Genomic DNA, 56,119 nt, shown 5'->3' with positions numbered 1-56,119 from the left:
CCGCGTCGGCGACATCGGCCTCTCGATCGCGATCATGCTGATGTTCACCACCTTCGGGACCTTCGCGTTCGGGCCGGTCCTCGGCTCCGTGGGAGAGACCTCCGAGGGCACGCTGACGGCGATCGGCCTGATGCTGCTGCTCGCCGCCTGCGGCAAGTCGGCGCAGGTGCCGCTTCAGTCCTGGCTCGGGGACGCGATGGAGGGCCCGACCCCGGTCTCGGCCCTCATCCACGCCGCCACCATGGTCACCGCGGGCGTCTACCTGATCGTCCGCTCGGGCGCCATCTTCAACGGGGCGCCGGACGCACAGCTGGTGGTCACCGTCGTCGGCGCGGTCACGCTGCTGTTCGGTGCGATCGTCGGTTGCGCGAAGGACGACATCAAGAAAGCCCTCGCGGGCTCCACGATGTCGCAGATCGGCTACATGATCCTCGCCGCGGGCCTCGGCCCCATCGGCTACGTCTTCGCGATCATGCACCTGGTGACGCACGGCTTCTTCAAGGCGGGCCTCTTCCTCGGCGCCGGTTCCGTGATGCACGGGATGAACGACGAGGTCGACATGCGCAAGTACGGCGGCCTGCGGAAGTACATGCCGGTCACCTTCGTCACCTTCGGCCTCGGCTACCTCGCGATCATCGGCTTCCCGGGCCTGTCGGGCTTCTTCTCCAAGGACATGATCATCGAGGCGGCCTTCGCGAAGGGCGGCACCGAGGGCTGGATCCTCGGCGGAGTGACCCTGCTCGGCGCGGGCATCACCGCCTTCTACATGACCCGCGTCATGCTCCTCACCTTCTTCGGTGAGAAGCGCTGGCAGCCGGACGGTGAGGGCCACGCCCCGCACCCGCACGAGTCGCCGAAGTCCATGACCGTCCCGATGGTCATCCTGGCGTTCGGATCGGTCTTCGCCGGCGGCTTCTTCGAGATCGGCGACCGCTTCCTGAACTGGCTGGAGCCCGTCACCGGTTACGAGCACGGCCACCCGCCGGTCAGCGCCATGACGGTGACCGCGGCCACCATGGTCGTCCTCGTCATCGGCGTCGGCATCGCCTGGGGCATGTACGGCAAGAAGCCCGTCCCGGTCGTCGCCCCGCGCGGCTCGCTCCTCACCCGGGCGGCCCGGCGGGACCTGTTCCAGGACGACTTCAACCACGTCGTCCTCGTCCGCGGCGGCGAGCACCTGACCCGCTCGCTCGTCTACCTCGACCACAGCGTGGTCGACGGAGTGGTCAACGGCACGGCCGCCTCGGTCGGCGGGCTCTCGGGCCGGCTGCGGAAGCTGCAGAACGGCTACGCCCGCAGCTACGCGGTCTCGATGTTCGGGGGCACGGCGATCCTCATCGCCGCGACCCTGCTGATGAGGGCGGTGTGAGATGAATTTCCCGCTTCTGACGGTGACGGCCGCGGTACCCGCGGTCGGCGCGATCCTGACGGCGGCCGTCCCGGCCGCCCGCCGGACCGTCGCCAAGTGGCTCGCCCTGCTCTTCTCCCTGGCGACCCTGGCCCTCGCCGTGCTCGTCGCGGTCCGCTTCGAACCGGGCGGTGACCGCTACCAGCTCACCGAATCCCGCTCCTGGATCGCCGACTTCGGCGTCCGCTACGAACTCGGCGTGGACGGCATCGGGGTGGCGCTCATCGCGCTCACCGCCCTGCTGATCCCCTTCGTGATCGCGGCCGGCTGGAACGACGCCGACCCGCTGGAGACCGAAGCGGCCAAGAGCAGCTTCGCCGCGGGCTCGCGCTGGCGGCCGACCCAGGGCTTCTTCGCCCTGATCCTGCTGGTCGAGGCGATGGTGATCATCTCCTTCGAGGCCACCGACGTCTTCCTCTTCTACATCTTCTTCGAAGCCATGCTCATCCCGATGTACTTCCTCATCGGCGGCTTCGGGGACCGGGCCCACTCCGGGTCCGAAGAGAACGCGGCCGCGCAGCGCTCGTACGCGGCCGTCAAGTTCCTCCTCTACAACCTGGCCGGCGGCCTGATCATGCTGGCCGCCGTCATCGGGCTGTACGTGGTCGCCGGGAACTTCTCGCTCCAGGAGATCACCGCGGCCCGCGCCGCGGGCACGCTCGACATGGCGACCAACACCGAGCGGCTGCTGTTCCTCGGCTTCTTCTTCGCCTTCGCGGTGAAGGCCCCGCTGTGGCCGCTGCACACCTGGCTGCCCAACGCGATGGGCGAGGCCACCGCGCCCGTCGCTGTACTGATCACCGCGGTCGTCGACAAGGTCGGCACCTTCGCGATGCTCCGCTTCTGCCTCGGGCTGTTCCCCGACGCCAGCAAGTGGGCCACGCCGGTGATCCTCGTACTGGCCCTGATCAGCATCGTCTACGGCGCGCTGGTCGCGGTCGGACAGCGCGACATCAAGCGGCTCGTCGCCTACGCCTCGATCTCCCACTTCGGGTTCATCATCCTGGGCATCTTCGCGATGACCTCCCAGGGACAGTCCGGCGCGACGCTGTACATGGTCAACCACGGCATCTCGACGGCGGCGCTGATGCTGGTGGCCGGCTTCCTGATCTCGCGGCGCGGCTCGCGGCTCATCGCCGACTACGGCGGTGTCCAGAAGGTGGCCCCGGTCCTCGCCGGGACCTTCCTCATCGGCGGCCTCGCCACCCTCTCCCTGCCGGGCCTCGCACCGTTCGTCAGTGAATTCCTCGTCCTGGTCGGCACGTTCGCCCGCTACCCGGTGGTCGGCGTCATCGCCACCGTCGGCATCGTGCTCGCCGCGCTGTACACCCTGGTGCTCTACCAGCGCACGATGACCGGTCCCGTGAAGGAGGAGGTCCGCACCATGCCGGACCTGCGCCTGCGGGAGGTGCTGGTGGTCGCCCCGCTCATCGCGCTGCTGATCGGCCTGGGCGTCTACCCCAAGCCCCTGACCGAGATCATCAACCCGGCGGTGAAGCACACCATGTCGGATGTGCAGCAGACCGACCCCGAGCCCGAGGTGGAGGCGGCCAAGTGAGCACGACAGCTGTAGGCCTTTGGGGACTGGCCGCGGAACCGGTCGACCGGATCCCGGCCCCGCACATCGAGTACGCGCAGCTCGCGCCCACGCTGATCGTGGTCGGCGCGGCCGTCCTCGGCGTCCTCGTCGAGGCCTTCGTCCCGCGCAAGTCCCGCTACTACGTCCAGGTGTTCCTCGCCGTCGCCGCGCTGGCCTCGGCCTTCGCGGCGGTCGTCGGCCTCGCGGCCGGCGGGTACGGGAGCAGCAAGGCCCACATCGCGGCCATGGGCGCCGTCGCGGTGGACGGCCCGGCCCTGTTCCTCCAGGGCACCATCCTGCTCGCCTCGATCGTGGCCGTGTTCACCTTCGCCGAGCGGCGCCTGGACCCGGAGGCCCACGGCAACCGGGTGGACTCCTTCGCCGCGCAGGCCGCGTCCGTACCGGGCAGCGAGAGCGAGCAGGCCGCCGTCAAGGCCGGGTTCACCACCACCGAGGTGTTCCCGCTGGCCCTCTTCGCGATCGCCGGCATGCTGATCTTCCCGGCGGCCAACGACCTGCTGACCCTGTTCATCGCGCTGGAGGTCTTCTCCCTCCCGCTGTACCTGCTCTGCGCCGTCGCCCGTCGCCAGCGGCTGATGTCGCAGGAGGCGGCGGTCAAGTACTTCCTGCTGGGCGCCTTCTCCTCGGCGTTCCTCCTCTTCGGCATCGCCCTGCTCTACGGGTACGCGGGCTCCGTCTCGTACGCGGTGATCGCGGACGTCGTGGACGGCACCGTCACCAAGGTCGACCCGGCGCTCGCCGCGACCATGGGCAACGACGCGCTGCTGCTGATCGGCGGCGCGCTGATCCTGACGGGCCTGCTGTTCAAGGTCGGCGCGGTTCCCTTCCACATGTGGACCCCGGACGTCTACCAGGGCGCCCCGACCCCGGTCACCGGCTTCATGGCCGCGGCGACGAAGGTGGCCGCCTTCGGCGCGCTGCTGCGGCTGCTGTACGTGGTCCTGCCGGGCCTGCGCTGGGACTGGCGGCCGGTGATGTGGGGCGTCGCGATCGTCACCATGCTGGCGGGTGCGGTGATCGCGGTGACCCAGACCGACGTGAAGCGGCTCCTGGCGTACTCGTCGATCGCGCACGCGGGCTTCATCCTCGCCGGTGTCATCGCGACCTCGGCGGAGGGCGTCCAGTCCGTCCTGTTCTACCTGGGCGCCTACTCCTTCGTGACGATCGGCGCCTTCGCCGTGGTCACGCTGGTGCGGGACGCGGGCGGCGAGGCCACCCACCTGTCCAAGTGGGCGGGCCTCGGGCGGCGGTCGCCGCTCACCGCGGCCGTCTTCGCGGTGTTCCTGCTGGCCTTCGCCGGTATCCCGCTCACCTCCGGCTTCACCGGCAAGTTCGCCGTGTTCAAGGCGGCGGCCGAGGGCGGCGCGGGAGCCCTGGTGGTGGTCGGCGTCATCTCGTCGGCGATCGCCGCGTTCTTCTACATCCGGGTGATCGTGCTCATGTTCTTCAGCGAGCCGAAGGCCGACGGCCCGACGGTGGCGGTGCCCTCTCCGCTGACGATGACGACCATCGCCGTCGGCGTCGCGGTCACCCTCGTCCTGGGCCTGGCCCCGCAGTACTTCCTGGACCTGGCGGGGCAGGCGAGCACGTTCGTCCGCTGACCGGTCCGGAACACCATCAGGGCCCGGCTTCCCACGGGGGGAGCCGGGCCCTGGTGCGTCCGGGAAGCTAGCCGGCGCTGCGTGCGGGCATGATCTGGGTGAGGTCCAGGTCGATGGGGAAGGGGACGGAGACCTTCAACCTGTCGTGGAAGATGCCGGTGGCGACGTACACCCTGGTCGCGGGTTCCAGTTCGTAGACGTAGACCACGGCCCGGCCCTCCTTGTTCTCCACCCGCCAGAAATGCGGAATCATGGCGCGGGCGTACTTGACCGGCTTCGTCTCACGGTCGCGGGCCACCGATTCCGGGGACACCACTTCGATGGCGAGCCGGACGGAACCGGCGGGAAGCCGGGTCTGGTCCGGATCCTCCTCGGGTTCCTTCGGGACGACGATCACATCCGGCTCCGGACGGTTGTGACGGTCGATGTCGATGGTGAACTCCCTCAACACCTCCAGTCCGTCCGGCACGACGGACTCCAACTGTCGTTCGAAGAAGCTCACCGCGCGCAGGTGGAAACGGGTCTGCGGACTCACGAAAACAAGGCTCCCGTCGATCAGCTCCGTGTGAGGAGGCAGATTCGGAAGCGTGTCCAGGTCGTCCGCGGTCCAGCCGCCCGGAGGCGGGATCGGCCAGCTGTGTTCCGGGTTCATCAGTGCTCCCATGAGCCGCAGTCTCGTGAGTGCGACCAGCGTATCGCCGGGGATCCGAGGAACACCGCCCTTTCGGGTGAGTCATATGCGGCTGGCACTTGATGGCCCTGCGGTCGCGGGACTAATGGCCGTGCGCGTGCGCGGTGCCCGCTGCGGCCGGGGTCTTCTTCGGGCACGTCAGGGCCGTGTTCCAGTTGTGGAAGCGGCCCGCCGGGTTGTCCTTGTACGCCCACATGTGCAGGTCGTAGTGCTTCGGCATGCCCGCCCAGTGGCCCGGCATCGGGCCGTCGAAGGGCAGGCCGAACATCGACGGCCGGTCGTCGGTGGTCTTCAGGTCCTGGTCCCGGTCGGTGGCCATCCACTCGACGGTCTGGAGCGTGCGGCGGCCGTGCCGGTCCTTCTCGGTGCTGTACAGGAGCGCGGTGGGCTTCGCGGGGTCCGTCGAACCCCAGTTGGCCTGCTTGACGTAGTGGTAGCCCATGGCGCCCGCGCCGAACGGATTGTTCATGCAGGCCTCGCCGTGCGGCACGTATCCGTCCTTGAGGGCCTGCCGTTCGTCCACGTACTTGGCGGTCACGGCGATCGCCGTCGCCATGTCGCGCATCGCCTTCCCGTTGCGGGGGTCCGGCGCCGGACCTTCCACGGCCGAGGCGGCCGGGGCGAGGGCGAGCGCCACCGCCGCGGCGGCGGCGATGGCCAGGGTGCGGGTGGACACGAGCATGGCAGGGCCTCCTGCGCTGCGGGGACTTCGGCTGTCCGAGCAGCATGCGTCCGGCCCGCTCCGGCCCGCCACGCGGGCGGGCCGGACGGATGAGCTAGAGGGCCCGGGCGGCGTACGCGCGGACGTCCGCGTCCGGGTCACCGGTCGCCCCGGCGAGCGCCGTACGGGCCCCCTCCGCGTCCCGGTGGCGCAGCAGCGCGAGCACCGCGGCCTTGCGGACGTCGGCGTTCGCGTCGGCGGCCAGCGCCTTCGCGAGGGCCGGGACGGCCGGGTCCGCCGGGGCGGACCCGAGGGCGCCGGCCGCCCCCGCCCGGACCTGCCACGCCGGATCGTCCAGCGCGGCGGCGGCCCGTACCGCGTACCCGCCGGGGCAGCCCGCCCGCGCGAGGGCGGCCAGCGCGGCGCCCCGGACCAGCGGATCGGCGTCGTCCAGCAGCGGGTCCAACGGCTCTGGGGCCGGGGCGTGCACCGCGGCGAGCCCCTTGGCCACCGCGACCCGTACCTCGCGCGCCGGATCGGCGGCGGCCGCCGCCAGGTCCGGTACCGCGTCGACGGAGACCAGGGCCCGCACGGCGTGGATCCGGACCTCGATGTCGGGGTCGGCGAGCGAGGCGGCGTACAGCACGGCGTCGCCGAGCCGCAGGGCGCGCAGGGCCTCCAGGGCCGCCGAGCGGACGGCGGGGTCGGCGACCGTGAGGGCCGTCCGCAGGCCGGCCGCCAGCGCGGGCTCGGCGGGCAGCACTTCGAGGAGCTCCCGCAGCGCGGCCGCCGCGACCGCGCGGACCTGCCCGGCCGGGTCCGCGAGCCGTGCCGCGAGGGCCGGGCCGGCCCCGGCGGGCAGGGTCTCGCCCAGCGTGGCCACGGCCGCCGCCCGCAGGGCCGGGTCGGGGTCCGTGAGGTAGGGCAGCAGGGCGTCCAGATCCGGCTCCTCCTCGGCGAGCCCGACCAGCCGCAGCAGCCGCTCGCCGGTGTCGGGGCCGGTGTCGGGGCCGGCGGCGGCGTCCCCGTCCGGGCCCGGTGCGGCGGCGGGCCCGGTGCCGGTGTGCCCGGCGCCGGTGTGCCCGGAGCCGGGGACGGCCGCCGGGGCGGTGCTGCGGGGGCCCGCCGTGGCCACCGGGACGAGGGCGACCTCGCCCAGCTCGCGGGACGGGAACGGCGACGGTTCGAAGCCGGGCACCGGCACCACGTACGGCTCGACCGGCCGGGCGGTGAACACCATCGCCCCCGACGCGGACTTGCGCAGGTCCAGGTGGTGCAGCCAGCCCTGGTCGTCGCGCTCGGGATGGTCCAGGCGCTCGTGGTACAGCCCCCAGCGGGATTCCGTGCGCGCCAGCGAGGACCGCGCCGCCATCTCCGCGCAGTCCCGGATGAAGGACACCTCCGCGCACCGCATCAGCTCGTGCGCGGTGGCCGCGCCCATCTCCGCGATCTCCCCGCTCATCCGGTCGAACGCCGCCACCGCCAGCGACAGCTTCGCCCCCGTCTTCGGAGGGGCGACGTAGTCGTTGACGAAGCGCCGCAGCTTGTACTCCACCTGCGGCTGCGGCGGACCGTCCGGATGCCGCAGCGGCCGGTAGATCAGCTCGTGCGCCGCCGCCACCTGACCGGCCGGCAGGGCTCCCTCGTAGGCCGTGTACCGGGAGGCGTCCGCGCCCGCCAGGTCCCCGAAGACGAACGCCCCGATCATGTAGTTGTGCGGTACGGAGGCCAGGTCGCCCGCCGCGTACAGCCGGGGCACCGTGGTGCGGGCGTGGTCGTCGACGCGTACGCCCGAGGCCGAGTGGCCGCCGCACAGGCCGATCTCCGAGATGTGCATCTCGATGTCGTGGGTGCGGTAGTCGTGGCCGCGGCCCGCGTGGAAGGTGCCGCGCGTGGGCCGTTCCGTCGTGTGCAGGATCGACTCCAGCGAGGCCACCGTCTCCTCCGGGAGATGGCTGAGCTTGAGGTACACCGGGCCCCGGTCCGAGGCGAGTTCGGCCGCGAACTCGGCCATCATCCGGCCCGACCAGTAGTCGGAGTCGACGAAGCGTTCGCCGTGCCGGTTGACCTGGTAGCCGCCGAACGGGTTGGCGACGTACGCGCACGCCGGACCGTTGTAGTCCTTGATCAGCGGGTTGATCTGGAAGCACTCGATCCCGGTGAGCGCGGCGCCCGCGTGGTAGGCCATCGCGTACCCGTCCCCGGCGTTGGTCGGGTTCTCGTACGTCCCGTACAGGTAACCGGAGGCCGGCAGTCCGAGCCGGCCGCACGGCCCGGTCGCGAGGACCACCGCCCCCGCGCGGACCGTCACGAAGGCGCCCGTACGGGTGTTGAAGGCGGCCGCGCCGATCGCGCGGCCGTCCTCGGGCGAGGTGAGGACCCGGACCGGCATCACCCGGTTCTCGATGCGGATCCGCTCGCGCATCTCGCGGCGCCGCAACTGCCGGTAGAGGACCTTCTTGACGTCCTTGCCCTCCGGCATCGGCAGCACGTACGAGCCGGAGCGGTGCACCTGGCGGACCGCGTACTCGCCGTGCTCGTCCTTCTCGAACTTCACCCCGTACGACTCCAGGCGCCGCACCATGTCGTAGCCGCGGGTCGCGGTCTGGCGGACCGTGGACTGGTCGACGATGCCGTCGTTGGCGCGGGTGATCTCCGCGACGTAGTCGTCCGGTTCGGCGCGGCCGGGGATGACGGCGTTGTTGACCCCGTCCATGCCCATGGCGAGGGCGCCGGAGTGACGCACGTGCGCCTTCTCCAGCAGCAGGACGCGCGCGCCGCGCTCGGCGGCCGTCAGGGCCGCCATCGTGCCGGCGGTGCCGCCGCCGATGACGAGGACGTCGCAGGAGAGTTCCTCGGCGTCGCCGATCGGGGGGATGTCCACGGTGCGCTGCCTTTCGGGGTGGAGCGGGCGGAGTCAGAGGGAGGCGAGGACCTGGCGCCGGAGCGCGGGGTCCGCCGCCGTACGGTCCCGGGGGCGGGGGACGTCGAAGACGTCGAGGATCCGGCCGGAGCCGAGGAGCGCGACGCGGTCGCCGAGGAACAGGGCCTCGTCCACGTCGTGGGTGACGAAGACGACGGTGGCCCCGGTCCCGGAGAGGACCGTGACCAGCAGGTCCTGCATCCCGGCGCGGGTCTGGGCGTCGAGCGCGCCGAAGGGCTCGTCCATCAGGACGGCGCGGGGGCGCGCGGCGAGGGCGCGGGCCAGCTGGACGCGCTGGCGCTGACCTCCCGAGAGCTGGTGCGGGAGCTTGTGCGCGTGCTCCGCGAGCCCGACCCGTTCCAGCCAGTCCGTGGCGGTGCGCCGCCGGGCGGCCCGCCGCCGGGCCGGGAAGGACCGGCCGCGGGGGCGGCCCGCGGGGGCGCCGGGGTCCGGGTGGGCGCCGGGGTCCGCAGGGTCGCCGGGGTCCGCGTCGCCGGGGTCCGCGTCCGGGTTCGTGGATCCTTTGATCGCGAGCGGGAGTTCGACGTTGGCCCGTACGGTCCGCCAGGGCAGCAGGGCGTCGTCCTGGAACACCAGCGCCCGGTCGGCGTCCGGCCCGGTGACGGGCCGCCCGTCCTGCTCGACGGCGCCGCCGAGCGGCGGCAGCAGTCCGGCGAGGGCCCGCAGCAGCGTCGACTTCCCGCACCCGGAGGGGCCTACGACGGCCAGGACCTCTCCCGCCGCGACCGTGAGGTCGACCCCGTCGAGGACGGGGCTCCCGCGGTGCCCGAGCCGTACGCCGCGCAGGGTGAGGGCCGCTCCGCGGGCGGGGCGGGCGACGGTACCGGTCAGGGTGTCGGTGGTCAGGCTCACGGGGCCGCCTCTCGGTCGGGGGTGGTCACGGCGTCGGCGGTGCCGGGGCGAGGGCCGTCCCCCGGGCGGGGCCGGGAGCCCTCCGGCCCGGGCTCCCGGTCCTCGGCCGGGGCGGCCGCCGCCCCGGGAGCCGGGGCGGGCGTGGCGGTGGGCGCGGAGGTGTCCGCGGGGCCGGAGGGCGGGGCGTTCCGGCGGGGCGTGCGGCTCGGGCCAGGGCGGCGGCCCGGGCGGCGGCCTGGGCGGCGGCCTGGGCGGGGTCCGGGGGTGGGGGCCGCCGTCGTGTCGCGGCCCGGCAGCCAGTGCGTCAGGCGGCGGCCCGCGCGTTCCACGGCCGTGGAGGTCAGCCAGCCCAGCGCGCCGATCGTGACCATGCCGACGAAGACCCCGGGGTAGTCCACCACCGTGTAGTCCTGCCAGGTCCGGTAGCCGACCCCGTACTCCCCGGAGATCATCTCGGCGGAGATCACGCAGATCCAGGACACCCCGATGCCCACCGACAGCCCGCCGAACACGCCCGGCAGGGCCCCCGGCAGCACCACCGAGAACAGCACCCGCCGCCGGCCGCCGCCCATCGTCAGGACGGCCTCCTCCCACACCGGGGACAGCGCCGCCACCGCGTGCCGGGTCGAGACCAGCACCGGGAAGAAGGCGGCCGTGCAGGTGATGAACACGATCCCCTGCTCGTTGGACGGGAACAGCAGGATCGCGACCGGGACCAGCGCGATCGCGGGGACCGGCCGCAGCACCTCCACCAGCGGGCCCAGCACGTCGGCCGCGATCCGCGACCGCGCGATGGCCGTACCCGCCGCCACGCCCAGGACGGCCGCCAGCGCGAAGCCCGTCACGATCCGGCTCAGGCTGGAGCCCAGGTCCTCCCAGTACGGGCCGGCCGTCGCCCGCTCGGCGAGCTTCGAAGCCACCTCGACGGCCGTCGGGAACTGCTCGAACCGCAGCCAGAGGTTCACGTCCAGCGCGGTCAGCACCTGCCACAGCAGCAGCGCCGCCCCGAGCGAGGCCACGCGCAGCACCCGGCGGCCGGCGCTCACGCGGCGAGCCCGGTGGCTTCGGAGTAGCTCACGATCCGCGCTCCGGAGTCCCGGTGCGCTTCCGCGTAGGCCTTCGCGCCCGCCGCCGTGACGAACGCGCGCAGCTCGGCGCCCTCCGCCACCCACACGGCCCGGTCGGCGAACCAGAGGGTGCCGGTCACCGCGTCCGGTACGTACGCGGCGCGGACGTCGGCCCCGCGGGCCGCCTTGAGGAGCTCGCGGGGGGAGTCGTAGGTCCGGGTCTCCTGCTGTCCCTTGAGCCACAGTTCGCTGCGGGCGGGGGCCGCCGCGGGCAGGGGGGTCCGGCCCGCGGTGGCGCGGCGCAGCGGCTCCGGGTCCACGAAGGCGTCCACGTCGACGTCGCCGACCAGCCCGGCGTCCTTCAGTACGGGCACGTCCTGCTTCAGCGCCCCGGTCAGTTCGGGGCGCAGCGCCGGGTCGAAGGTGGCGATGCCGTTGGCGCCGTTGTAGAGGTAGACCACCTCGGCGGGCAGTCCGGTCTCCTTCGCCACCGCTTCGGCGGCGGCGACCGGCCGGGCGCGCAGCTGGTCGGTCGCCCTGAGCTGGGAGCGTAGGAAGTCGTCGAGGACGCCGGGCCGCTCGCGGGCGAAGTCCTGGCGGACGGTGACGCCGTGGAAGGTCGGCAGGTTCAGTTCGGCGCCGTCGTACAGGGCCTTCGCCTTGCCCTCGTAGGCCAGCTGTCCGGGCCAGGCCACGAACTGGGAGAGGGCGTCGGCGCTGCCCGCCTGGAGGGCCGAAGCGCCCACGCTGGGCTGCTGGTTGAGTTTCTGGATGCCCTTGTCCGGGTCGATCCCGGCCCGCTGGAGGGCGCGTACGAGGGTCCCGTCGGCGGCGGAGCCGACGCTGGTGGAGACCTTCTTGCCGCGCAGGTCGGCGAGCGACTCCAGGGGTGAACCCGGGGCGGTGACGACGGTGTTGAGGCCGCCCCGCAGGTTGTAGCCGGTCACCGACACGAGGCTCGTGGGCTGCTTCAGCTCCTTGCCGCGGGCCGCGTTGATGAGGAGGGGGAAGTCGCCCATGGAACCGATGTCGATCTTCCCGGCGGTCATCTGGGCGGTGATGGGCGCACCGGTGGCGTAGTCCTGCCAGTCCACCTCGTAGGTGACGCCCTCCCGTGCGCCGCGGGCGGCGAGCTCCTGCTCGAAGTAGCCGAGGGAGCGCAGCAGGGTGCCGGCGGTGACGGTGTTGATGGTCTTGGACTGGTAGCCGACGGTCACGGTGACGGTCTTCGGGGAGTCCGCCCCGGAGGCGTCGCCGCAGGCGGCCGCGAGCGGGGCGAGGAGCAGGACGAGCGCGGGCGCGAGGGCCTTCGCGGGCGGGGTGCGCATGGGGGCGGGGCCTTTCACCGGAGCAGGTAGGGCATGTTGACGGTGACCGCGCCCGTGGGGCAGCGGGCGGCGCACGGGCCGCAGTACCAGCACTCGTCGACGTGCATGTACGCCTTGCCGTTGTCCTCGCGGATGGCGAGCGAGTCGAGGGGACACATGTCGACGCACAGGGTGCAGCCGTCGATGCACAGGGACTCGTCGATGGTCACGGGCACGTCGCCGCGCTGGGGGACCAGAGGCATGGCTGTCTCCAGGAAGGGGGGGCGGAGGGGCTGCGCGGTGGGCTACAGCGAGCGGTGCAGCAGGCCGCTCATGGTGATGCGGTCGCCGCGGAAGCGGATGAACTCCAGGTCCACGGGCCGGCCGTCGGCGAGGTGGGTGAGCCGCTCCAGCATCAGGACGGCGGCCCCGCGCGGGGCCTGGAGCACGGCGGCGGAGTGCGCGTCCGCGTTGACGGCCTCCAGGGTGATCTCGGCGTGCCCGAGGGGCTGTCCGGTCAGCTGTTCCAGCAGCCGGAACACGTCGGTGTGCTCCAGGTCGCAGCCGAGGAGACCGGCGCCGATGTCGAGGGGGACGTACGTGAGGTCGAGGGAGAGCGGCAGGCCGTTCAGGCGGCGCAGCCGCTCGATGTAGAGCACCTCGGAGTGCTCGGGCAGGCCGAGCCGTACGGCGACGGGGGCGGGGGCGCGGACGGGTCCGGCGCCGCGGACCTCGTTGGTCACCTCGCCGTGCTCGTGGAGGGTTTCGGCCAGGCCCTGGAGGCGGTCCAGGCCGTGCGGGTACTTCTCGCCGACGACGAGGGTGCCCACCCCCGGCCGGCGTTCCACGAGCCCCTCGCCGCGCAGCAGGTCGAGGGCCTGGCGGACGGTGTTGCGGCCGGCTCCGTAGTCGGTGGCGAGGGCGTCCTCCAGGGGGAGGACGCCGTCCGGGTATCCGCCGGTCAGGATCTGGCGGCGCAGCAGGTCGGCGAGCTGGCGCGCCTGGTCCGCGCGCAGCCGCCGGCGGCGCGCGGCGGCGACCGGGACGGTGTGCGTGGCGGTGCGTTCGGCTGGCATGGCAGGGAACGTACCGGGGGCGGGGCGGTCGTGGTGTTGCGGCGGTGTTGCGCCACCGGCCGCCCCGCGCGCAGGGCTGTGACCTGCGGTTCCGGGCGGCCGTCGGGAGGAACCGCCACCGGCCGACGAGCGCTTCGACGCGATCGGGGACGCCCTGCGCACCCGCCCGGAGGCGCGTTGCGGGGACGGGGAGCGGTCCACGACCGAGGAGCCGGTCGGGGACCGGCTCCTCGTCCGTGACGCTCCCTGGCGGGAGCCCGCGTTTCCTAGCGGGAGCCCGCGATCCGGCCGGTGACCTCGCCGAGGCCGACGCGGGTGCCGTCGGCGCCGGGCGCCCAGGCGGTCAGGGTGACGGTGTCGCCGTCCTCCAGGAAGGTGCGCTTGCCGTCGGCGAGCTCGATGGCGTCGCGGCCGTTCCAGGTGAGCTCCAGCAGGGAGCCCCGCTGGTCCACCTCGGGGCCGCTGACGGTGCCGGAGCCGAACACGTCGCCGGTGCGCAGGGAGGCGCCGTTGACGGTCATGTGGGCCAGCTGCTGGGCGGCGGTCCAGTACATGCCGGCGAACGGCGGCCGCGCCACCTCCTGCCCGTTGATGGCGACGCTGATGTGCAGGTCGAAGCCGCCGGGGCGGTCGCTGTCGGCGTCGTCGAGGTAGGGCAGGAGCGGGAAGTCCCGGGCGGGCGGGGCGACACGGGCCGCGTCCAGGGCCTCCAGGGGGGTCACCCAGGCGGAGACGGAGGTCGCGAAGGACTTGCCGAGGAACGGGCCGAGCGGCACGTACTCCCAGGCCTGGATGTCGCGCGCGGACCAGTCGTTGAGGAGGAACAGGCCGAAGACGTGGTCCTCGAAGTCGCCCAGCGGCACCGGGCGGCCCAGCTCGGAGGGCGTGCCGACGACGAAGCCGACCTCGGCCTCGATGTCGAGCTTCACGGACGGCCCGAAGACGGGCGCCGGGTCGGCGGGGGCCTTGCGCTGCCCGGAGGGGCGTACGACGTCGGTGCCGGACACGACGATCGTGCCCGAGCGGCCGTGGTAACCGATGGGCAGGTGCTTCCAGTTGGGGGTCAGCGCGTCCCCGTCGGGGCGGAACATCTTCCCGACGTTGGTGGCGTGGTGCTCGCTCGCGTAGAAGTCGACGTAGTCGGCGACCTCGTACGGCAGGTGCAGCGTGACCGCGTCGAGCGGCAGCAGGTGCGGCTCGACGGTGGGGCGGTGGCCGGGGTCGGTGACCCAGGCGGTCAGCGCGCGGCGCACGTCGCGCCAGGCGGTGCGCCCGGCGGCCAGCAGCGGGTTGAGGGAAGTCCGGCCGAGGAGTCCGGCGTACGGGGAACCGAGCGCGGCCGCGGCCGCCCCCGCGTCGAGCACGTGCCCGCCGATCCGCACGCCGATGCGGCGGCGGTCCTCCCCGGCGGTCGAGAAGACGCCGTAGGGGAGGTTGTGCGGCCCGAACGGGTCGCCCTCGGGAACATCGAGGGGGCTCTGCTGGGGCATGGGGTGCTGCCTCGCTTTCGACGCGGGCCGGGGGTGTCCCGGGGGCTTGTTGACACGTTACGTGCCAGGTGGGGTCTGTGGGAGGCCGGATTCGGGCGCTATTTGTAGGACTTGTCCAACGGGGTCCGTATCCTTGGTGCCGTGACTTCCGCCCTCCCCTATGCCTTGATCGCCACCGACCTGGACGGGACTCTGCTGTGCGCCGGGGACACCGTCTCGGCCCGCTCCCACACGGCCCTCGCGACGGCCCGGGCCGCGGGCGCCCAGCACATCGTCGTCACCGGGCGACCGGTTCCACAGGTCCGACACGTCCTGGACGGCCTCGGCTACACGGGGCTCGCGGTGTGCGGGCAGGGCGCGCAGGTGTACGACGCGGCGCGCGGACTTCTGCTGCACTCCGTCTCCATGGACCGGGGGCTGGCCGAGGTGGCCCTCGGCAAGATCGAGGCGGAGATCGGCGAGGTGTACACGGCCGTCAACCAGGAGGGCCTGGACGCGGAGATGCTGATAGGGCCCGGCTACCGGATGTGGCACCCGCACCTGCCGACCGTGCGCGTGCCGCGGCGCGGCGACCTCTGGTCGGAGCCGATCAACAAGGTCCTGCTCCAGCATCCGCGGCTGGACGACGACGAGCTGACCCGGGTGGCACGGTCGGTGGTCGGGGACCTGGTCAACGTCACCATGGCGGGGGAGCACACCGTGGAGCTCCAGCCGCCGGGCATCGACAAGGCGAGCGGGCTCGCGCGGGCCGCGGACGTCCTGGAGGTGGCCGCCGCCTCGACGATCGCCTTCGGCGACATGCCGAACGACATCCCGATGTTCGCCTGGGCCGCCCACGGGGTGGCCATGGCCAACTCCCACCGCGAGCTGGTGGCCGTCGCCGACGAGGTGACGCTGTCGAACGAAGCGGACGGCATCGCGGTGGTCCTGGAACGCCTGTACGCCTGATCGCTCGGTGCTCGCACGATGCGAGCATCAACCGTCGCCCACGCTTGACGCTATGCCGGCATCGACGGGCCGAGGGGTGCGGGGTCCGTGCGTTCCCGGCCGTGGCCGCCGGGGTGGCCGAGGGGGTGGGCGCAGGCGTCGGGGCCGGTGGTCACCGGGCAGTCGGGGAGGGCGAGGATCGCGTCGGGTTCGGCGCCGGGCCCGTCCGTGCCGGACCAGCGGGCCCACAGGGCTTCGCCGGATCCGGGGTCGTGGACGACGTCGAGGTGCGGGCCGGCGTGACGTTCGAGGGGGCAGCGCAGCTCGGGGCCGGCCGCGAGGACCTCCCGGAGGGCCCTTGAGGGGAGGAGGCGGGTCAGTGCGTCCAGGTGGGTCGCGGAGAGGGTGCCGGGTGTGGCGCAGGGGAGGGGTGGCGGGGGCGGCCCGTCGGTCACGCGAGCCACCCCCGGGCGACGATGCCCGCCACGCAGCAGGTCCACGCGACGGCCCCCACGGTCACGGCCACCGCGCTCCGCCGCTCGGCCCGGGCCCGGCCGGCCGCCGGGTCGCCGGGGTGCTCCAGGAGGCCCCGGAGCCGGTCGGCGGCCGCGGCGGCCCCGGCCGCGAAGGCGGCCCGCTCGGCCTCCCGCCGTACGAGGGCGGCGTCCAGGAGGGCGAGGAACGCCGCCCGGTACGCGGGATCCCCCTCGATGCGGCGCAGCTCGCCCGCGGAAGCCTCCGGGTCCGGGCGGGCCGTCACCGCAGCCTCCGCGCGCTCAGGGCGTTGCGCCGGGCGATCTCGGCGCGCAGCCGTTCCATTGGGTCGGCGGGGCGGACGTCACGCGGCTCCGCCTCCCACTCCGGCCCGCCGTGCAGGGGCCGCAGGGACCAGTACGGGCCGGCGGTCCCCCGGAACTCCCCGAGCCGCCCGTCCCGTCCGGCGTCCACCACGACCGTGCCGAGGGGTGGGGGCTGGGGGTGGTTCGCTTCGCACATGGATGTCCCTCTCCGTAGCCGAGTCGCTACCGAACGGGTTCAGGGTGGCCCTGACCGGGGGAGGCTTCAACCTGTCGGATCGGAACGGAAGATTGGTCAGGAGCCCTTGAACCGCAAGGAGTTGAATCCCGAGCGCGGGCCCCAGGCGGCCTTCGGGGCGCGTTTACGCAGCTGGCGGGAGGAGCGGGGCTGGACGCAGGAGGCCCTGGGTGGACGGCTGGGGTACTCCAGTACGCACGTCTCGGCAGTCGAAACTGGACGGAAAGTGCCGACTTTGCGTTTCTCGCGCAGTGCCGATGAGGTCTTCGGCACCGGGCAGAGCGAGAAGTCGTTCGAGCGCGAATGGCGCGAGATCCGGCACGGCGTACTGCTGGAGGGCTTCCCGGAGTTCCTCGGGTACGAGAGCCGGGCGGTCGAGATCCGCCTGTACGAGGTGGGCGTCATACCGGGGCTGCTCCAGACGCCGGAGTACGCGACCGTGCTCGCCGAGAGCGCCGTCAAGCGGGGCGCCATCACCGCCGATCACGCGGCCGAGCGGATCGGCGTCGTCGCGGACCGGCAGGCCGTACTGCTGCGCACCCCTCCGCCGCTGATCCTCGCGGTACTCGACGAGAGCTGCATCCGTCGGCCCCTCGGCGGACCCGCCCTGATGCGGGACCAGTTCACGCGACTGCTCGAATTCGCCGAATTGCCGAACACGGTGCTCCAGGTCGCGCCGTTCGACATGGGGGAGCGGCGGCCGTTCAACCTGCCCGTTACCGTGCTCACCCTGCCGGACCGCTCGATCATGTCCTACGCGGAATCCGCCCAACGCGGCCACCTGGAGCGGGACAACAACTCGGTAGTGCCCATGCTGACGGCCTACCATCAACTCCAAGCCGAAGCGCACACGCAGGCGGCATCTGTGGCCATGATCGATCAGCTAAGAAAGGGCACGTCGTGACGACCGAATCCCCCCGCTGGTTCACGTCCTCCTACAGCGACAACGGCGGCCAGTGCGTCGAGGTCGCCACCAACCTCGTCGCCTCGCGCGGTGTCGTCCCCGTCCGGGACTCCAAGTGCGACGACGGCCCCGTGCTCGGCTTCGCCGCCGCCGCGTTCTCCGCGTTCGTGGACGGCGTCAAGGCCGGCTGACCGTCCCGGCCGGACCCCCGGGCGGGACGCCCGGGGTTCCGGAAGAGACGGCCTAGGGCCTGTCGTCAAACTCCCGTCTGCCCCGCGACGCCTGGCACGCGCTCTCGCCGCACCGGGCGAAAGCCAAGTACGTCCAGTACGCGGGCTTCCGCCCGGCGCACCGAGAGCACGCACCAGACGCCGCAGGGCCGCCCTCCGGGCGACGACGGGAGTTTGACGACAGGCCCTAGCCCGCCGCGCGCGGGAGCCGGCGTTCCCAGGTGCGGTGGAAGACGACCTCGTCGCCCTCCCGGCACACCACTTCGTTCGAGGTCAGGAAGCCGCCCTCGTCGCACGAGATCTCCGACCGGGTCTCGACCCGCGTGTCCCAGCCCAGTTCCGGCCGGTGGAGCCGGATCCGCCAGTCGGAACGGGTGCGGGCCGACAGCGGGTCGGCCTCCTGGATCTCGTACACCTCCAGCGCGTCCTCGCTGAACTCCAGCCCGTCCGGGTACACCCGCGTGCCCCCGTACCGGGGGTCCACCTCCAGCCGCCAGGTCCCGCGCGCCACGTCCCGTACGACCAGCCGTTCCGGGCGCGGTTCCTCCAGGGTGTCCGGGTGGACCACGCCCAGCGGCTCGGCCTGCTCCGGGGCCTCGAAGACGATGTCCTCCGCCCGGGCGGAAGCCGACCGCACCGGGAGCTCCAGGGTGCTGCCCTCCGGGTCGAGGGTCCAGCCGGCCTCCGAGCCGGCCCGGGGCCAGATCCACGGCCAGTACGCGGAGGACACCGCCAGCCGGATCCGGTGGCCCGGCGGGAAGGAATGGCCGATGCCGTTCAGCTCGAAGGTGACCTCCTCGGCCGCGCCCGCGGGCCACGGCACGGCCCGGTCCCTGCCCCGGCGCGCCGACAGGTTCAGCACGCCCCGGGTGACCAGCGTCGAGGACCCGTCGGGGGCCACGTCGCACAGCCGCGCCACGGCCTGCCCGTACGGGACGTCCATGCGCAGCCGCAGCGTCACCTTCGGCCGGCCGAGGATCTCCACGGGCTCGCCCGACCCGACGGGGAACTCGAAGCAGGCCGACTTGGCGTCCTCCTCGCGCTGGTCCGGCGGCAGGTCGGCGTCGTTGCCGAAGGGGAAGAAGCGGCCCGCGTCGAGCCCGGTGTGCTGCGGCGAGGCGACCACCACCGGCGGGCCCTGGAGCCCGTACGAGACGGGTACGACGGACGGCGACGGCCAGGCCCGCTCGCCGGCCCAGCGGCCCGGCAGCCGCTCGTACACGGTCGCCGGCGGGTGGGAGCCGCTGATCCAGGCGCGCAGCAAGGGCTCCTCCATGACCCCGTTGTCCTCGCCCCGCAGCCAGTGGTCCCACCAGCGCAGGGTTTCCTGGAGGAAGCCGATCGCCGGGCCCGGCGGCAGCCCGCGGTCCGGGTACTGGTGGGACCAGGGCCCGATCAGTCCCCGGACCCGCCCCGCCGGGAGGTGTTCGACGAGCCGCAGCACCGTGTCCCGGTACGGGTCGTGCCAGCCGCCGACGGCCAGCACCGCCGCCCTGACGGCCCCGTAGTCCTCGCAGACGCTGCCGTGGCGCCAGTAGTCGTCGCGGGTCTGGTGGGACAGCCAGGTGTGGACGAGGGGCTCCACGGCCTCCAGCCGGTCCAGCCACTGCTCGCGCCAGCCGTCCCCCGCGTAGAGCGGGTCCGGTGGCCGCGAGGCGAAGGCCAGCATGGTCGCCGACCAGGCGTGCATGTCCACGGCCAGGACGGAGCCGCCCATGTAGTGGACGTCGTTGTCGTACCGGTCGTCGGTCGAGCAGACGGTGACCACCGCTTTCAGGGCCGGCGGGGCGAGCGCCGCGATCTGGAGGCTGTTGAAGCCGCCCCAGGAGATCCCGAACATGCCCACCGCGCCCGTGCACCACGGCTGCGCGGCCAGCCATTCCACCACCGCGACCCCGTCGGCCAGTTCCCGCGCGTCGTACTCGTCGCCCGGGTGCCCGCCGCTGCAGCCGTGGCCGCGCACGTCCACCCGGACCGAGGCGTAGCCGTGCCCCGCGTACCAGGGGTGGCGCTGGCGGTCGCGGGGCGCGGTCCAGTCCGTGAGCCGGTACGGCAGGTACTCCAGCAGGGCGGGGACGGGCTCGTCCGTCACCGGGCGCCAGATCCGCGCGTACAGCTCCACGCCGTCCGGCAGCGGGATCCGGACGTCCTCCTGGGTGGTCGCGTACGGGAACGCGGTACGGATGATCATCGGTGGTCGGCCACCCTTTCTCAGTGGACGGGGTGCATCGTGCGGCGCAGCCAGGGCGCCAGCGCGACCACGACGAGGCCCGCCGCGACCGCGACGGCGCCGTTGACGCCGAAGTAGACGGGGTGGGAGACCTGGTCGTAGAGCTTGACGACCTGGGCCTGGATGCCGTTGGCGAGGGCCAGGGAGAGGAACCACAGGGCCATCGTCTGGCTCGCGTACGCCCTGGGGGCGAGCTTGGTGGTGGCCGACATCCCGGAGGTCTCCAGCAGGACGTCGCCGAGCCCCAGCAGCAGGTACGAGCCGACGATCCACCAGGCGGCCATCTTGTACGTCTCGTCGGCGTGGCCCGAGGTGGGGACGACCATCAGCAGAAACGACAGGCCGCCCAGGATCACCCCGATGGCGATCTTGTTGGAGGCGTGCGGCTGGCGGTGGCCCATGCGGGCCCACAGGGCGGCCACCACCGGGGCCAGCAGGACCTCGAAGGCGCCGAGCGCGGACGCGTACCAGCCGGCCGGGAAGTCGAAGCCGAGGATGGTGGTGCGGGCGTTCGTCGAGGCCAGCAGCATCATCGTCGAGTAGGCCTGGAAGAGGATGAAGTTGAAGGCGACCGAGGCCAGGAAGAGCACCACGTACGGGCGCAGCCGTCCGCGTTCCTCGGCCGTGACGCGCGGACTGCGGAACATGACGGCGAAGTAGACGACCGGCGCGATCACCGAGACGAGGGTCAGCAGGTCGACGAAACGGTCCATCGTCAACCAGCCGATAGCGGCCAGGAGGGTGGCGATCGCGGCGAACGCGACACACCCGCCGGTGATCTTCCACACGGCGGCGCGCATCGCGTCGGGTGCGAGGGCGTACTCGGCCGAGTGCTTCCGTCCGGCCAGATGGCGGCGTCCGAGGACGTACTGGACGAGCCCGGCGGTCATGCCGATGGCGGCGGCGGAGAAGCCCCAGTGCCAGCCCTGGCGTTCGCCGAGCCAGGCGGTGACCAGCGGTCCGGCGAAGGCGCCGATGTTGATGGCCATGTAATAGAGGGCGAATCCGGCGTCGCGCCGCTCGTCGGCCGTGCGGTACAGCTTGCCCACCATGCTGGCCACGTTGGGCTTGAGCAGGCCGGTGCCCGCGCTGATCAGGCCCAGTCCCACCCAGGTCATCACGGCGGTGGGCACGGCCATGGCGTAGTGGCCGCAGGCGATCAGGATGCCGCCGAAGAGGACGGCGCGGTAGGAACCGAGGATCCGGTCGGCGAGCCATCCGCCGGCCACGGAGACGAGGTAGACCATGGTTCCGTACGCCGCCGAGACGGAGGCGGCGGTGCCGGGGTCCATCCCCATGCCGCCGTTCGCCACCGAATCCGCGAAGTAGAGGACGAGGATGGCCTGCATGCCGAGGAAGGAGAACCGCTCCCAGACTTCCAGCCCGGACAGGGTGGCCAGGCCCCTCGGGTGCCCGAGGAAGGCGTGGTCGTCGCCGGGTGGCGGCTGGTCCGCCTCCGGATCGTCCGGCTCGTCTCGGTCGGTCACAGTTCTGGACAAAACGTATTCTCCGGTTGTTTCGGTTTCCTCAGAACATACCGGTGTGGATCGGGCGCTGCGCGCGTGGCGGCCGGACAGGCGCTCTGGGTGATCGAAAACGGACCGGATACGCTGGCTTGAGTGATGGCAGCGACACATCGACAATCCATGTGATCGTCAAGGTGATCGTCAGCAGACAGGAGTACCCCTCGTGACCGTCGTCGGGCCGTTCGGACTGAGCGTGCGGGACCAGGCTCTTGAGACCGATGTCCAGGCCGGACTGGCCGCCGTCGAGGCGGGTCTGCTGGAGGCCACCAAGAGCGAAGTCCCCTTCATCACCGAGGCCGCACAGCACCTGGTGAGAGCCGGAGGCAAGCGCTTCCGCCCGCTGCTGGTGATGCTCGCCTCCCGCTTCGGGGACCCGTACGCTCCCGGCATCGTGCCGTCCGCGGTGGTCGTGGAGCTCACGCACCTGGCCACGCTCTACCACGACGACGTCATGGACGAGGCGGACGTACGCCGCGGGGTGGAGAGCGCCAACACCCGCTGGGGCAACTCCGTCGCCGTCCTGACGGGTGACTTCCTCTTCGCCCGCGCCTCGCACATCCTGGCCGACCTCGGGCCGGAGGCCGTCCGCATCCAGGCCGAGGCCTTCGAGCGGCTGGTCACCGGTCAGATCCTGGAGACGGCCGGTCCGCGCGACGGCCGCGACCCGGTCGCGCACTACCTCGACGTCATCGCCGGCAAGACCGGCTCGCTGATCGCGGTCTCCGGCCGGTTCGGCGCGCTGATGGCCGGCGCCGACGAGTCGGTAGTCGACATCCTGACCCAGTACGGCGAGCGGCTCGGCACCGCCTTCCAGCTCGCCGACGACGTCCTCGACATCGCCTCCGACTCGCACGAGTCCGGCAAGACCCCGGGCACCGACCTGCGCGAGGGCATCCCGACGCTGCCCGTACTGCGGCTGCGGGAGACGGCGGAGCGCGACGGCCGCCCCGAGGACCTGGAGCTCGTACGGCTCCTCGACGGCGACCTCACGGACGACGCCCGGCACGCCGAGGTCCTCGCCCGCCTGCGGGTGCACCCCGCGCTGGAGCAGGCCCGCCGCGACACCATCCGGTACGCGGAGGACGCGCGCGCCACGCTGGCCCCGCTGCCGGAGTGCTTCGCGAAGTCCGCGCTGGAGGAACTGTGCGACGCGGTGGTCCACCGCGCCGGCTGACCTCCCCGGGCCGCAAGGCGCCGCGCCCCGCGGGCGCCCGCGCCCCACGCCACCGGAACGGGCCCTTCCTCCCGCACGACCCCTACGGGTCGGGGGAGAGGGGCCCTTTCCGTGTCATCCCACGGTCGTACGCGGAGTTGGCTCCGGGGGCTGACGCGGTCCGCGCCCCGATTTGGTCAGATGGAGTCATCAACCCCACCGGATCGGGTGAGTGCGGCGACACGGGGGTCGCCGCCGTAGACACAGAGGGCAGGGCACTGACATGGCAGCGAACACGAAGACCTCTCGGAAGGCCGCGCGGTACGCCGTACCGGTCGCGGTGGTGGGCATCGCGGCGGCGACCGTCGCGATGGTCCCCGCCTTCGCCAACGCCGGCGGACCCGACCTCCCGAAGGTCACGGCACAGCAGCTCATCGAGAAGGTGGCCGCGTCCGACGTCGAACAGCTCTCCGGCACCGCGCGGCTGACCACCGACCTCGGCCTGCCGAAGATCGCCTCCGGCCTGCTGGGCGGCGGCGGGGTGACCGGCGGCTCCGCGAACCCGGAGGACAAGGTCGCGCAGCTGGCGAACGGCTCGCACACCTTCCGCGTCGCGGCCGACGGCCCGGACCGCCAGAAGCTCACCTTCCTCGACGGCAAGGACGAGTACAGCCTCGTCCACAACGGCGACGACGTGTGGGGCTACGACTCGAAGTCCAACGAGGTCTTCCACGAGAAGAACCCCGAGGCGGGCCGCTCCGGCAAGGGCGACGGGCACAAGACGGCCGACCGGCTCGGGGGCTCCTCCCCGCAGCAGCTGGCCCAGGAGATCCTGAAGGCCGCCGGCCCGACCACGGACATCAGCGTGGGCGACACCGCGCAGGTGGCCGGCCGGGACGCCTACCAGCTGGTCCTCAAGCCCAAGCAGAGCGGCTCCACGGTCGGCTCGGTGCAGATCGCGGTGGACGCCAAGAACGGCGTGCCGCTGCGCGTGCAGCTGCTGTCCAGCCAGGGCGGCAAGCCCATCGTCGACGCGGGCTTCACCCAGGTCGACTTCGCCAAGCCGGCCGCCGACACCTTCAAGTTCACCGTGCCGAAGGGCGCCAAGGTGACCGAGGGCCTGGAGGACAAGGGCAAGGAGCACGGCAAGGAGCTGAAGGCACTGGAGTCCTTCCCGGGTCTCGACGCGCTGACCGGCGGCCCCGGCAACGGCGAGGTGAAGGTCCTCGGCGAGGGCTGGGCCACGGTCGCCCGCATCGACACCGGCGCCGGCAAGGGCCTCAAGGAGCTGGAGAAGGACAAGAACGCCCCCAAGGAGGCGCAGCAGTTCCTGAACTCCCTCGGGGACAAGGTCTCCGGGAAGTTCGGCGAGGGCCGCGTCCTGTCGACCCGCCTGGTCAACGCCCTGATCACGGACGACGGCAAGGTCTACGTCGGCGCCGTCACCAAGGACGCGCTGGTCAAGGCGGCCGACTCCGCCAAGTAGGCACATCAACGCGAAGGGTGGCCCGGGACCTGTGTCCCGGGCCACCCTTCTGCCGTTCCCCTCCTGCGTACAGCACGGCCGCTGTACCGTGATGGCCATGTCGAGACACGTCACCATTCGCCTGGACGAAGAGTTCCACGAGCGCCTCAAGGCGCGCGCGGCGGCGCTGGGCACGACGGTCACCGCGCTGATCACCGAGGTCACGGAGCGCGAACTCGACGAGGACCGGAAGACCTTCCTCTCCGGCATCGAGGAGTTCGCGGACCACTGGGGCTACTTCCAGGAGCGGTTCGGCAATTGAAGATCACCATGGAGTGGGCCTGGACCGCCCTCGCCCACCATCTGCCGTCGGATCCCGCCGTGTGGGATCCCTCCGGTGTGGCCGCCGCCGTCGCCCGGCACCAGAACGACCTGGTGCTGGTGCCCGAGCAGCCCGCCCCCGACACCGCGTGGCGGGCGGCCGCGTTCCTGCACACGCTGGCCGTCTGCCCGGCGCTCGAATCCCCGATGAACGAGTTCTACGCGGCCGCGGCCACCCGCTCGTACCTGCGGGTGGCCGGGGCCAAGCAGCTGCCCTCCCCGGAGGAACTCGGCGACCTCGTGGAGGCCGCGAAGCTGGGCCGGGCGGACATCGGGGCGGTCGCTCAGGAGCTGCGGGCCCGGATGCAGGAGCCGCTGCCCGCCTCGCTGCGGTCGCGCACGGAGGACGCGTAGGGCCGGCGTCCCGACGTCCGGGGCCGGCGCCGCGAGGTACGGGACCGTCGCCGCCCCGTACTGCGGAGCGGCGACGGATCCTTCACTAGAAGGTGATCTTCCAGCTGTTGATGTAGCCGACGTCCTGCGCCGCCACGTCCTTGACCTGGAGCTTCCAGACGCCGTTGGCCACCTCGCTCGACGCGTTCACCGTGTACGAGGCGATGACGTTGTCGGCGGAGTCCGAGCTCGAGTTCTTCAGCCGGTACGCCGTCCCGTCGGGGGCGATCAGGTCGATCTGGAGGTCACCGCGGTAGGTGTGGACGATGTTCACGTCGACCTTGGTGGTGGCGGGCGCGTTGCCCGCGACGCCGGACACCGTGATCGGCGAGTTCACCCCGGCGGCGGGGGAGTCCGGGATGTTCACGTCCGCGGTGTTCTCGAAGGACGGGCCCGGCGGGACCGGCGTGGCCGCCCCGAGGGTCCACACCGCGTAGGCGATGGCGTCCGCGTTGCGGTCCAGCGCCGTGTCGTTGATGTTCGCGGTGTTGTCGCAGGAGGAGTGGTAGCAGCGGTCGAAGGACTGACCGGCGGTTCCGCCCCACTTCTGCGCCTGCGCCGACGTCTTGCTGTTGCTGGCGCCGGTGAACAGGCCGCCGACGGGAATACCCACGTTCTTGAAGGACGCGTGGTCCGAGCGCCCGTCGCCCTCGGTCTCGATCTCCGTGGGCACGCCGAGGCCCGCGTAGTAGTTCTTGAAGGTCTGCTCGATCGTCGGGTCGTCGTCGTAGACGAAGTAGCCCGGGTTCGGCGAGCCGATCATGTCGAAGTTCAGGTACCCGGAGAACTTGGCCCGCTCGGCGGCCGGCAGGTTGTTGACGTAGTACTTCGAGCCGACCAGACCCAGCTCCTCCGCGCCCCACCAGCCGAAGCGCAGGTGCTTCGTGGGCTGGAGACCGGCGCGCGAGACGGCGAGGGCGGTCTCCAGGACCGCCGCGCTGCCCGAGCCGTTGTCGTTGATGCCCGCGCCCGAGGTCACGGAGTCCAGGTGCGCTCCGGACATCAGCACCGAGTTGGGGTCGCCGCCCGGCCAGTCGGCGATCAGGTTGTAGCCGGTGGCGCCGCTGGAGGTGAAGGTCTGGAGCGTGGTGGTGAACCCGGCCGCGTCCAGCTTGGCCTTCACGTAGTCGATCGAGGCCTTGTACCCGGCCCGGCCGTGCGCGCGGTTGCCGCCGTTGTTGGCGGCGATCGTCGACAGCTGCGTCAGGTGCGCCTTGACGTTGGCCAGCGGGATGTCGGGCGGCGTGGGAGCCGCGGTGACAGCCGTGGGCGCGGCGAGCGCGGCGGGGGCGGTGGCGCCGAGCAGACCGGTGACCGCGATCGCGGTCACGGCAGCGAGGCGCCGGGAGACGGACAGGCTCATGTGGGGGCTCCGGGATTCCGTATGGGGATGAGACGGAACGTGCGGGGATAGAGCAGGTGAGCTGTAGTGCGTCAGTGCGTCGTGCGTCAGTGCGAGCCTGATGTTCAGCGAGAGCATGACAATCCGTCAAGACCACAATCCGGTCAGGGCGGTTCGGAAAACGGACGATCCCCGGTACGGATGGTCCGTACCGGGGATCGGGTGCGTGGAGGGGGCGGTGTTACGCCGGTTCGCGGGCTGCCGCGGACGGGCCCGCGGGGCCTTCGGCGAGGGCCGCGCCGGGGATGTCCTGGGGGGTCGTCCCCAGCGCCGTCGCCGCGGCCGCCGCGAGCCGGGCCCGCGAGCGCCGCGAGGTCCGCAGGGCGTCCCAGGTCAGGATCGCGAGGGCGGCCCAGACCAGGGAGAAGCCGGCCCAGCGCTCGGGGGGCATCGCCTCGTGGAAGTACAGGACCCCCAGCCCGAACTGGAACACCGGGGCCATGTACTGGAGCAGCCCCAGCGTGGACAGCGGGACCCGCACCGCGGCCATCCCGAAGAAGATCAGCGGGATCGCGGTGACCAGGCCGGTCGCGGCCAGCAGCAGGGAATGCCCGAGCCCTTCCGTGGCGAAGGTCGAGCGTCCCTCGAAGCCCAGCCACAGCAGGTAGGCGAGGGCCGGCGGGAACAGCAGCGCCGTCTCCGCGGTCAGCGACTCCAGGCCGCCCATGTCGAGCTTCTTCTTGATCAGCCCGTACGCGGCGAAGGAGAAGGCCAGGACGAGGGAGATCCACGGCGGACGCCCGTACCCGACCGCGAGCACCAGCACCGCGGCGAAGCCGATGCCGACGGCCGCCCACTGCGCCCGCCGCAGCCGCTCCCCGAGCACCAGGACGCCGATCGCGATGGTGACCAGGGGGTTGATGAAGTAGCCGAGGCTGGCCTCGACCACCTGGCCGTTGTTGACCGCCCAGATGTACAGGCCCCAGTTCACGCTGATCACGGAGGCGGCCAGTGCCGTCAGCCCCAGCTTGCGCGGCCGGCGCAGCAGTTCGCGTATCCAGCTCCAGCGGCGCAGCGCGAGGAGGGCGACGCCGACGACGGCCAGCGACCAGACCATGCGGTGGGCGAGGATCTCGACGGCCCCCGAGGGCTTGAGCAGTGGCCAGAAAAGGGGCACGAGCCCCCACAGCCCATATGCGCCGAATCCGTAGAGCAAACCCGTGCGCTGCTCGTTCTCCGCCTTCACGGGCCCTCCAGTGCTACTTCCGGCCAATCTCACAACCCTTCGACGGTATCGCCGTCCGGGGCGGATGTCATGCCCGTATAAGCGAGATACTCATGACATCCCGCCTGGTGAGACGGCCCCGGCCGCCCGGGCGCCGCGGCGGCCCGGCGGGCCGGTCAGGCCAGGGCCGCGCTGATGGCCTCGGCCACCGGGGTCGTCGGCCGGCCGATCAGCCGCGCCAGGTCCCCGCTGGTGCCGGCCAGCCGGCCGCGCCCGATCGCGGCGTCGACGTCCACGAGGACGGCCGCGAAGCCCTCGGGCACTCCGGCGCCGGTCAGGACCTCCTGGTGGGCGCCGGCGGCCACCGAGGCGTAGGTGACGTCCTTGCCGGACTGCCGCGCCACCTCGGCGGCGTATTCGGCCAGGCTCCAGGCGGTGTCCCCGGACAGCTCGTAGACCTGGTTCAGGTGCCCCTCGCCGGTCAGTACGGCCGCCGCGGCCGCCGCGTAGTCCGCGCGCGCCGCCGAGGCGATGCGGCCCTCGCCCGCGCTGCCGACGACCGCGCCGTGCGCCAGGACGGACGGCAGCTGGGCGGTGTAGTTCTCGTGGTACCAGCCGTTGCGCAGGAAGGTGTACGGCAGTCCGGAGTCGAGGATCGCCTGCTCGGTGGCCTTGTGCTCGGCCGCCAGCTCGAAGTCGGCCTCGGGCCCGCCGAGGATCCCGGTGTACGCCAGCTGGGCGACCCCGGCCGCCTCGGCGGCCTTGACCACGGAGGTGTGCTGCGGGACGCGGCGTCCGACCTCGCTGCCGGAGATCAGCAGGACCCGGTCCCCGGCGCGGAAGGCCCCGGCCAGGCTCGCCGGGTCGTCGTAGTCGGCGATCCGCACCTCCACGCCGAGTGCGGCGAGCCCGGCGGCCTTCTGTCCGTCGCGTACGACGGCGGCCACCCGGCCGGCGGGAACCTCGCGCCGCAGCAGCTCCTCGATGACGAGGCGGCCCAGGGATCCGGTGGCTCCGGTGACGACGATGCTCATGATGCGTTCCTCTTCGGGGTGAATGTTCGGGGTGATGGCACCACCCTAAGGAGAGCGCTAACTGTAGGAAAGTACCCACTTCAAAGTAAGGTACTGGCATGGAAGTAAGTACCGGAGCGGCCGGCGGCAAGACCGCCAGCGTCAAAGCCCCCCTGTGCCCCTCGCGCGGGATCCTGGAACACGTCACCAGCCGCTGGGGCGTGCTGGTCCTCGCCGCCCTCGTCGAACGCTCCTACCGCTTCAGCGAACTGCGCCGCGAGGTCGGCGGCGTCAGCGAGAAGATGCTCGCCCAGACCCTCCAGACCCTGGAGCGCGACGGCTTCGTCCTGCGCCACGCCCGCCCGGTGATCCCGCCGCACGTGGACTACTCGCTGACCGCCCTCGGGCGGGAGGCCGCCGAACAGGTGTGGGCCCTCGCCCGCTGGACGGAACACCGCACGGCCGAGGTCCAGCAGGCCCGCACGGCGTACGACGCGGCGCGCACCGCACACGACGGCGCCCGGACCCCCTGACGGGGTCCGGGCGCCGCGTGCGCGCTCTGGAGCCGGTCTAGCCGACGACGGTCCAGGTGTCGGTGCCGGAGAGGAGCGTGGCCAGGTCGCCCTTGCCGCGCTGGTCGATCGCGGTGTCGAGCTGCTCCGCCATGAGGGTGTCGTAGACGGGGCGCCGGGCGTCGCGGAACACGCCGATCGGGGTGTGGTGCAGGGTGTCCGGGTCGGCGAGGCGCGAGAGGGCGAAGGCGGTGGTCGGTGACGTGGCGCGGGCGTCGTGGACCAGTACCCGGGCTTCGTTCTCCGGGGTGACGGTGATGACGTCGAGGTCGCCGGTGGCCGGGTTGCGGACGACGCCCTTGCCGCCGTCGGCGCCGAAGCGGACGGGCTTGCCGTGCTCCAGCCGGATCAGGGCTTCCTGGGCCTGCTCGTTGTCCTTGAGGGCGTCGAAGGCACCGTCGTTGAAGATGTTGCAGTTCTGGTAGATCTCGACGAGTGCGGTGCCCTGGTGGTCGGCGGCCTGGCGCAGGACCTCGGTGAGGTGCTTGCGGTCGGAGTCGATGGTGCGGGCCACGAAGGTGGCTTCGGCGCCGAGCGCGAGCGAAACGGGGTTGAACGGGGCGTCGAGCGAACCCATCGGAGTGGACTTGGTGATCTTGCCGAGTTCCGAGGTGGGCGAGTACTGGCCCTTGGTGAGGCCGTAGATCCTGTTGTTGAAGAGGAGGATCTTGAGGTTGACGTTGCGGCGGAGCGCGTGAATGAGGTGGTTCCCGCCGATGGAGAGGGCGTCGCCGTCCCCGGTGACCACCCAGACGGACAGGTCGCGGCGGGAGGTGGCGAGCCCGGTGGCGATGGCGGGGGCGCGGCCGTGGATGGAGTGCATCCCGTAGGTGTTCATGTAGTACGGGAAGCGGGAGGAGCAGCCGATGCCGGAGACGAAGACGATGTTCTCCTTGGCGAGGCCGAGCTCGGGCATGAAGCCCTGAACGGCGGCCAGGACCGCGTAGTCACCGCAGCCCGGGCACCAGCGGACCTCCTGGTCCGACTTGAAGTCCTTCATCGACTGCTTGCCCTCGGCCTTGGGGACCAAGGACAGCAGGTGGTGGGGGGCGTCGGTCACCTCAGTCATTGATGGCCTCCTTGAGAACCGTCGCGAGCTGCTCCGCCTTGAAGGGCATTCCGTTCACCTGGTTGTACGACTGGGCGTCGACCAGGTACTTCGCCCGGATCAGGGTGGCCAGCTGTCCGAGGTTCATCTCGGGCACCACTACCTTGTCGTAACGCTTCAGGACCTCCCCGAGATTCCTCGGGAAGGGGTTCAGATGGCGCAGGTGGGCCTGGGCGATGGGGGTGCCGGCGGCGCGCAGGCGCCGGACGGCGGCGGTGATGGGCCCGTAGGTGGAGCCCCAGCCGAGGACGAGGGTGCGGGCGCCGTCCGGGTCGTCGACGTCCAGGTCGGGGACGTCGACACCGTCGATCTTGGCCTGGCGGGTGCGGACCATGAGGTCGTGGTTGGCCGGGTCGTAGCTGATGTTGCCCGTGCCGTCCTGCTTCTCGATCCCGCCGATCCGGTGCTCCAGCCCCGCCGTGCCCGGCACCGCCCACGGCCGGGCGAGGGTCTGCGGGTCCCGCTTGTAGGGCCAGAACACCTCCGTCCCGTCGGCCAGGGTGTGGTTCGGGCCCGTGGCGAACTGGACCTTGAGGTCGGGGAGGTCCGCGACGTCCGGGATCTTCCAGGGTTCGGAGCCGTTGGCGAGGTAGCCGTCGGACAGCAGGAACACCGGGGTCCGGTAGGTCAGGGCGATGCGGGCCGCGTCCAGGGCCGCGTCGAAACAGTCGGCCGGGGTGCGGGGGGCGACGATCGGGACCGGAGCCTCGCCGTTGCGCCCGTACATGGCCTGCAGCAGGTCGGCCTGCTCGGTCTTGGTCGGCAGCCCCGTCGAGGGACCGCCGCGCTGGATGTCGACGATCAGCAGCGGCAGCTCCAGGGAGACCGCCAGCCCGATCGTCTCCGACTTCAGCGCCACCCCGGGACCGGAGGTCGTGGTCACGGCCAGCGCGCCGCCGAAGGCCGCGCCCAGCGCCGCCCCGATCCCCGCGATCTCGTCCTCCGCCTGGAACGTGCGCACGCCGAAGTTCTTGTGCTTGCTCAGCTCGTGCAGGATGTCCGAGGCCGGGGTGATCGGGTACGAGCCCAGGTACAGCGGCAGATCCGCCTGCTGACCTGCGGCGATCAGCCCGTAGGAGAGGGCCAGGTTCCCGGAGATGTTGCGGTAGTGGCCCGGCGGGAACGCGCTGCCGGCCGGGGCGACCTCGTAGGACACCGCGAAGTCCTCGGTGGTCTCACCGAAGTTCCAGCCCGCCCGGAAGGCGACGATGTTCGCCTCCGCGATCTCCGGCTTCTTGGCGAACTTCTGCCGCAGGAAACTCTCCGTGCCCTGCGTCGGCCGGTGGTACATCCACGACAGCAGGCCCAGCGCGAACATGTTCTTGCTGCGCTCGGCCTCCTTCCGCGACAGCCCGAAGTCCTTCAGCGCCTCCACCGTCAGCGTCGTGAGCGGCACCGGGTGCAGGTGGTAGGCGTCCAGCGAGCCGTCCTCCAGCGGGGAGGTCTCGTAGCCGACCTTCGCCATCGGGCGCTTGGTGAACTCGTCCGTGTTGACGATGATGTCCGCGCCCCGGGGCACGTCGGCGATGTTCGCCTTCAGCGCCGCCGGATTCATCGCGACCAGCACGTTCGGCGCGTCGCCGGGCGTGAGGATGTCGTGATCGGCGAAATGCAGCTGGAAGGAGGACACGCCCGGCAGGGTTCCGGCAGGCGCTCTGATCTCGGCCGGGAAGTTCGGCAGGGTCGAAAGGTCGTTGCCGAAGGACGCCGTCTCCGAAGTGAAACGGTCACCCGTCAGCTGCATACCGTCACCCGAGTCACCCGCGAAACGGATGATCACGCGGTCGACACGGCGGATTTCCTTGCCGGATCCATCGGAATGGGGCTCGGTGCGCTGCCCTCCGATGGCCCCTCCGGCCCCGTCGGCCTGCTCGGCCGGGCTACTGACCTGGCTGGTCACTGAACTGGACCTCCTCCGAGGCTGGGCGTTCGTTCCCAAGGCCAACCCTACGTCTGCGGGGATGTCCAACCCTGGGTTTCCCACATCGTGGAACGTCGCGCTGGACTGTGCGTCCAGCGGCCGTCGTGCTCTACACGGATATTCCTGCCCCCCCCGGGGGCGGCGGCGGAGGCCGACCCGTGCGACCCGCCGCCACCGCCCCCGTGCTCCGTCACCACGGCGCTCCGCCCGACGGAACTACGGCGCTCTGCCTGACAGGGTGTCAGTCGATCAAGATTTCAGATAGGTGAGGACCGCCAGAACACGCCGGTGATCCCCGTCACTCGGGGACAGCCCGAGCTTCATGAAGATGTTGCTGACGTGCTTCTCCACCGCTCCGTCGCTGACCACCAGCTGTTTCGCCACGGCGGAATTGGTGCGTCCCTCGGCCATCAGGCCCAGTACCTCGCGCTCGCGCGGGGTCAGCCCGGCCAGTACGTCCTGCTTCCGGCTGCGGCCCAGCAGCTGGGCCACGACCTCGGGATCCAGCGCCGTACCGCCCCGGGCCACCCGCACCACCGCGTCGAGGAACTCCCGCACCTCGGCCACCCGGTCCTTGAGCAGGTAGCCCACACCGGTGGTGGAACCGGCGAGCAGTTCGGTGGCGTACTGCTCCTCCACGTACTGCGACAGCACCAGCACGCCTATCCCCGGGTACTCGCGGCGCAGCCGCACGGCCGCCCGCACCCCCTCGTCGGTGTGCGTCGGCGGCATCCGCACGTCGGCCACCACCACGTCCGGCAGCGCGTCCTCCGCCGCCAGCTCCGCCACCGTCTTGATCAGGGCTTCCGCGTCCCCGACGCCGGCCACGACGTCATGCCCCCGGTCGGTCAGCAGCCGGGTCAGGCCCTCACGGAGCAGCACTGAATCCTCGGCGATGACCACCCGCACCCTGTCGTCCACGTTTCAGCAGCTCCCGCATCACTCGTCATCCGCGACCCGCGCCCGTCACCGGGAGGTCCCTGGCATGCCCAAGCATCCCAGCCCGGCGGCCCGGCCACGGCCGGACCGCGTCAACAGGTGCGCGTACGGAGGGAGTTTCCGGGAACGGCACGGGCCCCGGCGGCGCGGCGCGCCGGGGCCGTGGTGCGGTGTCCATCTGAGCGGGGGTGCATCTGAGCGGGTGTCCGTCGGTGCGGGGTCCGTCGGCGCGGGCTCTGGACCGCCGGGGCGCGTGGGGCGGCGCCGCGCGCCGGGCGGGGCTCAGGACCGCCAGGGCAGCTCGGCGGTCACCGTCGTCCCGTGCCCGGCGGCCGAATCCACGACCAGCACCCCGTCCACGGCGTCCAGCCGCTCCGTCAGGCCCGCGAGCCCGCCCCCGGCGGTCACGCCCGCCCCGCCGCGCCCGTCGTCCGCGACCTGGATCAGCAGGCGCTCCCCGGACTTCCACACGTCGACGCCGGCCGAACGGGCCCGCGCGTGCTTGCCGACGTTCTGCAGCAGCTCGCAGACGGTGAAGTACGCGATCCCCTCGATCGCGGCGGCCGGCCGGGCCGGCAGGTCCACCGCCACCTTCACCGGTACCGCGCACCGCGAGGCCACCGACGACAGCGCCGCGTCCAGCCCCCGGTCGGTGAGGACCGCCGGGTGGATGCCGCGGGCCAGGTCGCGCAGCTCCTGGAGGGCGACCTTCACCTCGCCGTGCGCCTCGTCGACCATCCGCGCGGCGGCCTCCGGGTCCGCGGCCAGCTTCTCCTTCGCCAGCCCCAGGTCCATGGCCAGAGCCACCAGCCGGGCCTGCGCCCCGTCGTGCAGATCGCGTTCGATGCGGCGCAGGTCGGCGGCGGCGGTGTCCACGACCACCCCGCGGTCGGACTCCAGCTCGCTGACGCGGCTGTCCAGGCGCGAGGGACCCAGCAGCCCGGCGACGAGGACCCGGTCGACGGTGGTCAGCGCCCGGATGACCCACGGCGTGGCGAGGGTGAGGAGGAGACCGGTCAGGCAGACGACGGCGACGGCGAGCGGCGAGTCCAGGTAGAAGGCGTACTCGTCGTTCTGGAACAGCTGGAGGCCCGGCTGGTCGGTGAAGACGGGGAACACCCAGAACCACAGCGGGTACAGCAGGTAGCCCCACCCGGCCGCCCACAGCGTCAGCGCCAGGCAGAACGCGAACACCGCCCACGGGAAGTGGATCACCGAGTACAGCAGGTGCCGCCAGGCGCTGCCGCTCTTCAGCAGGGCCCCCATGGCCGCCAGCGGCCCGGCCTTCGCCGCCCGGACGGGCGCCGGATCGCCGAGCGGCACCCCCAGCAGACCCCGTACCCGCGCCCGCTCCACCTGACCGAACCCCCGGCACATCGCGAGCACCCCCGCCAGCACCGGAACGCCGATGAACGTCACCAGCAGCCCGGCGCCCAGGCTCACGCCGGTGACGGCCAGCGAGAAGTACAAGACGCTCAGCGGCAGGCCGAGGAGCAGGTACCCGAACTCCCGCCAGGTCCGCGCCGCCACGGGCGCCCGCAGCACCGCTACGGCCCCCCGGCTGCTGTCCATGCCGTTGCCCATGATCCGTCCCGCCCTTCACGTCATCCCGATACCCCTCCACCCTGCCGCCGCCCCCACCCCGCCAACCATGCGGCGGGTCGGCCTCTCCGCAGGGGGGTTATCCCCACCCCGGCCTCGGGGGCGGTTGCCCGCGAGCCGGCCTTGGGGTCGGTTGCCCCCGCGCCGGGATCCGTGGCGGTCGCCCTCGCGCCTCAGCGGCGGTCGCCTCAGCGCCACACCAGCGCGGCGGTCGCCTCCGCCCCGGGCAACGCGAAGGGCCCGGGACGCGCCGGGACCCCGCCCGGCCGGGACGGGGTCACGTGCAGCGCCCGGCAGCGCACGGCAGGGCCCGGGCAGGCAGGACGGCCCGGGACGCGCCGGGACCCCGCCCGGCCCGGACGGGGTCCCGTTCAGCGCCCGGCAAGGGCTACCCGCGGTCGCGCCACGGCAGTTCCGCCGTCACCACCGTGCCCGCGCCCTCGGGGGAGTCCACGACGAAGACCCCGTCCACCGCCCCCAGCCGCTCCGCCAGGCCCGCCATCCCGGTGCCCCCGGACAGCCGCGCCCCGCCCCGCCCGTCGTCCGAGACACGGATCAGCAGCCGCTTCCCCGCCCGCCACACCTCGACGCTCGCACCCCGCGCCCCCGCGTGCTTGCTCACGTTCTGGAGCAGCTCCGACACCACGAAGTACGCGATCCCCTCGATCGCCTCCGCCGGCCGCCCCGGCAGGTCCACCGCCACCTTCACCGGCACCACGCACCGCGAAGCCACCGACGACAGCGCCGCGTCCAGCCCCCGGTCCGTCAGCACCGCCGGGTGGATGCCCCGCGCCAGGTCCCGCAGCTCCTGGAGGGCCAGCTTCACCTCGCCGTGCGCCTCGTCGACCATCGCCGCCGCCCCCTCCGGGTCCTCCAGCAGCTTCTCCTTCGCCAGACCCAGCCCCATCGCCAGCGCCACCAGCCGCGCCTGCGCCCCGTCGTGCAGGTCCCGTTCGATGCGCCGCAGGTCCGCCGCCGCCGTGTCCACGACCACCCCGCGCCCCGACTCCAGCGCCGCGATGCGCCGTTCCAGCTCGTCGGAGGGCGACAGCAGGCCCCGTACCATCGCCCGGTCCACGTTCGACAGCGCCCGGGTCACCCACGGAAGCACCGGCCACAGCACGAACAGCCCCGTCAGCGCGACGGTAAACGTCAGCACCCCCCACGGCAGCCTGACCAGCTCGTACAGCACCGTCCGCCAGGCCACCGGGTCCTTCAGGCCGGCCCACAGCCAGGAGAAGAACCCGCCCGACCGCTTCGGACCGGGCAGCGGAGTCGGCTCGTCCACCCGTACGCCCAGCAGGCTCCGCGCCCGCGCACGATCGATCTTCCCGAGCTGCCGTGACCCGTAGAGCACGCATGCGAGCAACGGCAGACCGATCGCGGTCACCGACAGACCACCCGCCAGCGAAATCATGACAACCGTGTAAACGAAACCGATCAGCGCCGCCGGGAAGTTGCTCAGCAGGTACGCGATCTCCTTCCACGTCACCGCGTCGAAGGCGGGGCGCACCGGAGGAAGCGAGGCTTGATCGTTCACTGTCATGCGCCCCAGCCTGCCAATTGCGCGGCCCCGATGCCATGGGGTGACCAGGCGCCAGTGAACGGGGGATAACCCCACCCCGCCGGGCCCAGGCCCTAGACTCCCGTCCGTACCAGATCATCCACACCGTCGACAGTGGCCGAGAAGCGAGGAAACGGACGTGCCCGACCCAACGGTATCGACCGTGACCGTGCTCGCGGCGGACTACTTCCGGAGCTATTCGGTCGTCGGGCTCCTCGCCGTCCTCGGCGTGCTCTTCGTCGCCGTCGCCTTCGGCGCCGGCCGCCTGCTGCGGCCCGTCGTCCCGACCCCCGAGAAGCTGCTGACCTACGAGTGCGGCGTGGACCCCGTGGGCGAGGGCTGGGCCCACACCCAGGTCCGCTACTACGTCTACGCGTTCCTCTACGTCATCTTCGCCGTCGACTCGATCTTCCTGTTCCCCTGGGCGACCGTGTTCGCCGCCGCCGGCTACGGCGCCACGACCCTCGTTGAGATGTTCATCTTCCTCGGGTTCCTGGCCGTCGGCCTGCTCTACGCGTACAAGAAGGGCGTCCTCGAATGGACGTGACACCGGCCGAGAGCCCCGCCGAGAACCCCGCCGAGGGCCGGCTGCTCCCGGAACCCAAGCGCCTGGGAGTCCTCTCCCGCCTCGCCCCGGAACCGATGAAGGTGGTCCTCAACTGGGGGCGCCGCTACAGCCTGTGGGTCTTCAACTTCGGCCTCGCCTGCTGCGCGATCGAGTTCATCGCCGCGTCGATGGCCCGCCACGACTTCATCCGTCTCGGTGTGATCCCCTTCGCGCCCGGCCCCCGCCAGGCCGACCTGATGATCGTCTCGGGCACCGTCACGGACAAGATGGCCCCGGCCGTCAAGCGGCTCTACGAGCAGATGCCGGAACCGAAGTACGTCATCTCCTTCGGCGCCTGCTCCAACTGCGGCGGCCCGTACTGGGACTCGTACTCGGTGACCAAGGGCGTCGACCAGATCATCCCGGTCGACGTGTACGTGCCCGGCTGCCCGCCGCGCCCCGAGGCCCTCCTCCAGGGCATCCTCAAGCTCCAGGAGAAGATCGCCAGGGAGTCCCTCGCGGAACGCTATGCCGCGTCCCCCTCCGTCACCCAGCTCACCAGCGGCCTGGTCACACCCCCGCCCGCCACCCCGGGAGCCGGCGCGTGAACCTCTACGACTCCCTCCCCGACGCCGCCCCGACGATCTTCGGAGCCGAGGCCGTCGCCTCGTTCGCGTACGAGGTCCTCACCGTCGACGTCCCCGTCGGCTCCTGGATCCCCTCGCTCGAAATCGCCCGCGACAAGCTGGGCTGCACCTACTTCGACTGGCTGAGCGCGGTCGACGAGCCGGGCACCGGCTTCCGCATCTGCGCACACGTCGTCTCCCTGGAGAACCACCGCGTACGCCGCCTGCTGCTACGCACGACCGTCCCGCACGCCGCCCCCTCCCTGCCCTCCGCCGTCGCCGTCTACGCCGGCGCGCAATGGCACGAGCGGGAAACCTTCGAGATGTTCGGGGTCACCTTCACCGACCACCCGAACCTCGTGCCGCTCCTCCTCCCGGAGAACTTCGAGGGACACCCGCTGCGCAAGGACTTCGTCCTCGCCGCACGCGTCGCCAAGGCCTGGCCCGGCGCCAAGGAGCCGGGCGAGGCCCACGACCCCGACGCCCCGAAGCGCCGCCAGATGCTTCCGCCCGGCGTACCCGACCCGAACGACTGGGGCCCCTTGAAGGGCCAGCTCCCGCCGGCCCCGGCCCGCCCCGCCCGCACCCCGCGCGCCGCAGGCGCCGCCCCCGCCCGCACCCCGCGCGAGGGCGCCCCCGTGCGCCGGACCCGCTCGGTGGCGGAGGGCTCCGCCACCCAGCCCGAATCCCCGCCGACCCCGACCGCCGAAACCCCGCCCCGCCCGCCCCGCCGAACCCGCTCGGTCTCGGAAGGCTCCGCGAGCCAGGCGACCCCGGCGGCCCCGCCCGTGCCTGCGTCGGACGCTCCTGCGTCGGACGCGCCGACCCCGGCCGCCCCGGCTTCGGACGCCCCGGCTCCCGCCCGGCCGCCCCGGCGTACCCGCTCGGCCTCGGACGGTTCCGCCACCCAGGCCCCCGCGCCGGGGCCGGAGGCCGGGCCGCGCCGACGCCCCGCCCCGCGCAGCGCGGACGCGCCCTGGCACGACCCGAAGCCCGCCTTCGAGGAGCCACCGGGACCCCGGGGCGCCCCGCCCGCCCCCGAGCCCGAGCTCAAGTCCGAGCCCAAGGCAGCGCCCGAGCCCAAGTCCGAGCCCAAGGCAGGGCCCGAGACCGACCCGGATCCAGATCCCGACACCACCGGAGGAGACGCGTGAACGACGTCCTCGACGTCGCCCTGCGACTGATCGTCGTCTTCGCCGTCTTCCTCGTGCTCCCGCTCGTCGTCGGACAGGCCGAGCACAAGGTGATGGCCCACATGCAGGGCCGCCTCGGCCCCATGTACGCCGGCGGCTTCCACGGCTGGGCCCAGCTCGTCGCCGACGGCGTGAAGTTCGCGCAGAAGGAGGACATCGTCCCGGCCAACGCCGACCGGCGGATCTTCCAGCTCGCCCCCGCCGTCGCGCTGCTGCCCTACCTCCTCGTCCTCCTCGCCATCCCCGTAGGACCCGGCGAGGGCGCGGTCGGCCAGGTCATCGACGCGGGACTCTTCTTCGCGCTCGCCGTCATGGGCGTCGGAGTCCTCGGCTCCCTCATGGCCGGCTGGGCCTCCGCCAACAAGTTCTCCCTCCTCGGAGGCCTCCGCACCGCCGCCCAGCTCCTCGCGTACGAGCTGCCCATGCTGCTCGCCGCCGCCTCCGTCGCGATGGCCGCCGGGACCGTGTCCCTGCCCGGCATCGTCGACGCCTTCGCATGGTGGTGGCTGCCCTGGCAGATCACCGGCGCGCTCGTCTTCTTCGTCGCCGGCCTCGCCGAACTCCAGCGGCCCCCCTTCGACATGCCCGTCGCCGACTCCGAGATCATCTTCGGCGCGTACACCGAGTACACCGGCCTGCGCTTCGCGCTGTTCCTGCTCGCCGAGTACGCCGGCATCGTCGTCCTCTGCGCCCTCACCACCGTCCTCTTCCTCGGCGGCTGGCACGGCCCCTTCGGCGGTGACGACCTCGGCTGGGTCTGGACCCTCCTCAAGGTCGCCGTCCTCGCCTTCGTCGTGATCTGGCTCCGCGTGAGCTACCCGCGACTGCGCGAGGACCAGCTCCAGAAGCTCGCCTGGACCGTGCTCATCCCCCTCGCGCTCGCCCAGATCGCGCTCACCGGCATCGTGAAGGTGGCGATCCAGTAATGTCCCCGGTTCCCGGATCCGGCCTCGCCAAGGGCCTGGCCGTCACCCTGCGCACGATGACCAAGCGCGCGCACACCGCCCAGTACCCCGAGGTACAGCCCGAGCTCCCGCCCCGCAGCCGCGGGGTCATCGGCCTGTTCGAGGAGAACTGCACGGTCTGCATGCTGTGCGCCCGCGAGTGCCCCGACTGGTGCATCTACATCGACTCCCACAAGGAGACGGTCCCCGCCGCCGCCCCCGGCGGCCGCGAGCGCAGCCGCAACGTCCTCGACCGCTTCGCCATCGACTTCTCGCTCTGCATGTACTGCGGCATCTGCATCGAGGTGTGCCCCTTCGACGCCCTCTTCTGGTCGCCGGAGTTCGAGTACGCGGAGACCGACATCCAGGACCTCGTCCACGAGCGCGACAAGCTCCGCGAGTGGATGTGGACGGTGCCCGCGCCGCCCGCCCTGGACCCGGCCGCCGAAGAGCCCAAGGAGATCGCCGCCGCCCGTAAGGCCGTGGAGAAGGCCGAAGCGGCGGCCGCCGCCGCGGCCGCGGCAGAGGCGGCCGCCGGCGACGAACCCACGACCACCCCGGAGGGAGACGCGTGAGCCCCGCCGCCACCCTGGCCGCAGCCGCCACCGCCGGCCCCGGCTTCCTCTCGCCGACCGGCGTCGAGATCGCCTTCCTCCTCGTCGGCCTCGCCACCCTCGGCGCGGCCGTCATCACCGTCACCACCAAGCAGCTCGTGCACGCCGCCCTGTGGCTGGTCGTCGCGCTCGGCGGCATCGCCGTCGAGTACCTGCTGCTGACCGCCGAGTTCATCGCCTGGGTCCAGGTGCTGATCTACCTCGGCTCCGTGGTCGTCCTCCTCCTCTTCGGGCTGATGCTCACCAAGGCCCCCATCGGCCGCTCCCCGGACGCCGACTCCAACAACCGGTGGGTCGCCCTCGGCGTCGCCGCCACCGCGGGCGCCGCACTCGTCTGGGTGGTCGTCGACGCCTTCCGCACCACCTGGATCGACCTCGACGGCCCCGCCCAGGGCTCCACCAAGGTGTCCGGCGAGATCCTCTTCCAGCACTGGGTGCTGCCCTTCGAGGCGCTCTCCGTCCTCCTCCTCGCCGCCCTGATCGGCGCCATCGTGCTTTCCCGCAGGAACACCCCCGCCGAGGACGCGGCGGCCGCCGCGACCCAGGACACCGCCGACACCGCCGACCCCGCCGACTCCGGCGACCGGAAGGGGAAGCGCTGATGCACCTCGCCTACCCCGCCGTACTGGCGGCCCTCCTCTTCGCCACCGGCCTCTACGGAGTGCTCGCCCGCCGCAACGCCATCCTGGTCCTGATGTCCGTCGAGCTCATGCTCAACGCCGTCAACCTCAACTTGGTGGCCTTCGACGTCTGGCTGCGCGACGCCCTCCACGCCGGCCAGGCCCTCACCCTCTTCACGATCGCCATCGCCGCCGCCGAGATCGGCATCGGCCTGGCGATCGTGCTCATGGTGTACCGCAACCGCGGCACCTCGGACGTCGACAAGCTCCGTGACACCGCCGAGGGTCACGAACCGGGCCGCACCGACGACACCACCGCCCGGCCGGAGGTCGCCGCGTGAGCACCACGACCCTCGCGGTCCTCGTCCCGCTCCTCCCGTTCCTGGGCGCGGTCGCCGGCCTGCTCCTCGGCCGCACCGCCCCCGGCTTCGTCCGGCCGCTCGCACTGCTGCCGACCCTGGGCGCCGCCGTACTGGCCGTGCTCGTCGCCGTCCGCCAGGGCGGCGGCAAGACCATCAACACCGCCACCGAGCTCACCCCGACCGGCTCCGTGCCGATCGAGCTCTCCCTGAACATCGACGGCTTCGCCGCACTCGTCGCCGTCCTCGTCGGCGTCGTCGCCACCTGCGTCCAGCTCTACTCGACGGCGTACCTCCGCGACGACCCGCGCTACCCCTCGTACGCGGCGCTCGTCTCCCTGTTCACCTCCGCGATGCTGCTCGTCGTCTACTCCGGCGACCTGATGGTGCTGCTGGTCGGCTGGGAGGTCATGGGCATCTGCTCCTACTTCCTCGTCGGCCACTACTGGGAGACCGAGGCGGCCCGCTCCGCCTCCCTGAAGGCGTTCCTCGTCACCAAGCTCGGCGACGTCCCCTTCCTGATCGGCCTGTTCGCGCTCGCCACGGACGCCGGGTCCTTCCAGATCACCAAGATCCTCGACACCGTCGCCGCGGGCGGACTCGACCACCCGACGCTGATCGCCCTGCTCCTCCTCGCCGGAGTCGCCGGCAAGTCCGCGCAGTTCCCGCTGCACACCTGGCTGCCCGACGCCATGGCCGGCCCCACCCCGGTCTCGGCGCTGATCCACGCGGCGACGATGGTCGCCGCCGGCGTCTACTTCATCGCCCGCCTCCTGCCCGTCTTCGCGGCGTCCCGCGCCGCACTGGTGGTCATGGCCGTCATGGCGGCCGTCACCATGATCGGCTCGGCCCTCGCCGCCCTCGCCCAGGACGACATCAAGCGGGTCCTCGCCTACTCCACCGTCGGCCAGCTCGGCTACATGACCGGAGCCCTCGCCGTCGGCGACCGCGACGCCGCCGTCTTCCACCTCCTGTCCCACGGCGCCTTCAAGGCACTCCTCTTCCTCGGCGCCGGCGTGATCATCCACGCGGCGGGCACCAACTCCCTCGCCGCCATGTCCCGCATGGACGGCCTGCCCAAGCGCATCCCCGACGCCTTCTGGACGATGACGCTCGCCCTGCTCGCCCTCGCCGCGATCCCGCCCTTCTCCGGCTTCTTCTCCAAGGAAGCCGTCCTCGTCGCCGCCGAGCAGACCGCCACCGGACACTCCGACCTCGCGCCCACCGCGGCCGGCTGGCTCGTGCTGGTCGCCGGCGTGCTGACCGCCCTGCTCACGGCCGCCTACGCCACCCGGCTGTGGCTGATGGCCTTCCGCGGCCGGGGCGCCGCCGCCCCCGACCACGGCAGGGAACCCGTCGCCATGACCGGCGTGCTGTGGGTACTGGCCGTCCCCACGGTCGGCTTCGGCCTCGCCGCCGGCCCCCTCGGCGACTGGTTCGACGGCAGGCAGCTCACCCCGACGCTGACCACCTCGCTCCTCGGCACGGGCGCCGCCCTCATCGGCGTACTGCTCACCTACGGCCTCTGGCAGCGCGCCACGGCCCGGCTCGCGACCGCCCCCGCAGCCGTCGGCCCCGCCGCCGCCGCGGCCGGAGCGGAGAACGCCGCCGTCACCGCGACCGTGTCCGCCGCGACCGCCGCCGCCGAGTCCGCCGCCGAGACCCCCGAGGTCGCGGAGGTCGCCCACGAGCACCCCGCCGTCCCGGCGGGCCCCGCCCCCGACCCCGGGCGCGCCCTCCTCGGCCCCCTGCACCGCCACGCCGCCGACGGCTTCCACCTCGACGCCGTCTACGACCGCCTCTTCGTCCGCCCCGTCCGCGGAGCCGCGAGCCTGGTCCGCTTCCTCGACCGCGAGGTCGTGGACACGTACGTCAACGGCGCGGGCGCCGCCCCCCGGCTGCTCGGCAGCCTCGTACGCCGCGCCCAGACCGGCAACGTGCAGAGCTACCTGAGCGCCCTGCTCGCCGGCGCCGTGGTCCTGGCGATCGCCACCGCCGTCCTCGCCAACGTCAACGCCGGATCGTGAGCCGTGAGTCAGCCGTGATTGATATCAGCCCGTCCGTGATGCAGTTCCTTCTGGCGTTCATCGTGGCCGCACCGCTCCTCGGGTCCGTCGCCGCCCTCCTGCCGGCGCCGCCCGGACTCAAGGGCAAGAGCCCCGAACAGGCCGTGCTCCGCCACGGCGTGACCGTCACCGGTGTCATCCTCGCCGCGGCCCTCGCCCTCACCCTGGGCTTCGACCACGACGCCCCGTCCCGCTTCCAGGCGACGACGGACATCAGCTGGATCCAGGCGCTGAACATCCGGATCCACCTCGGCGTCGACGGCATCTCGCTCCCCCTCCTCCTGATGACCGCGCTGCTGTTCTTCCTCTGCGCGGTGTACAGCTACCACAAGCTCCCCGAAGGGCCCTCCCCGAAGGCCTTCGTCGCCCTGCTGCTCGTCCTCGAATCCGGCACGCTCGCCACGTTCGCCGTCCTCGACCTGCTGCTCTTCTTCCTCGCCTTCGAGATGGTCCTCATCCCGATGTACTTCCTCATCGCCCGCTGGGGCGGCGCTCAGCGGCAGGCCGCCGCCTGGAAGTTCATCCTGTACACCCTCCTCGGATCCGTCGTCATGCTGCTCGGTCTCCTCCTGATCGGACTGAACAGCGGCACCTTCGACATGGTGGCACTCGCCTCTGACAACGGCCGCGAACTGACCCGCACCACCCAGCTCCTGGCCGTCCTCGCCATCGGCATCGGACTCGCCGTCAAAACCCCGATGTGGCCGCTCCACAGCTGGCTCCCCGACGCCCACACCGCCGCCCCCACCGTCGGCTCCGTCCTCCTCGCCGGCGTCATGCTGAAGATGGGCACGTACGGGTTCGTGCGCATCCTGCTCCCCGTCACCCCCGACGGCATGCGCACCTTCGCCCCGTACCTCGGTGCCTTCGCCGCCGTCGGCATCGTCTACGGATCCCTCGCCTGCCTCGCCCTGGCCCGCAAGGGCAACAAGGGCGACCTCAAGCGCCTCATCGCCTACTCCTCCGTGGGCCACATGGGCTTCGTCCTCCTCGGCATCGCCTCGATGACCCCCACCGGAGTCAACGGCGCCCTCTTCGCGAACATCGCCCACGGCCTGATCACCGGCCTCCTCTTCTTCCTGGTCGGCGCCCTCAAGGACCGCTACGGCACCGCCGACCTCGACACTCTCGCCGGAGCCACCGGCGCCGCCCTCTACGGCCGCGCCCCCCGCCTCGGCGCGCTCCTCGCGTTCGCCGCCGTCGCCTCCCTCGGCCTGCCCGGCCTCGCCGGGTTCTGGGGCGAGATGCTGGCCCTGTTCGGGGCCTTCGACCCCGCCGAGGGCCTGTCCCGCCCGGCCTTCCTCACCTACACGGCCGTCGGCGCGTTCGGCACCCTGCTCACCGCCGCCTACCTGCTGATCGTCGTACGGCGCGTCTGCATGGGCGACCCCCAGTCCGGCCCCGAGACCACCCTCGCGGACGTCCAGCGCTACGAGTTCGCCGCCTGGACCCCGCTCGTCGCCCTCACCGTCCTCGCCGGCCTGTGGCCCGCGGTCCTCCTCGGCCTCACCGACCCGGCCGTCCAGAAGCTCCTCGCAGGAGGCAACTCATGACGGCCCTGACGGTCCTCGCCGCCGAGACCCCCAGCCTCGTCCAGTCCGTCGACTGGCTCGCGATCGCCCCCGTGGTCGTCCCCGCCGCCGTGGCCCTGCTCGTCCTGGTCGCCGACCTGTTCCTGCCGGAAGGCCGCAAGCCGCTCCTCGGCTGGATCTCCGTCGCCGGCCTCGCCGCCGCGACCGCCGCCCTGCTGCCCCTGCGCGCCGGCGACCGCAGCACCTTCTGCCTCACCGGCGACCCCGCCGCCTGCAGCTACACCGCCGACCACTTCGCGCTCGTCGTCCAGTTCCTGGTCCTCGCCGGCGCCCTGGTCACCGCCCTGCTGTCGGTCACCGCCGTCCGCGAGACCCGCATGCCGGCCGGCGAGTACTGGTTCCTGCTGCTCTCCTCCGCCGCGGGCGCGGCCCTGCTGCCCGCCTCCCGCGACCTCGCCACCCTGATCGTCGCCCTCGAAGTGGCCTCCCTGCCCGCGTTCGCACTCGTCGGCATGCGCCGCGGCGACCGGCTCTCCTCCGAGGCCGCCCTCAAGTTCTTCCTGTCCTCCGTCACCGCCACCGCCGTGTCCCTGATGGGCGTCGCCTTCGTCTACGCCGCCACCGGCACCCTGCACCTCACCCAGGTCGCCGACCGCCTCGAAGACGTCCCCGCGCGGTTCGACACCCTCGCCATGGCCGGAGTCGCCCTCACCCTCGTCGGCTTCGCCTTCAAGACCGCGGCCGTCCCCTTCCACTTCTGGGTCCCCGACACCTACGTCGGCGCCCCGCTGCCCATCGCCGGATACCTCTCCGTCATCGGCAAGGCCGTCGGTTTCACCGGCCTGATCCTCGTCACGGTCATCGCCTTCCCCGCGTACTCCGACATCTGGGGCCCCGCGCTGGCCGTCCTCGCCGCGCTCACCATGACGATCGGCAACGCCGCCGCCCTGCGCCAGTCCCCGGACCGCCCGAACAGCGCCGTACGGCTCCTCGCCTGGTCGTCCGTGGGCCAGGCCGGCTACCTGCTGGTCCCGATCGCGGCGGCCGCGTACTCCGACCGCGACCAGATCGGCTCCACCATCGCCTACGCGCTGATGTACGCCGCCGTGAACCTCGGCGCCTTCTCCGTGGCCGCGCTGGTCGCCCGGACGAAGCCGCTCCACCGGATCGCCGACTACCGCGGCCTCTACTTCGAGCGCCCCTTCGCCGCCCTCGCGCTGGGCTTCTTCCTGCTGTGCCTCGCCGGACTCCCGCCGGGCATCATCGGCCTCTTCGCGAAGGTCACCGTCTTCCGGTCCGCCGTCGACGCCGGGCTCGGCTGGCTCGCCGTGGTCATGGCGGCCAACGTCGTCATCGCCCTCTACTACTACCTGCGCTGGACGGCCCTCCTCTTCCGCACCCCCGAGGAAGGGGCCCCCGCCGAACGGCCCGCCGCAGCGAAGGTCCCCTGGCCGGTCACCGCCGCGATCGCGCTCACCGCGATCACCGCCGTGGTCCTCTCCGGCGCCCCCGAACTGGCCCTCCGCTTCGCCTCCGGCAGCCTCTTCCCGCAGTAGCCCGGACCGCAGCCCGGCGGGTTCACCCGCACGGCCCAACGCCCGCCGCCGCCCGCCGCCCCCGCCCGCAGGGGCGGCGGCCCCGCCGCGCCCTGGGAACCGTACGGCCCCATCTGGCGTTGACCAGGAAGGGAGGGTCCACTGGACCGTAAGACCCTCAGACCTGGACGGGGTCCCCCCTGCCGCACCACTTGGAGGGCGTACCGTGCACCGCCGGCACAACGGGCTCAAGACCGCCGTACTCCTCGGCGGACTGTCCGCACTGATCATCGTCATCGGAAGCCTCTTCGGACGGACCGGCCTGATCGTCGCCGTCGTGGTCGCCCTCGGGACGAACGCCTACGCGTACTGGAACAGCGACAAGCTGGCTCTACGCGCGATGCGCGCCCGCCCCGTCAGCGAGTTCGAGGCCCCCGAGCTGTACCGCATGGTGCGCGAGCTCTCCACGTCCGCGCGCCAGCCCATGCCACGGCTCTACATCTCGCCCACCGAAGCGCCCAACGCCTTCGCGACTGGCCGCAACCCGCGCAACGCCGCGGTCTGCTGCACCGAGGGCATCCTGCGCATCCTCGACGAACGCGAGCTGCGCGGGGTGATCGGCCACGAGCTGAGCCACGTCTACAACCGGGACATCCTGATCTCCTCGGTCGCCGGAGCCCTGGCCTCCGTGATCATGTTCCTGGTGAACTTCGCCTGGCTGATCCCGATCGGCCGGTCGAACGACGACGAGGGCCCCGGCCTCATCGGCATGCTGCTGATCATGATCCTCGGCCCGCTGGCCGCGTCCGTGATCCAGCTCGCCATCAGCCGCTCGCGCGAGTACGAGGCGGACGCCTCCGGAGCCCAGCTCACCGGCGACCCGCTCGCCCTCGCCAGCGCCCTGCGCAAGCTGGACGCCGGCACCAAACAGCTCCCGCTGCCCGCCGAGCCGCGCATCGAGACGGCGAGCCACATGATGATCGCCAACCCCTTCCGGCCGGGCGAGGGACTGTCCAAGATGTTCTCGACCCACCCCCCGATGGCCGAGCGCATCGCCCGGCTCGAACAGATGGCAGGCCGCAGTCAGTGAAAACCATCCTCAACGTCATTTGGCTCGTGCTCAGCGGGATCTGGCTGTTCCTGGGCTACTGCCTGGCCGGCCTGATCCTCTGCATCACGATCATCGGCATTCCCTTCGGCATAGCGGCGTTCCGCATCGCCGTGTACGCCCTCTGGCCCTTCGGCTACACCACCGTCGAACGCCACGACGCCGGCGCCGGCTCGTGCGTGGGCAACGTCCTGTGGCTGGTCCTGGCCGGCTGGTGGCTGGCCATCGGCCACATCGTCACCGGCATCGCGCTCTGCGTCACGATCATCGGCATCCCCTTCGGCATCGCCAACTTCAAGATGGTCCCGCTCTCCCTGCTCCCGCTCGGCCGCGAGATCGTCCCGACGGACGCCCCCTTCGCCTCCCGGTGACCACCGCCCCGAGGCCGTCCGGACCGAGGGTTATCCACAGGCCCGGACGGCTGTCGGGGGTGTGCGGCACCATGAACGCATGAACGAATACGAGCAGTTGCCGGTGCAAGTCACAGACCGCTTACGCGCCCCCGCGCGCGGGCCCGGGAAGCCCCCGCCCGCCGCCGGGAAGAGCGCCCGGTCCGAGCTCATACCGGGCTCCGCCGCGCCCCCGTACGTCCCGCGCCCCTGACCTCCACGTGATCGGTCCGGGCTCAGACAGCGGACCGGAACCGGCTCCGCACCCCGTAGGCCAGTGCGCCCAGGGCCAGTACGGCCGCCCCCGACACCACCGCACCGAGGGGTAGCGCGCAGGCCAGCACCACACAGCCGGACAGCCCGACCGCTGCCACGGCCCGCCCCTTGACACCTGAACCGAGAGTCCACGCGGAGGCGTTCGCGATCGCGTAGTAGGCCAGCACTCCGAAGGAGGAGAAACCGATCGCACCTCGCAGATCGGTGGTCGCCGCGAGCACCGCCACCACCGCGCCCACCACCAGCTCCGCACGGTGCGGAACCCGATGCCGGGGATGTACGGCGGCCAGCGCGCGCGGCAGATGACCGTCCCGCGCCATCGCCAGCGCGGTCCGCGACACCCCGAGCACCAGGGCCAGCAAGGAGCCCAGCGCGGCCAGGACCGCGCCCACCCGGACGACGGGAGCCAGTCCGGGCCGTCCGGCCGCGCGCACCGCGTCGGCCAGCGGGGCCGTGGACCCCGCCAACACGTCGGCACCGAGCACCGACAGGACCGCCACGGCCACGGCGGCGTACACGAACAGGGCGATCCCCAGGGCGAGCGGCACCGCGCGCGGGATCGTGCGCTGCGGATCGCGCACCTCCTCGCCCAGGGTGGTGATCCGGGCGTAGCCTGCGAAGGCGAAGAACAGCAGCCCGGCGCCCTGGAGCAGCCCGGCGGGCCCGCCCCCGCCCCCGCCCCACAGGCGTCCCGCGTCGGCCGTACCGGAGGTCAGGCACGCCACCACGACCCCGGCCAGCACCGCCAGTACGGCCGCCACGATCAGCCGGGCGATCCGGGCGGACCTCTGCACCCCGCCGTAACTCGCTGCGGTCAGCGCCACCACCGAGGCCACGGCCACCTCGTGCTGCCGCTCCGGCCAGGCGTAGGCGCCGACGGTCAGGGCCATCGCCGCGCAGGAGGCCGTCTTGCCGACCACGAACGCCCAGCCGGCCAGGTGCCCCCAGAACGGGCCGAGCCGCTCGCGCCCGTACACGTAGGTCCCGCCGGAGGACGGGTACCGGGCGGCGAGCCGCGCCGAGGAGTGCGCGTTGCAGTAGGCCACGACGGCCGCCACCAGCAGGGCGGCGAGCAGCAGGCCGCCCGCCGCGCGGGCCGCCGGGGCGAGGGCGGCGAAGATGCCCGCGCCCACCATCGCCCCCAGGCCGACGACGACCGCGTCGAAAACTCCGAGGGTGCGCTTCAAGTCGTGGCTCACGGGCGGAGGGTAGCTGGGCTAGATGACGCCCTCGCGGCCGGGGAGCGGCGCCCGCTTGCGCTCCCATCCCTCCAGGGCGGTCAGACAGGCGTGGTCCATGTGCCGCAGCCCGCTCAGGTCGAGCCGGACCGGCTTCCCGTCCGGCAGGGCGTCCAGCGCGTCCAGGGCGTCGAGGAGTTTGGGCAGCCTCAGGAAGCTGGCGTTCCCCACGACCCGCACGGACAGTTCCCCGCCCTCCCAGACCTCCTCGATGTGCACGTGGGAGGTCTCCCAGGCCGCCTTGGCGATGGCGAGCCCCAAACCGATCAGCACCCCTTCGAAGAGGTTGGTGACCACGATCGCCGACGCCGTGACCAGCAGGACCACGGCCTCGCCCCGGTGCGTGCGCCACAACCCGGCCACCGCCCGCGCCGGCAGCAGCTTCCAGCCCGCGTGCAGCAGCACACCGGCCAGCGCGGCGAGCGGGACGATCTCCAGCAGCTGGGGGAAGGCCACGGCGAAGAGCAGCAGCCAGGCCCCGTGCAGTACCCGGGAGGCCCGGGTGCGGGCCCCGGCCTCCACGTTCGCGGCGCTGCGGACGATGACGGCGGTCATCGGAAGCGCCCCGAGGATCCCGCAGACGCTGTTGCCCACGCCCTGGGCGATGAGTTCCTTGTCGTACTCGGTCCTCGGCCCCTCGTGCATCCGGTCGACGGCGGCCGCGCTGAACAAGGTCTCGGCGGAGGCGATCAGCGAGAGCGCGATCACGGTGCCGACGGCTCCCACGGAGGCCAGCACCCCGAAGTCGGCCCAGCCGGGTGGCGCCACCGCCTCCAGCACCCCCGTCACCCGCACCTTCTCGACGGGCAGGTTCAGCACCGCGGCCACCGCGGTCGCGGCCGCCACCCCGACGAGCGCCCCCGGCACGATCCGCAGCCGCGCCGGAACCATCGGCCAGGCCACCAGTACGGCGATGGTCGCTCCGCCGAGCGCCACGGCGGCCCAGTCGGCTCCCGCCGCGAGCCCGGGAACCCCGCCCAGCTTGGCCAGGGTGTGCCCGGGCGCCGTGACACCGCCCAGGGCGTAGAGCTGCCCGGCGATCAGCACGAGCCCGATCCCGGCCAGCATTCCGTACACGACGGCGACGGAGATCGCCCGGAACCACCGCCCGAGCCGCAGCATCCCCATGCCCAGCTGCAACAGCCCGGCGGCCAGCACCAGGACCCCGAGCGCGGGCAGCCCGTACGCCCGCACCGCCTCGTAGACCAGCACGGTGAGCCCGGCGGCGGGCCCGCTCACCTGGAGCGAGCTGCCGCGGAACCAGCCGGTGACCAGTCCGCCGACGACCCCGGTGACGATCCCCAGCTCGGCCGGTACCCCGGAGGCGACGGCCACCCCCACACAAAGCGGAAGCGCGACCAGCGCGACGACCACCGACGCCGCGAAGTCTTGGCGGAACGTGCCGGCCCCAGGCATGCGAGAACCCCCTGCGTAAGGTGATGGACGGTTCACCCAGCGTGGTGGGCGCACCCGCCCGTGCCTAGTGATCACAGGGGGCCCGCAGAGGAGCACGCGCCGCTCACGCCCCGCACACACCCTGCGAGCGCCCACGGCGAAGGGCACGACGCGGGCGGCCGCCGGGAGCCTCCCCGGCGATCTGCCCCCGTCGTGCCCTCGGGGTTCACTCAGCGGCGTACGGACGGGCCGAAGCCGCCGGACCCGCCGATCAGCGGTAGTTCACGAACTGGATCGCGAAGTCCAGGTCCTTGCCCTTGAGCAGCGCCTGGACGGCCTGGAGGTCGTCGCGGCTCTTGGAGCTGACGCGCAGCTCCTCGCCCTGGACCTGGGCCTTGATGCCCTTGGGGCCCTCGTCACGGATGATCTTCGCGACCTTCTTGGCGTTCTCCTGGGAGATGCCCTCCTCGATCGTCGCGAAGATCTTGTACTCCTTGCCGGACAGCTGCGGCTCGCCGGCGTCCAGCGCCTTGAGCGAGATCCCGCGCTTGACCAGCTTGGTCTCGAACACGTCGAGGACGGCCTTGACGCGCTCCTCGGAGTTCGCCTCCATCAGGATCTTCTCGCCGGACCAGGCGATCGACGCGCCCGTGCCCTTGAAGTCGTAGCGCTGCGAGAGCTCCTTCGCGGACTGGTTGAGGGCGTTGTCGACCTCCTGCCGCTCGACCTTCGAGACGATGTCGAAACTGGAGTCGGCCATGTGCTGTGGCTCCTTGAAGTCGGCTGTGATGTGCCCCGGAGGGCGCGGCCGGACATCCCCGGCCCGCTCGGCAAAGCCTAGCCACCGCACCCGCGTGGGGCGCTGATCAATCCGGTGGCGGACCACCCCCGCACATCGGGTATTGTTTACGTCGTTGCCGCAGAACAACGCCGCAAGGCGGAGGAACTGGGCGACAACCCATGGCGATGTGCCCGAGTGGCCAATGGGAGCGGACTGTAAATCCGTCGGCTTAGCCTACCCAGGTTCGAATCCTGGCGTCGCCACGCGAGTGGAACCCCCGTTCATCTGCGGAAACGCAGCAGGCGGGGGTTTCTTCGCATATCCCGGGGACACCGGGCCCGCCGGAGGCGGAGGCACCGCTCAGGGCGTGTCGGTCACGGTCAGGTGGTAGGTCGTGTCGACCCAGAAGCCGCTCGCCGCCGCGGCCTCGATCTCCAGCACGAACTGACCCGCCGGGAGCGGCTCCAGAGCGCACCACAGACCCCACGCGGTCCTCGGTATCCCCATGAACTGGAACGTCCCCGACGTGAACTCGCTCACCGTCAGCGGAAGGCTGTTCACGGCCGCCGACGCCCGCGTCACCTCCAGCCGCCAGGGCTTCGTCACCAGCGGCACCGCCGGACGCTGCGTGTTCAGGACCGGGAAGAACAGCCGCCGCCCCGTCGGGACGCTGCACCGCCGCACCACCCGGCCGCCGTAGGTCCCCGCGAGGAACCACAGGTCCTCGGGCTGCCGCCAGCCGGCGTACGCCCCCGTGGTGTCGCTGACGGGGCTCCGGTCGAGCGGCGCGGACAGCGCCCACTTCCACCACCGGGCGGCGAGCCGGCCGCCCTCCGCCGCGCTGACCCGCCAGTCCCCGTCACCCATGACCCCGCCCCGGTGCCTCGTACGCCCGCCCCCTGCGGCCGACATCCGGGTGACCCTATCGGGCGCCTCCCGCGCACCGATGGGAGCGTCCGGTCGTTCACCGGCCGTGACATGGACTTCGGACACACGTGGAAAGGTCGGGGGCGGCGTCCTGCTCGCCCTGCTCGGCGCCGGCATCCCGGCGCTGGTGGGGGCCGCGCTGCACACCCCGGTGGGAGAGCCGTACCGGGAGACCCGGCTGTACTTCGGCACGCAGCGCCCCGACGGCCGCGAGCCCGTGACGGAAAAGGAGTTCACGGGCTTCCTCGACCACGAGATCACCCCGGCCTTCCCCGAGGGCCTCACCCTCCAGGACGGCCGCGGCCAGTGGCGCGGCGCGGACGGCACGACCATCCGCGAGACCTCGTACGAGGTGATCCTGCTCTACCCCGAGAAGGAGGCCGAGGAGCGCGGAGTACGCGTCGAAAAGATCCGGCAGGCCTACGAGAAGCAGTTCCAGCAGGACTCCGTCGGACGCTCGGACGACCGGCTGGACGCCGACTTCTGACGCCCGCTCAGCGCCGGTTCAGTTGCCCGCCATGTCCTTGACGGCCACCGACACCGGGGTGGAGCCCGAGATCAGCTCCAGGGTCAGTCCCGCCGTCGCCGGCGTTTCCACCAGCTCGGCCAGCACCGCCGCCACATCGTCGCGCGGGACGGACCCGCGGCCCGTCCGCGCCTCCAGGCGCACCGCGCCCGTCCCCGCGTCGTCGGTCAGCGAACCGGGCCGCAGGATCGTCCACTCCAGGCCCAGCCGGGTCCGGAGGTACTCGTCGGCCTCGCCCTTCGCCCGCAGGTAGACGTCGAACACCTCGTCGCCCTCGTGCCGCGCGTCCGCCCCCATCGAAGAGACCATCAGGAAGCGCCGCACACGGGCCCGTTCGGCCGCGTCGGCGAACAGCGTCGCCGCACCGAGGTCCACGGTCTCCTTCCGCCCGACACCGCTGCCCGGACCGGCCCCCGCGGCGAACACCGCGACGTCCGCGCCCTGCAGGATGCCCGCCACGTGCTCGACGGAAGCCGACTCCAGATCGCACAGCACCGGTTCGGCGCCCGCCTCCCTGAGGGCGTCGCCCTGTGCCGGATCGCGGATGATGCCCGCGACCTCGTACCCGCGCGCGGCGAGCAGGCGCTCCAGCCGCAGCGCGATCTGACCGTGTCCACCCGCGATGACGATGCGCATGTCCCGACCGTACGTCGAGCCGGGCTCCGACGCCCGCGAACGCCCGCCGGACGCCTCAGGGACCCGGCTCCGTACGGCCCTGCCGGGGCAGGTCCAGGGCCACCGCGACCGCCGAGTCGCAGTACTCCCGTACGGCACTCGTACGGGCTACGACACGCCCCCGGTGGATCACGATCCGGCTGTACGCCAGCGACAGCACCCCGGCGATCCGGTCCCCGCGCACGGCCAGCAGCTCCGCCGGGAACCCCGCCTCCACCCGCACCTCGGGCAGCCCCATCGCCTCCCGGGCGGCGGTACTGACCGTCGCGTAGGCCTCCGGCGCGCGCAGCCCGCCCTGGGAGGCCAGCAGGTACGCCGCTTCCAGCGGGTCCCCCCGCCCGACCGGGTTGCCGGCGTCCCGCAGCGCCCCGCTGCCGGCCGTGACGCGGACCCCGGCCGATCGCAGCAGGCGTACGGGGGCCGTGCGCAGGCCGCGGCGCTCCAGGGCCGCACAGTCGCCCTGGGGCAGGCAGGTCACCCGGACGCCGGCCGCCGCGAGCTGGTCGGAGGCCCGGGCGGCCACGTCCAGCGGGAGCCGCGACAGGCCGCCGCAGGGGCCGATGGTCACCCCGGGCCGCAGCCCTCCGGCCATCGCCGCGAGCCGGGCGAGACGGCCCGGGTCGTCACCGTCCGTGTGCAGGTCCACGGGGCAGCCGTGCTCGGCGGCCAGTTCCAGGACCGCTTCGACGAAGCCCGTCGGATCGGGGTCCAGGTCGGGGCAGCCGCCGATCACCGACGCGCCCATCTTGACGGCGTCGCGCAGCATGGCCAGCCCGTCGGCGCCGGCGGCCCCCGTCAGCAGCCGGGGTACGGCCACCGCCGTCAGGTCGGTGAGCCCCCGCAGCGACCGCCGCGCCTGGAGGACGGCCTCCATGGGACCGAGCCCGTGCACGTCCCCGATCCGTACGTGGGAGCGGACCGCGGTGGCCCCGTGGCCGAGCTGGAGCAGAGCGGCCTCGGTGGCGCGGCGCTGCACCTCGTCGGGCGCGTACGAGACGGGCCCCTCACCGTCGGCGGTCAGGGCGGTGTCCCCGTGGGCGTGCGGTTCGGCGGGGGCGGGGAGCAGCAGGTAGCCGCGCAGGTCGACCCGGGCCAGGGAGGGGGCGGTCAGGCTGCCCGCGGTGCCGACGGCCTGGATCCGGCCGCCGCCGAGCCGCACGTCGACGGTGCGGCCGTCCGTGAGCCGTGCCCCGGCGAGCAGCAGGCCGGACGCCTCGGGCGCGCCCCCGCCGGCGGGGGCGCGGGAGGGGCCTTCGGCCGGGTTCCGCGGGGAGTGGGAGGGCTGCTGCGGCTGGCTGTCGGACATCGCGCTCCTGCGGTGGCTCGGGCGGTTCCTGTGCCGTGGCCGCAGCCCGCGGCCCAAGATCACGCAGCGTGGTCAGAGCCTAGGGCGCGGGACTGCCCGCTTCGCGGAAGAGCGCAATAGTCGTACCGGTGTGGTGCCCGCGCGCCCCGGCGCGGACGACCGCCCCGGCGCGCGACCGGGGGAGGGTGCGGGGACGGGCGGGGAGGGGGCGGGTGACGGCCGTCGGGGCACGTGGTGCGGCCGTGGCGCTGGTGGAGGGGTGGCGCGGTGTGAGCCCGCCCACAAACAGCCCGGAAATCGGGCCGGAGGCCACTCGGGCGGTGATCAAGAATCCCTTCCGACCCCGGCCCGAGCCCAGTCCCCGCAAAGGATTTGGGCGATCGGCGGGCAACCGTGTAATGTCTTCATCGCTCGCCCCAATAGCTCAGTCGGTAGAGCGTCTCCATGGTAAGGAGAAGGTCTGCGGTTCGATTCCGCATTGGGGCTCTGGTGAGAGAGGTTCCCCACCCTCGGGTGGGGAACGGATCTCATCAAAGCGGCGTAGCTCAGTCGGTAGAGCAAGCGGCTCATAATCGCTGTGTCACCGGTTCAAGTCCGGTCGCCGCTACACCCAGTAGCCGATTGCGGGGTCGGTCTCCCGATCGGCTACTCTTTTATGCGTTCATCCGTCCCATAGTCCGTCAAGGAGCACTCACGTGGCTGCCACCGACGTCCGCCCGAAGATCACGCTGGCCTGCGTGGAGTGCAAGGAGCGGAACTACATCACCAAGAAGAACCGGCGTAACAACCCGGACCGACTTGAGATGAAGAAGCACTGCCCGCGTTGCAACTCGCACACCGCGCACCGCGAGACCCGCTGATCCTGGCGAAGTCTCGAATATAGGCACCGTCATGAGGTCGTCCCCGTCATTGGGGGGCGGCCTTGTGTCGTTTCAACAGGAGGTAGTGAGCCATGGCCCTTGACCAGACCTTCGTCGGGCGGACCTACCCGCCCACCGAGCCGTACGAGGTCGGCCGGGAGAAGATCCGCGAATTCGCGGTCGCGGTGGGTGACGAGAATCCCGTCTACACCGACCCGGAAGCGGCCAAGGCGCTCGGTCACCCCGACGTGATCGCACCTCCGACCTTTGTGTTTGCCATCACGTTCAGGGCGGCGAACCAGGTCGTCGACGACCCGCAGCTGGGGCTCGACTACAGCCGCGTCGTGCACGGCGACCAGAAGTTCGCGTACGTCC

The 56,119-nt window shown here is 72.3% G+C and carries 53 protein-coding genes, 3 tRNA genes and 1 pseudogene (2 of these 57 running past the window's edge); 29 read left to right on the top strand and 28 right to left on the bottom strand.

The genetic code is table 11. The annotated features are described in order from the left end of the window. The 3 genes in view from nuoL to nuoN are tightly spaced (at most 1 nt apart) and all read left to right on the top strand, a layout consistent with a single transcriptional unit that may run on beyond the window. On the top strand, nt 1–1,369 hold the 3' portion of the coding sequence (nuoL, locus tag AC07B0_RS10675) for an NADH-quinone oxidoreductase subunit L (protein ID WP_356872760.1). It extends 527 nt beyond the left edge of the window; the window shows 1,369 of its 1,896 coding nt (coding positions 528–1,896); its start codon lies off the left edge, out of view; the stop codon is at nt 1,367–1,369. Nucleotide 1,370: 1 nt separating this feature from the next. After that, a complete protein-coding gene (locus AC07B0_RS10670; protein ID WP_356872762.1) occupies nt 1,371–2,966 on the top strand; it encodes an NADH-quinone oxidoreductase subunit M in 1,596 nt (531 codons plus the stop codon). Then, the gene (nuoN, locus tag AC07B0_RS10665) at nt 2,963–4,609 is read left to right on the top strand and encodes an NADH-quinone oxidoreductase subunit NuoN (RefSeq protein WP_356872764.1); all 1,647 of its coding nucleotides are present in this window, start codon (nt 2,963–2,965) and stop codon (nt 4,607–4,609) included. Before AC07B0_RS10670 ends, nuoN begins: the two co-directional genes overlap by 4 nt. A gap of 67 nt (nt 4,610–4,676) precedes the next feature. Here the strand turns inward: nuoN and AC07B0_RS10660 are convergent, their stop codons facing one another. The 9 genes and pseudogenes from AC07B0_RS10660 to fahA all read right to left on the bottom strand — a co-directional run bounded on the left by AC07B0_RS10660 (nt 4,677) and on the right by fahA (nt 14,697). Beyond that, nucleotides 4,677–5,273, bottom strand: coding sequence for a Uma2 family endonuclease (locus tag AC07B0_RS10660; RefSeq protein ID WP_469383368.1), 597 nt, complete (start codon nt 5,271–5,273; stop codon nt 4,677–4,679). A gap of 109 nt (nt 5,274–5,382) precedes the next feature. Beyond that, nucleotides 5,383–5,982, bottom strand: a complete 600-nt coding sequence (locus tag AC07B0_RS10655) for a hypothetical protein (protein ID WP_469383367.1) — start codon at nt 5,980–5,982, stop codon at nt 5,383–5,385. 94 nt (nt 5,983–6,076) lie between these two features. Further along, nucleotides 6,077–8,845 (bottom strand): fumarate reductase/succinate dehydrogenase flavoprotein subunit, encoded by a 2,769-nt coding sequence (locus AC07B0_RS10650; protein ID WP_478897586.1) that lies wholly within the window; start codon nt 8,843–8,845, stop codon nt 6,077–6,079. A 33-nt stretch (nt 8,846–8,878) separates the two neighbouring features. Further along, nucleotides 8,879–9,751, bottom strand: coding sequence for an ABC transporter ATP-binding protein (locus AC07B0_RS10645; protein ID WP_478897609.1), 873 nt, complete (start codon nt 9,749–9,751; stop codon nt 8,879–8,881). Between the two features lie 182 nt (nt 9,752–9,933). After that, nucleotides 9,934–10,803, bottom strand: a pseudogene (locus tag AC07B0_RS10640) (ABC transporter permease); the annotation flags it as partial. Further along, the gene (locus tag AC07B0_RS10635) at nt 10,800–12,152 is read right to left on the bottom strand and encodes an ABC transporter substrate-binding protein (protein WP_478897585.1); all 1,353 of its coding nucleotides are present in this window, start codon (nt 12,150–12,152) and stop codon (nt 10,800–10,802) included. The pseudogene AC07B0_RS10640 and the gene AC07B0_RS10635, both read right to left, overlap by 4 nt. 14 nt (nt 12,153–12,166) lie before the next feature. Continuing rightward, nucleotides 12,167–12,394 carry a 4Fe-4S dicluster domain-containing protein gene (locus AC07B0_RS10630; protein ID WP_030710222.1) on the bottom strand — a complete coding sequence of 76 codons (228 nt, stop codon included), beginning with the start codon at nt 12,392–12,394 and terminating at the stop codon, nt 12,167–12,169. 42 nt (nt 12,395–12,436) lie between these two features. After that, nucleotides 12,437–13,207, bottom strand: coding sequence for a GntR family transcriptional regulator (locus AC07B0_RS10625; protein WP_467294912.1), 771 nt, complete (start codon nt 13,205–13,207; stop codon nt 12,437–12,439). A 266-nt stretch (nt 13,208–13,473) separates the two neighbouring features. Continuing rightward, a complete protein-coding gene (gene fahA / locus AC07B0_RS10620) occupies nt 13,474–14,697 on the bottom strand; it encodes a fumarylacetoacetase (RefSeq protein ID WP_356872779.1) in 1,224 nt (407 codons plus the stop codon). Between the two features lie 141 nt (nt 14,698–14,838). On the opposite strand from fahA, the gene AC07B0_RS10615 reads away from it, so the two are divergent. After that, nucleotides 14,839–15,645, top strand: a complete 807-nt coding sequence (locus AC07B0_RS10615) for an HAD family hydrolase (RefSeq protein WP_356872781.1) — start codon at nt 14,839–14,841, stop codon at nt 15,643–15,645. A 50-nt stretch (nt 15,646–15,695) separates the two neighbouring features. Here AC07B0_RS10615 and AC07B0_RS10610 read toward each other — a convergent pair whose 3' ends face one another. Genes AC07B0_RS10610 through AC07B0_RS10600 form a run of 3 tightly spaced genes read right to left on the bottom strand, consistent with a single transcriptional unit; the run spans nt 15,696 to nt 16,620 of the window. Further along, nucleotides 15,696–16,079: a hypothetical protein gene (locus AC07B0_RS10610; protein ID WP_478897583.1), complete on the bottom strand. Its 384-nt coding sequence runs from the start codon at nt 16,077–16,079 to the stop codon at nt 15,696–15,698. Next, nucleotides 16,076–16,384 (bottom strand): hypothetical protein, encoded by a 309-nt coding sequence (locus AC07B0_RS10605; protein WP_356872785.1) that lies wholly within the window; start codon nt 16,382–16,384, stop codon nt 16,076–16,078. Before AC07B0_RS10605 ends, AC07B0_RS10610 begins: the two co-directional genes overlap by 4 nt. Then, nucleotides 16,381–16,620, bottom strand: a complete 240-nt coding sequence (locus tag AC07B0_RS10600) for a hypothetical protein (RefSeq protein ID WP_478897581.1) — start codon at nt 16,618–16,620, stop codon at nt 16,381–16,383. The genes AC07B0_RS10605 and AC07B0_RS10600 overlap by 4 nt, the downstream gene beginning before the upstream one ends. Before the next feature lie 106 nt (nt 16,621–16,726). Between AC07B0_RS10600 and AC07B0_RS10595 the strand changes: the two genes are divergently transcribed. Both AC07B0_RS10595 and AC07B0_RS10590 read left to right on the top strand, forming a co-directional pair. Next, entirely contained in the window at nt 16,727–17,563 is an 837-nt protein-coding gene (locus AC07B0_RS10595) for a helix-turn-helix domain-containing protein (protein WP_478897579.1), read from the top strand. Beyond that, nucleotides 17,560–17,754: a DUF397 domain-containing protein gene (locus tag AC07B0_RS10590; RefSeq protein ID WP_478897577.1), complete on the top strand. Its 195-nt coding sequence runs from the start codon at nt 17,560–17,562 to the stop codon at nt 17,752–17,754. Before AC07B0_RS10595 ends, AC07B0_RS10590 begins: the two co-directional genes overlap by 4 nt. A 226-nt stretch (nt 17,755–17,980) precedes the next feature. On the opposite strand, the gene AC07B0_RS10585 is transcribed toward AC07B0_RS10590, so the two are convergent. Then, the gene (locus tag AC07B0_RS10585) at nt 17,981–19,984 is read right to left on the bottom strand and encodes a CocE/NonD family hydrolase (RefSeq protein WP_478897575.1); all 2,004 of its coding nucleotides are present in this window, start codon (nt 19,982–19,984) and stop codon (nt 17,981–17,983) included. Nucleotides 19,985–20,004: 20 nt separating this feature from the next. Continuing rightward, nucleotides 20,005–21,510, bottom strand: a complete 1,506-nt coding sequence (locus AC07B0_RS10580; RefSeq protein WP_467294898.1) for a peptide MFS transporter — start codon at nt 21,508–21,510, stop codon at nt 20,005–20,007. Between the two features lie 202 nt (nt 21,511–21,712). Here AC07B0_RS10580 and AC07B0_RS10575 point away from each other — a divergent pair, with 202 nt between their 5' ends. From AC07B0_RS10575 to AC07B0_RS10560, 4 genes are all read left to right on the top strand, one after another. Beyond that, entirely contained in the window at nt 21,713–22,723 is a 1,011-nt protein-coding gene (locus tag AC07B0_RS10575) for a polyprenyl synthetase family protein (RefSeq protein WP_356871114.1), read from the top strand. A 262-nt stretch (nt 22,724–22,985) separates the two neighbouring features. After that, nucleotides 22,986–24,188: a LolA family protein gene (locus AC07B0_RS10570; protein ID WP_478897573.1), complete on the top strand. Its 1,203-nt coding sequence runs from the start codon at nt 22,986–22,988 to the stop codon at nt 24,186–24,188. A 97-nt stretch (nt 24,189–24,285) separates the two neighbouring features. Then, a complete protein-coding gene (locus AC07B0_RS10565) occupies nt 24,286–24,489 on the top strand; it encodes a hypothetical protein (RefSeq protein WP_234333790.1) in 204 nt (67 codons plus the stop codon). Further along, on the top strand, nt 24,486–24,902 hold the full coding sequence (locus tag AC07B0_RS10560) for a hypothetical protein (RefSeq protein WP_356871110.1): 417 nt from the start codon (nt 24,486–24,488) through the stop codon (nt 24,900–24,902). The genes AC07B0_RS10565 and AC07B0_RS10560 overlap by 4 nt, the downstream gene beginning before the upstream one ends. Nucleotides 24,903–24,987: 85 nt before the next feature. On the opposite strand, the gene AC07B0_RS10555 is transcribed toward AC07B0_RS10560, so the two are convergent. The 3 genes from AC07B0_RS10555 to AC07B0_RS10545 form a co-directional block, all read right to left on the bottom strand. Beyond that, nucleotides 24,988–26,304 carry a M28 family metallopeptidase gene (locus AC07B0_RS10555; protein ID WP_356871108.1) on the bottom strand — a complete coding sequence of 439 codons (1,317 nt, stop codon included), beginning with the start codon at nt 26,302–26,304 and terminating at the stop codon, nt 24,988–24,990. A 220-nt stretch (nt 26,305–26,524) separates the two neighbouring features. Beyond that, nucleotides 26,525–27,529, bottom strand: coding sequence for an EamA family transporter RarD (rarD, locus tag AC07B0_RS10550; RefSeq protein WP_469376343.1), 1,005 nt, complete (start codon nt 27,527–27,529; stop codon nt 26,525–26,527). Between the two features lie 155 nt (nt 27,530–27,684). Then, a complete protein-coding gene (locus AC07B0_RS10545; protein ID WP_478897571.1) occupies nt 27,685–28,542 on the bottom strand; it encodes an SDR family oxidoreductase in 858 nt (285 codons plus the stop codon). Nucleotides 28,543–28,640: 98 nt separating this feature from the next. Here AC07B0_RS10545 and AC07B0_RS10540 point away from each other — a divergent pair, with 98 nt between their 5' ends. Continuing rightward, complete coding sequence (locus AC07B0_RS10540) at nt 28,641–29,054, top strand: winged helix-turn-helix transcriptional regulator (RefSeq protein ID WP_469376347.1); 414 nt, start codon at nt 28,641–28,643, stop codon at nt 29,052–29,054. A gap of 37 nt (nt 29,055–29,091) precedes the next feature. Here the strand turns inward: AC07B0_RS10540 and AC07B0_RS10535 are convergent, their stop codons facing one another. The 5 genes from AC07B0_RS10535 to AC07B0_RS10515 all read right to left on the bottom strand — a co-directional run bounded on the left by AC07B0_RS10535 (nt 29,092) and on the right by AC07B0_RS10515 (nt 36,209). Beyond that, complete coding sequence (locus AC07B0_RS10535) at nt 29,092–30,162, bottom strand: 2-oxoacid:ferredoxin oxidoreductase subunit beta (protein ID WP_467294888.1); 1,071 nt, start codon at nt 30,160–30,162, stop codon at nt 29,092–29,094. Further along, a complete protein-coding gene (locus tag AC07B0_RS10530) occupies nt 30,155–32,101 on the bottom strand; it encodes a 2-oxoacid:acceptor oxidoreductase subunit alpha (RefSeq protein ID WP_356871100.1) in 1,947 nt (648 codons plus the stop codon). The genes AC07B0_RS10535 and AC07B0_RS10530 overlap by 8 nt, the downstream gene beginning before the upstream one ends. Before the next feature lie 270 nt (nt 32,102–32,371). After that, complete coding sequence (locus AC07B0_RS10525) at nt 32,372–33,031, bottom strand: response regulator transcription factor (protein ID WP_281210401.1); 660 nt, start codon at nt 33,029–33,031, stop codon at nt 32,372–32,374. A gap of 312 nt (nt 33,032–33,343) precedes the next feature. Next, complete coding sequence (locus tag AC07B0_RS10520) at nt 33,344–34,633, bottom strand: sensor histidine kinase (RefSeq protein WP_478897570.1); 1,290 nt, start codon at nt 34,631–34,633, stop codon at nt 33,344–33,346. 418 nt (nt 34,634–35,051) lie between these two features. Further along, complete coding sequence (locus AC07B0_RS10515; RefSeq protein WP_478897568.1) at nt 35,052–36,209, bottom strand: sensor histidine kinase; 1,158 nt, start codon at nt 36,207–36,209, stop codon at nt 35,052–35,054. 157 nt (nt 36,210–36,366) lie between these two features. Here AC07B0_RS10515 and AC07B0_RS10510 point away from each other — a divergent pair, with 157 nt between their 5' ends. From AC07B0_RS10510 to AC07B0_RS10455, 12 genes are all read left to right on the top strand, one after another. After that, nucleotides 36,367–36,774 carry an NADH-quinone oxidoreductase subunit A gene (locus AC07B0_RS10510; protein WP_030163040.1) on the top strand — a complete coding sequence of 136 codons (408 nt, stop codon included), beginning with the start codon at nt 36,367–36,369 and terminating at the stop codon, nt 36,772–36,774. After that, entirely contained in the window at nt 36,765–37,382 is a 618-nt protein-coding gene (locus AC07B0_RS10505) for an NADH-quinone oxidoreductase subunit B (RefSeq protein ID WP_469376352.1), read from the top strand. The genes AC07B0_RS10510 and AC07B0_RS10505 overlap by 10 nt, the downstream gene beginning before the upstream one ends. After that, a complete protein-coding gene (locus tag AC07B0_RS10500) occupies nt 37,379–38,554 on the top strand; it encodes an NADH-quinone oxidoreductase subunit C (RefSeq protein WP_478897565.1) in 1,176 nt (391 codons plus the stop codon). Before AC07B0_RS10505 ends, AC07B0_RS10500 begins: the two co-directional genes overlap by 4 nt. After that, nucleotides 38,551–39,519 (top strand): complex I subunit 1/NuoH family protein, encoded by a 969-nt coding sequence (locus tag AC07B0_RS10495; RefSeq protein ID WP_356871090.1) that lies wholly within the window; start codon nt 38,551–38,553, stop codon nt 39,517–39,519. The genes AC07B0_RS10500 and AC07B0_RS10495 overlap by 4 nt, the downstream gene beginning before the upstream one ends. Beyond that, on the top strand, nt 39,519–40,112 hold the full coding sequence (locus tag AC07B0_RS10490) for a NuoI/complex I 23 kDa subunit family protein (RefSeq protein ID WP_467294878.1): 594 nt from the start codon (nt 39,519–39,521) through the stop codon (nt 40,110–40,112). Before AC07B0_RS10495 ends, AC07B0_RS10490 begins: the two co-directional genes overlap by 1 nt. Nucleotides 40,113–40,126: 14 nt before the next feature. Then, nucleotides 40,127–40,753 (top strand): NADH-quinone oxidoreductase subunit J family protein, encoded by a 627-nt coding sequence (locus AC07B0_RS10485; protein ID WP_478897607.1) that lies wholly within the window; start codon nt 40,127–40,129, stop codon nt 40,751–40,753. Continuing rightward, nucleotides 40,753–41,112, top strand: coding sequence for an NADH-quinone oxidoreductase subunit NuoK (nuoK, locus tag AC07B0_RS10480; protein WP_356871084.1), 360 nt, complete (start codon nt 40,753–40,755; stop codon nt 41,110–41,112). The genes AC07B0_RS10485 and nuoK overlap by 1 nt, the downstream gene beginning before the upstream one ends. Next, on the top strand, nt 41,109–43,157 hold the full coding sequence (locus AC07B0_RS10475) for an NADH-quinone oxidoreductase subunit 5 family protein (protein WP_356871082.1): 2,049 nt from the start codon (nt 41,109–41,111) through the stop codon (nt 43,155–43,157). The genes nuoK and AC07B0_RS10475 overlap by 4 nt, the downstream gene beginning before the upstream one ends. A gap of 38 nt (nt 43,158–43,195) precedes the next feature. Beyond that, nucleotides 43,196–44,749 carry a complex I subunit 4 family protein gene (locus AC07B0_RS10470; RefSeq protein WP_356871162.1) on the top strand — a complete coding sequence of 518 codons (1,554 nt, stop codon included), beginning with the start codon at nt 43,196–43,198 and terminating at the stop codon, nt 44,747–44,749. Further along, entirely contained in the window at nt 44,746–46,284 is a 1,539-nt protein-coding gene (locus AC07B0_RS10465) for an NADH-quinone oxidoreductase subunit N (RefSeq protein ID WP_478897563.1), read from the top strand. Before AC07B0_RS10470 ends, AC07B0_RS10465 begins: the two co-directional genes overlap by 4 nt. A 205-nt stretch (nt 46,285–46,489) precedes the next feature. Next, the gene (gene htpX, locus AC07B0_RS10460; RefSeq protein ID WP_281204202.1) at nt 46,490–47,353 is read left to right on the top strand and encodes a zinc metalloprotease HtpX; all 864 of its coding nucleotides are present in this window, start codon (nt 46,490–46,492) and stop codon (nt 47,351–47,353) included. After that, on the top strand, nt 47,350–47,742 hold the full coding sequence (locus tag AC07B0_RS10455; protein ID WP_356871076.1) for a YccF domain-containing protein: 393 nt from the start codon (nt 47,350–47,352) through the stop codon (nt 47,740–47,742). Before htpX ends, AC07B0_RS10455 begins: the two co-directional genes overlap by 4 nt. A 254-nt stretch (nt 47,743–47,996) precedes the next feature. On the opposite strand, the gene AC07B0_RS10450 is transcribed toward AC07B0_RS10455, so the two are convergent. From AC07B0_RS10450 to AC07B0_RS10440, 3 genes are all read right to left on the bottom strand, one after another. Next, nucleotides 47,997–49,235 carry an APC family permease gene (locus tag AC07B0_RS10450; RefSeq protein ID WP_478897561.1) on the bottom strand — a complete coding sequence of 413 codons (1,239 nt, stop codon included), beginning with the start codon at nt 49,233–49,235 and terminating at the stop codon, nt 47,997–47,999. A gap of 18 nt (nt 49,236–49,253) precedes the next feature. Continuing rightward, complete coding sequence (locus AC07B0_RS10445) at nt 49,254–50,690, bottom strand: SulP family inorganic anion transporter (protein ID WP_478897559.1); 1,437 nt, start codon at nt 50,688–50,690, stop codon at nt 49,254–49,256. 250 nt (nt 50,691–50,940) lie between these two features. After that, a complete protein-coding gene (locus AC07B0_RS10440; protein ID WP_356871070.1) occupies nt 50,941–51,429 on the bottom strand; it encodes a YajQ family cyclic di-GMP-binding protein in 489 nt (162 codons plus the stop codon). A gap of 202 nt (nt 51,430–51,631) precedes the next feature. Between AC07B0_RS10440 and AC07B0_RS10435 the strand changes: the two genes are divergently transcribed. Continuing rightward, a tRNA-Tyr gene (locus tag AC07B0_RS10435) sits at nt 51,632–51,713 on the top strand. Nucleotides 51,714–51,810: 97 nt separating this feature from the next. On the opposite strand, the gene AC07B0_RS10430 is transcribed toward AC07B0_RS10435, so the two are convergent. Further along, entirely contained in the window at nt 51,811–52,362 is a 552-nt protein-coding gene (locus AC07B0_RS10430) for a hypothetical protein (protein WP_478897557.1), read from the bottom strand. Between the two features lie 61 nt (nt 52,363–52,423). Between AC07B0_RS10430 and AC07B0_RS10425 the strand changes: the two genes are divergently transcribed. Beyond that, nucleotides 52,424–52,864 carry a DUF3574 domain-containing protein gene (locus AC07B0_RS10425; protein WP_356871066.1) on the top strand — a complete coding sequence of 147 codons (441 nt, stop codon included), beginning with the start codon at nt 52,424–52,426 and terminating at the stop codon, nt 52,862–52,864. A gap of 18 nt (nt 52,865–52,882) precedes the next feature. On the opposite strand, the gene AC07B0_RS10420 is transcribed toward AC07B0_RS10425, so the two are convergent. Further along, entirely contained in the window at nt 52,883–53,539 is a 657-nt protein-coding gene (locus tag AC07B0_RS10420) for an SDR family oxidoreductase (protein ID WP_356871064.1), read from the bottom strand. A gap of 55 nt (nt 53,540–53,594) precedes the next feature. Continuing rightward, nucleotides 53,595–54,884 carry an amidohydrolase family protein gene (locus tag AC07B0_RS10415; protein ID WP_356871062.1) on the bottom strand — a complete coding sequence of 430 codons (1,290 nt, stop codon included), beginning with the start codon at nt 54,882–54,884 and terminating at the stop codon, nt 53,595–53,597. 413 nt (nt 54,885–55,297) lie between these two features. Here AC07B0_RS10415 and AC07B0_RS10410 point away from each other — a divergent pair. The 4 genes from AC07B0_RS10410 to AC07B0_RS10395 form a co-directional block, all read left to right on the top strand. Continuing rightward, nucleotides 55,298–55,370 (top strand) — tRNA-Thr (locus AC07B0_RS10410). 48 nt (nt 55,371–55,418) lie between these two features. Next, nucleotides 55,419–55,491, top strand: a tRNA-Met gene (locus AC07B0_RS10405). Nucleotides 55,492–55,579: 88 nt separating this feature from the next. Beyond that, the gene (gene rpmG / locus AC07B0_RS10400; RefSeq protein WP_003956487.1) at nt 55,580–55,744 is read left to right on the top strand and encodes a 50S ribosomal protein L33; all 165 of its coding nucleotides are present in this window, start codon (nt 55,580–55,582) and stop codon (nt 55,742–55,744) included. A 92-nt stretch (nt 55,745–55,836) separates the two neighbouring features. Next, nucleotides 55,837–56,119, top strand: partial view of a MaoC family dehydratase N-terminal domain-containing protein gene (locus tag AC07B0_RS10395; protein ID WP_356871060.1) — the 5' portion only. The gene runs 170 nt beyond the window's last position; only the first 283 of its 453 coding nucleotides appear in the window; the start codon lies at nt 55,837–55,839; the stop codon falls past the right edge of the window.

Source organism: Streptomyces sp. NPDC044704 (assembly GCF_056433525.1).
Note: the sequence above shows the minus strand (reverse complement) of the source record. Positions and strands in the feature narration are given on the sequence as shown.

What these genes read in the sequence shown, in the direction of transcription:
- AC07B0_RS10440 (WP_356871070.1), bottom strand. Translation starts at nt 51,429, where the DNA reads ATGGCCGACTCCAGTTTCGACATCGTCTCGAAGGTCGAGCGGCAGGAG.
- AC07B0_RS10490 (WP_467294878.1), top strand. Translation starts at nt 39,519, where the DNA reads ATGTCCCCGGTTCCCGGATCCGGCCTCGCCAAGGGCCTGGCCGTCACC.
- AC07B0_RS10565 (WP_234333790.1), top strand. Translation starts at nt 24,286, where the DNA reads ATGTCGAGACACGTCACCATTCGCCTGGACGAAGAGTTCCACGAGCGC.
- AC07B0_RS10660 (WP_469383368.1), bottom strand. Translation starts at nt 5,273, where the DNA reads ATGGGAGCACTGATGAACCCGGAACACAGCTGGCCGATCCCGCCTCCG.
- AC07B0_RS10570 (WP_478897573.1), top strand. Translation starts at nt 22,986, where the DNA reads ATGGCAGCGAACACGAAGACCTCTCGGAAGGCCGCGCGGTACGCCGTA.
- AC07B0_RS10515 (WP_478897568.1), bottom strand. Translation starts at nt 36,209, where the DNA reads ATGACAGTGAACGATCAAGCCTCGCTTCCTCCGGTGCGCCCCGCCTTC.
- AC07B0_RS10415 (WP_356871062.1), bottom strand. Translation starts at nt 54,884, where the DNA reads ATGTCCGACAGCCAGCCGCAGCAGCCCTCCCACTCCCCGCGGAACCCG.
- fahA (WP_356872779.1), bottom strand. Translation starts at nt 14,697, where the DNA reads ATGCCCCAGCAGAGCCCCCTCGATGTTCCCGAGGGCGACCCGTTCGGG.
- AC07B0_RS10600 (WP_478897581.1), bottom strand. Translation starts at nt 16,620, where the DNA reads ATGTGCGAAGCGAACCACCCCCAGCCCCCACCCCTCGGCACGGTCGTG.
- AC07B0_RS10625 (WP_467294912.1), bottom strand. Translation starts at nt 13,207, where the DNA reads ATGCCAGCCGAACGCACCGCCACGCACACCGTCCCGGTCGCCGCCGCG.
- AC07B0_RS10670 (WP_356872762.1), top strand. Translation starts at nt 1,371, where the DNA reads ATGAATTTCCCGCTTCTGACGGTGACGGCCGCGGTACCCGCGGTCGGC.
- AC07B0_RS10540 (WP_469376347.1), top strand. Translation starts at nt 28,641, where the DNA reads ATGGAAGTAAGTACCGGAGCGGCCGGCGGCAAGACCGCCAGCGTCAAA.
- AC07B0_RS10505 (WP_469376352.1), top strand. Translation starts at nt 36,765, where the DNA reads ATGGACGTGACACCGGCCGAGAGCCCCGCCGAGAACCCCGCCGAGGGC.
- AC07B0_RS10545 (WP_478897571.1), bottom strand. Translation starts at nt 28,542, where the DNA reads ATGAGCATCGTCGTCACCGGAGCCACCGGATCCCTGGGCCGCCTCGTC.
- AC07B0_RS10555 (WP_356871108.1), bottom strand. Translation starts at nt 26,304, where the DNA reads ATGAGCCTGTCCGTCTCCCGGCGCCTCGCTGCCGTGACCGCGATCGCG.
- AC07B0_RS10430 (WP_478897557.1), bottom strand. Translation starts at nt 52,362, where the DNA reads ATGTCGGCCGCAGGGGGCGGGCGTACGAGGCACCGGGGCGGGGTCATG.
- AC07B0_RS10635 (WP_478897585.1), bottom strand. Translation starts at nt 12,152, where the DNA reads ATGCGCACCCCGCCCGCGAAGGCCCTCGCGCCCGCGCTCGTCCTGCTC.
- AC07B0_RS10520 (WP_478897570.1), bottom strand. Translation starts at nt 34,633, where the DNA reads ATGGACAGCAGCCGGGGGGCCGTAGCGGTGCTGCGGGCGCCCGTGGCG.
- AC07B0_RS10535 (WP_467294888.1), bottom strand. Translation starts at nt 30,162, where the DNA reads ATGACTGAGGTGACCGACGCCCCCCACCACCTGCTGTCCTTGGTCCCC.
- AC07B0_RS10420 (WP_356871064.1), bottom strand. Translation starts at nt 53,539, where the DNA reads ATGCGCATCGTCATCGCGGGTGGACACGGTCAGATCGCGCTGCGGCTG.
- AC07B0_RS10585 (WP_478897575.1), bottom strand. Translation starts at nt 19,984, where the DNA reads ATGATCATCCGTACCGCGTTCCCGTACGCGACCACCCAGGAGGACGTC.
- AC07B0_RS10445 (WP_478897559.1), bottom strand. Translation starts at nt 50,690, where the DNA reads ATGCCTGGGGCCGGCACGTTCCGCCAAGACTTCGCGGCGTCGGTGGTC.
- AC07B0_RS10655 (WP_469383367.1), bottom strand. Translation starts at nt 5,982, where the DNA reads ATGCTCGTGTCCACCCGCACCCTGGCCATCGCCGCCGCCGCGGCGGTG.
- nuoK (WP_356871084.1), top strand. Translation starts at nt 40,753, where the DNA reads ATGCACCTCGCCTACCCCGCCGTACTGGCGGCCCTCCTCTTCGCCACC.
- AC07B0_RS10470 (WP_356871162.1), top strand. Translation starts at nt 43,196, where the DNA reads ATGCAGTTCCTTCTGGCGTTCATCGTGGCCGCACCGCTCCTCGGGTCC.
- AC07B0_RS10630 (WP_030710222.1), bottom strand. Translation starts at nt 12,394, where the DNA reads ATGCCTCTGGTCCCCCAGCGCGGCGACGTGCCCGTGACCATCGACGAG.
- AC07B0_RS10465 (WP_478897563.1), top strand. Translation starts at nt 44,746, where the DNA reads ATGACGGCCCTGACGGTCCTCGCCGCCGAGACCCCCAGCCTCGTCCAG.